52 protein-coding genes and 7 pseudogenes (1 of these 59 only partly in view) are annotated in these 56,046 nt (G+C 68.9%); 21 read left to right on the forward strand and 38 right to left on the reverse strand.

Annotated features, from left to right (window positions below):
* Positions 1-111 precede the first annotated feature (111 nt).
* Both GA0115254_RS12230 and GA0115254_RS12235 read right to left on the reverse strand, forming a co-directional pair.
* Positions 112-363 (reverse strand): hypothetical protein, encoded by a 252-nt coding sequence (locus GA0115254_RS12230; protein ID WP_093895304.1) that lies wholly within the window; start codon positions 361-363, stop codon positions 112-114.
* An 858-nt stretch (positions 364-1,221) separates the two neighbouring features.
* Positions 1,222-1,581, reverse strand: a complete 360-nt coding sequence (locus GA0115254_RS12235; RefSeq protein WP_107451320.1) for a site-specific integrase — start codon at positions 1,579-1,581, stop codon at positions 1,222-1,224.
* A gap of 1,451 nt (positions 1,582-3,032) precedes the next feature.
* Between GA0115254_RS12235 and GA0115254_RS12240 the strand changes: the two genes are divergently transcribed.
* The 3 genes from GA0115254_RS12240 (at position 3,033) to GA0115254_RS12250 (ending at position 6,221) form a co-directional block, all read left to right on the forward strand.
* Positions 3,033-4,085: a bifunctional DNA primase/polymerase gene (locus GA0115254_RS12240; protein ID WP_093895306.1), complete on the forward strand. Its 1,053-nt coding sequence runs from the start codon at positions 3,033-3,035 to the stop codon at positions 4,083-4,085.
* Positions 4,082-5,635 carry a DNA primase family protein gene (locus tag GA0115254_RS12245; RefSeq protein WP_093895307.1) on the forward strand — a complete coding sequence of 518 codons (1,554 nt, stop codon included), beginning with the start codon at positions 4,082-4,084 and terminating at the stop codon, positions 5,633-5,635. The genes GA0115254_RS12240 and GA0115254_RS12245 overlap by 4 nt, the downstream gene beginning before the upstream one ends.
* A gap of 202 nt (positions 5,636-5,837) precedes the next feature.
* Positions 5,838-6,221, forward strand: coding sequence for a DUF6009 family protein (locus GA0115254_RS12250; protein ID WP_093895308.1), 384 nt, complete (start codon positions 5,838-5,840; stop codon positions 6,219-6,221).
* A 583-nt stretch (positions 6,222-6,804) separates the two neighbouring features.
* On the opposite strand, the gene GA0115254_RS12255 is transcribed toward GA0115254_RS12250, so the two are convergent.
* Positions 6,805-7,734 carry an alpha/beta fold hydrolase gene (locus tag GA0115254_RS12255; protein ID WP_093895309.1) on the reverse strand — a complete coding sequence of 310 codons (930 nt, stop codon included), beginning with the start codon at positions 7,732-7,734 and terminating at the stop codon, positions 6,805-6,807.
* A gap of 115 nt (positions 7,735-7,849) precedes the next feature.
* The gene (locus GA0115254_RS12260) at positions 7,850-8,815 is read right to left on the reverse strand and encodes an RNA polymerase sigma factor (protein WP_093895310.1); all 966 of its coding nucleotides are present in this window, start codon (positions 8,813-8,815) and stop codon (positions 7,850-7,852) included.
* Between the two features lie 351 nt (positions 8,816-9,166).
* Between GA0115254_RS12260 and GA0115254_RS12265 the strand changes: the two genes are divergently transcribed.
* Positions 9,167-9,616, forward strand: coding sequence for an acyl-CoA thioesterase (locus GA0115254_RS12265; RefSeq protein ID WP_176740082.1), 450 nt, complete (start codon positions 9,167-9,169; stop codon positions 9,614-9,616).
* Between the two features lie 865 nt (positions 9,617-10,481).
* On the opposite strand, the gene GA0115254_RS12275 is transcribed toward GA0115254_RS12265, so the two are convergent.
* Both GA0115254_RS12275 and GA0115254_RS45910 read right to left on the reverse strand, forming a co-directional pair.
* On the reverse strand, positions 10,482-10,952 hold the full coding sequence (locus tag GA0115254_RS12275) for an SsgA family sporulation/cell division regulator (RefSeq protein WP_176740083.1): 471 nt from the start codon (positions 10,950-10,952) through the stop codon (positions 10,482-10,484).
* On the reverse strand, positions 10,949-11,506 hold the full coding sequence (locus tag GA0115254_RS45910) for a HAMP domain-containing protein (RefSeq protein ID WP_256102522.1): 558 nt from the start codon (positions 11,504-11,506) through the stop codon (positions 10,949-10,951). Before GA0115254_RS45910 ends, GA0115254_RS12275 begins: the two co-directional genes overlap by 4 nt.
* A 479-nt stretch (positions 11,507-11,985) precedes the next feature.
* Between GA0115254_RS45910 and GA0115254_RS45915 the strand changes: the two genes are divergently transcribed.
* Positions 11,986-12,249: a response regulator transcription factor gene (locus GA0115254_RS45915; RefSeq protein WP_256102523.1), complete on the forward strand. Its 264-nt coding sequence runs from the start codon at positions 11,986-11,988 to the stop codon at positions 12,247-12,249.
* Positions 12,250-12,356: 107 nt separating this feature from the next.
* On the opposite strand, the gene GA0115254_RS45920 is transcribed toward GA0115254_RS45915, so the two are convergent.
* Positions 12,357-13,523 carry a helix-turn-helix transcriptional regulator gene (locus tag GA0115254_RS45920; protein ID WP_256102524.1) on the reverse strand — a complete coding sequence of 389 codons (1,167 nt, stop codon included), beginning with the start codon at positions 13,521-13,523 and terminating at the stop codon, positions 12,357-12,359.
* A complete protein-coding gene (locus GA0115254_RS45925) occupies positions 13,429-14,934 on the reverse strand; it encodes an AAA family ATPase (protein ID WP_256102525.1) in 1,506 nt (501 codons plus the stop codon). Before GA0115254_RS45925 ends, GA0115254_RS45920 begins: the two co-directional genes overlap by 95 nt.
* Positions 14,935-15,403: 469 nt before the next feature.
* Here GA0115254_RS45925 and GA0115254_RS12295 point away from each other — a divergent pair.
* The 5 genes and pseudogenes from GA0115254_RS12295 (at position 15,404) to GA0115254_RS43050 (ending at position 18,021) form a co-directional block, all read left to right on the forward strand.
* A pseudogene (locus GA0115254_RS12295) lies at positions 15,404-16,863 on the forward strand (catalase).
* Between the two features lie 52 nt (positions 16,864-16,915).
* Positions 16,916-17,071, forward strand: a complete 156-nt coding sequence (locus tag GA0115254_RS44365; protein WP_176740084.1) for a hypothetical protein — start codon at positions 16,916-16,918, stop codon at positions 17,069-17,071.
* Between the two features lie 137 nt (positions 17,072-17,208).
* Positions 17,209-17,523 carry a CGNR zinc finger domain-containing protein gene (locus GA0115254_RS47500; protein ID WP_370740859.1) on the forward strand — a complete coding sequence of 105 codons (315 nt, stop codon included), beginning with the start codon at positions 17,209-17,211 and terminating at the stop codon, positions 17,521-17,523.
* Positions 17,524-17,662: 139 nt separating this feature from the next.
* Positions 17,663-17,884, forward strand: a pseudogene (locus GA0115254_RS43045) (IS701 family transposase); the annotation flags it as partial.
* Positions 17,842-18,021, forward strand: coding sequence for a nuclear transport factor 2 family protein (locus tag GA0115254_RS43050; RefSeq protein WP_256102530.1), 180 nt, complete (start codon positions 17,842-17,844; stop codon positions 18,019-18,021). The pseudogene GA0115254_RS43045 and the gene GA0115254_RS43050, both read left to right, overlap by 43 nt.
* Positions 18,022-18,328: 307 nt before the next feature.
* Here the strand turns inward: GA0115254_RS43050 and GA0115254_RS12310 are convergent.
* The 3 genes and pseudogenes from GA0115254_RS12310 to GA0115254_RS12320 form a co-directional block, all read right to left on the reverse strand.
* Positions 18,329-19,422 (reverse strand): annotated as a pseudogene (locus GA0115254_RS12310) (winged helix DNA-binding domain-containing protein).
* 7 nt (positions 19,423-19,429) lie between these two features.
* Positions 19,430-20,461 (reverse strand): aldo/keto reductase, encoded by a 1,032-nt coding sequence (locus tag GA0115254_RS12315; protein ID WP_093895314.1) that lies wholly within the window; start codon positions 20,459-20,461, stop codon positions 19,430-19,432.
* A gap of 114 nt (positions 20,462-20,575) precedes the next feature.
* A complete protein-coding gene (locus GA0115254_RS12320) occupies positions 20,576-20,998 on the reverse strand; it encodes a VOC family protein (RefSeq protein ID WP_093895315.1) in 423 nt (140 codons plus the stop codon).
* A 157-nt stretch (positions 20,999-21,155) separates the two neighbouring features.
* Here GA0115254_RS12320 and GA0115254_RS12325 point away from each other — a divergent pair, with 157 nt between their 5' ends.
* Complete coding sequence (locus GA0115254_RS12325; RefSeq protein WP_093895346.1) at positions 21,156-22,160, forward strand: helix-turn-helix transcriptional regulator; 1,005 nt, start codon at positions 21,156-21,158, stop codon at positions 22,158-22,160.
* A 263-nt stretch (positions 22,161-22,423) separates the two neighbouring features.
* Here the strand turns inward: GA0115254_RS12325 and GA0115254_RS12330 are convergent, their stop codons facing one another.
* The 4 genes and pseudogenes from GA0115254_RS12330 to GA0115254_RS47510 all read right to left on the reverse strand — a co-directional run bounded on the left by GA0115254_RS12330 (position 22,424) and on the right by GA0115254_RS47510 (position 24,869).
* Entirely contained in the window at positions 22,424-22,972 is a 549-nt protein-coding gene (locus GA0115254_RS12330; RefSeq protein ID WP_093895316.1) for a DUF4158 domain-containing protein, read from the reverse strand.
* Positions 22,973-23,437: 465 nt separating this feature from the next.
* A pseudogene (locus tag GA0115254_RS47505) lies at positions 23,438-23,605 on the reverse strand (D-alanyl-D-alanine carboxypeptidase/D-alanyl-D-alanine-endopeptidase); the annotation flags it as partial.
* A gap of 35 nt (positions 23,606-23,640) precedes the next feature.
* Positions 23,641-24,381, reverse strand: a complete 741-nt coding sequence (locus GA0115254_RS12340; RefSeq protein ID WP_093895317.1) for a class I SAM-dependent methyltransferase — start codon at positions 24,379-24,381, stop codon at positions 23,641-23,643.
* Positions 24,382-24,545: 164 nt separating this feature from the next.
* Complete coding sequence (locus tag GA0115254_RS47510; protein WP_218105533.1) at positions 24,546-24,869, reverse strand: aldo/keto reductase; 324 nt, start codon at positions 24,867-24,869, stop codon at positions 24,546-24,548.
* 159 nt (positions 24,870-25,028) lie between these two features.
* Between GA0115254_RS47510 and GA0115254_RS12350 the strand changes: the two genes are divergently transcribed.
* Positions 25,029-25,208: a hypothetical protein gene (locus GA0115254_RS12350; protein ID WP_093895318.1), complete on the forward strand. Its 180-nt coding sequence runs from the start codon at positions 25,029-25,031 to the stop codon at positions 25,206-25,208.
* Positions 25,209-25,339: 131 nt separating this feature from the next.
* Here GA0115254_RS12350 and sigJ read toward each other — a convergent pair whose 3' ends face one another.
* From sigJ to GA0115254_RS12365, 3 genes are all read right to left on the reverse strand, one after another.
* Entirely contained in the window at positions 25,340-26,293 is a 954-nt protein-coding gene (gene sigJ / locus GA0115254_RS12355) for an RNA polymerase sigma factor SigJ (protein WP_093895319.1), read from the reverse strand.
* Between the two features lie 229 nt (positions 26,294-26,522).
* A complete protein-coding gene (locus GA0115254_RS47515) occupies positions 26,523-26,786 on the reverse strand; it encodes a hypothetical protein (protein WP_176740085.1) in 264 nt (87 codons plus the stop codon).
* On the reverse strand, positions 26,753-27,586 hold the full coding sequence (locus GA0115254_RS12365; protein ID WP_093895320.1) for an NAD(P)H-binding protein: 834 nt from the start codon (positions 27,584-27,586) through the stop codon (positions 26,753-26,755). The genes GA0115254_RS47515 and GA0115254_RS12365 overlap by 34 nt, the downstream gene beginning before the upstream one ends.
* A gap of 292 nt (positions 27,587-27,878) precedes the next feature.
* Between GA0115254_RS12365 and GA0115254_RS47520 the strand changes: the two genes are divergently transcribed.
* Together GA0115254_RS47520 and GA0115254_RS45945 are read left to right on the forward strand one after the other, a co-directional pair.
* Positions 27,879-28,046 carry a hypothetical protein gene (locus tag GA0115254_RS47520; RefSeq protein WP_176740086.1) on the forward strand — a complete coding sequence of 56 codons (168 nt, stop codon included), beginning with the start codon at positions 27,879-27,881 and terminating at the stop codon, positions 28,044-28,046.
* Positions 28,047-28,597: 551 nt separating this feature from the next.
* Positions 28,598-29,021, forward strand: a pseudogene (locus GA0115254_RS45945) (phosphotransferase); the annotation flags it as partial.
* Between the two features lie 286 nt (positions 29,022-29,307).
* On the opposite strand, the gene GA0115254_RS45215 reads toward GA0115254_RS45945, so the two are convergent.
* The gene (locus tag GA0115254_RS45215; protein WP_218105532.1) at positions 29,308-29,562 is read right to left on the reverse strand and encodes a hypothetical protein; all 255 of its coding nucleotides are present in this window, start codon (positions 29,560-29,562) and stop codon (positions 29,308-29,310) included.
* 339 nt (positions 29,563-29,901) lie between these two features.
* On the opposite strand from GA0115254_RS45215, the gene GA0115254_RS12390 reads away from it, so the two are divergent.
* From GA0115254_RS12390 to GA0115254_RS12400, 3 genes are all read left to right on the forward strand, one after another.
* Positions 29,902-30,243: a PadR family transcriptional regulator gene (locus GA0115254_RS12390; RefSeq protein ID WP_093895321.1), complete on the forward strand. Its 342-nt coding sequence runs from the start codon at positions 29,902-29,904 to the stop codon at positions 30,241-30,243.
* A complete protein-coding gene (locus GA0115254_RS12395; RefSeq protein WP_256102527.1) occupies positions 30,236-31,189 on the forward strand; it encodes an HAAS signaling domain-containing protein in 954 nt (317 codons plus the stop codon). The genes GA0115254_RS12390 and GA0115254_RS12395 overlap by 8 nt, the downstream gene beginning before the upstream one ends.
* Before the next feature lie 396 nt (positions 31,190-31,585).
* The gene (locus tag GA0115254_RS12400) at positions 31,586-31,795 is read left to right on the forward strand and encodes a hypothetical protein (RefSeq protein ID WP_370740860.1); all 210 of its coding nucleotides are present in this window, start codon (positions 31,586-31,588) and stop codon (positions 31,793-31,795) included.
* On the opposite strand, the gene GA0115254_RS44380 is transcribed toward GA0115254_RS12400, so the two are convergent.
* The 12 genes from GA0115254_RS44380 to GA0115254_RS12460 form a co-directional block, all read right to left on the reverse strand.
* Positions 31,788-31,946 (reverse strand): hypothetical protein, encoded by a 159-nt coding sequence (locus tag GA0115254_RS44380; RefSeq protein WP_176740087.1) that lies wholly within the window; start codon positions 31,944-31,946, stop codon positions 31,788-31,790. The two genes, GA0115254_RS12400 and GA0115254_RS44380, sit on opposite strands and share 8 nt — an antisense overlap.
* 113 nt (positions 31,947-32,059) lie before the next feature.
* Positions 32,060-34,318 (reverse strand): M4 family metallopeptidase, encoded by a 2,259-nt coding sequence (locus GA0115254_RS12405; protein ID WP_093895324.1) that lies wholly within the window; start codon positions 34,316-34,318, stop codon positions 32,060-32,062.
* 829 nt (positions 34,319-35,147) lie between these two features.
* Positions 35,148-36,113, reverse strand: coding sequence for a terpene synthase family protein (locus GA0115254_RS12410; RefSeq protein WP_093895325.1), 966 nt, complete (start codon positions 36,111-36,113; stop codon positions 35,148-35,150).
* Complete coding sequence (locus tag GA0115254_RS12415) at positions 36,110-37,489, reverse strand: cytochrome P450 (protein ID WP_176740088.1); 1,380 nt, start codon at positions 37,487-37,489, stop codon at positions 36,110-36,112. Before GA0115254_RS12415 ends, GA0115254_RS12410 begins: the two co-directional genes overlap by 4 nt.
* Entirely contained in the window at positions 37,486-39,081 is a 1,596-nt protein-coding gene (locus GA0115254_RS12420) for a prenyltransferase/squalene oxidase repeat-containing protein (RefSeq protein WP_093895327.1), read from the reverse strand. Before GA0115254_RS12420 ends, GA0115254_RS12415 begins: the two co-directional genes overlap by 4 nt.
* A 48-nt stretch (positions 39,082-39,129) precedes the next feature.
* On the reverse strand, positions 39,130-40,155 hold the full coding sequence (locus GA0115254_RS12425; protein ID WP_256102528.1) for a polyprenyl synthetase family protein: 1,026 nt from the start codon (positions 40,153-40,155) through the stop codon (positions 39,130-39,132).
* 218 nt (positions 40,156-40,373) lie between these two features.
* The gene (locus GA0115254_RS12430; protein ID WP_093895329.1) at positions 40,374-41,666 is read right to left on the reverse strand and encodes a cytochrome P450 family protein; all 1,293 of its coding nucleotides are present in this window, start codon (positions 41,664-41,666) and stop codon (positions 40,374-40,376) included.
* On the reverse strand, positions 41,663-42,283 hold the full coding sequence (locus GA0115254_RS12435; RefSeq protein ID WP_370740861.1) for a GTP-binding protein: 621 nt from the start codon (positions 42,281-42,283) through the stop codon (positions 41,663-41,665). Before GA0115254_RS12435 ends, GA0115254_RS12430 begins: the two co-directional genes overlap by 4 nt.
* On the reverse strand, positions 42,255-42,638 hold the full coding sequence (locus tag GA0115254_RS12440) for a DUF742 domain-containing protein (RefSeq protein WP_093895330.1): 384 nt from the start codon (positions 42,636-42,638) through the stop codon (positions 42,255-42,257). Before GA0115254_RS12440 ends, GA0115254_RS12435 begins: the two co-directional genes overlap by 29 nt.
* Positions 42,635-43,066 (reverse strand): roadblock/LC7 domain-containing protein, encoded by a 432-nt coding sequence (locus GA0115254_RS12445; protein ID WP_141720802.1) that lies wholly within the window; start codon positions 43,064-43,066, stop codon positions 42,635-42,637. Before GA0115254_RS12445 ends, GA0115254_RS12440 begins: the two co-directional genes overlap by 4 nt.
* Positions 43,067-43,068: 2 nt before the next feature.
* Positions 43,069-44,430 (reverse strand): ATP-binding protein, encoded by a 1,362-nt coding sequence (locus GA0115254_RS12450; protein ID WP_141720803.1) that lies wholly within the window; start codon positions 44,428-44,430, stop codon positions 43,069-43,071.
* Between the two features lie 1,592 nt (positions 44,431-46,022).
* On the reverse strand, positions 46,023-47,096 hold the full coding sequence (locus GA0115254_RS12460; RefSeq protein ID WP_107451321.1) for a YHYH protein: 1,074 nt from the start codon (positions 47,094-47,096) through the stop codon (positions 46,023-46,025).
* 407 nt (positions 47,097-47,503) lie between these two features.
* Between GA0115254_RS12460 and GA0115254_RS44385 the strand changes: the two genes are divergently transcribed.
* Entirely contained in the window at positions 47,504-47,734 is a 231-nt protein-coding gene (locus tag GA0115254_RS44385) for a hypothetical protein (protein ID WP_093895335.1), read from the forward strand.
* 349 nt (positions 47,735-48,083) lie between these two features.
* On the opposite strand, the gene GA0115254_RS12470 is transcribed toward GA0115254_RS44385, so the two are convergent.
* The 4 genes from GA0115254_RS12470 to GA0115254_RS12485 form a co-directional block, all read right to left on the reverse strand.
* Positions 48,084-49,364, reverse strand: coding sequence for a glycosyltransferase family 39 protein (locus GA0115254_RS12470; protein WP_093895336.1), 1,281 nt, complete (start codon positions 49,362-49,364; stop codon positions 48,084-48,086).
* Entirely contained in the window at positions 49,361-50,584 is a 1,224-nt protein-coding gene (locus tag GA0115254_RS12475; protein WP_093895337.1) for a bifunctional glycosyltransferase family 2/GtrA family protein, read from the reverse strand. The genes GA0115254_RS12470 and GA0115254_RS12475 overlap by 4 nt, the downstream gene beginning before the upstream one ends.
* Positions 50,585-50,687: 103 nt before the next feature.
* Positions 50,688-51,167: a hypothetical protein gene (locus GA0115254_RS12480; protein WP_093895338.1), complete on the reverse strand. Its 480-nt coding sequence runs from the start codon at positions 51,165-51,167 to the stop codon at positions 50,688-50,690.
* An 11-nt stretch (positions 51,168-51,178) separates the two neighbouring features.
* On the reverse strand, positions 51,179-51,685 hold the full coding sequence (locus tag GA0115254_RS12485) for a SigE family RNA polymerase sigma factor (protein ID WP_093895339.1): 507 nt from the start codon (positions 51,683-51,685) through the stop codon (positions 51,179-51,181).
* 418 nt (positions 51,686-52,103) lie between these two features.
* Between GA0115254_RS12485 and GA0115254_RS43820 the strand changes: the two genes are divergently transcribed.
* Positions 52,104-52,328, forward strand: a complete 225-nt coding sequence (locus tag GA0115254_RS43820) for a hypothetical protein (RefSeq protein ID WP_141720804.1) — start codon at positions 52,104-52,106, stop codon at positions 52,326-52,328.
* 116 nt (positions 52,329-52,444) lie between these two features.
* Here GA0115254_RS43820 and GA0115254_RS12490 read toward each other — a convergent pair whose 3' ends face one another.
* Positions 52,445-52,807 (reverse strand): hypothetical protein, encoded by a 363-nt coding sequence (locus GA0115254_RS12490; protein ID WP_093895340.1) that lies wholly within the window; start codon positions 52,805-52,807, stop codon positions 52,445-52,447.
* A 489-nt stretch (positions 52,808-53,296) separates the two neighbouring features.
* Between GA0115254_RS12490 and GA0115254_RS12495 the strand changes: the two genes are divergently transcribed.
* A complete protein-coding gene (locus GA0115254_RS12495) occupies positions 53,297-53,518 on the forward strand; it encodes a hypothetical protein (RefSeq protein WP_093895341.1) in 222 nt (73 codons plus the stop codon).
* Positions 53,519-53,855: 337 nt separating this feature from the next.
* Here GA0115254_RS12495 and GA0115254_RS12500 read toward each other — a convergent pair.
* Positions 53,856-54,302, reverse strand: a pseudogene (locus GA0115254_RS12500) (helicase associated domain-containing protein); the annotation flags it as partial.
* Positions 54,303-54,522: 220 nt separating this feature from the next.
* On the opposite strand from GA0115254_RS12500, the pseudogene GA0115254_RS12505 reads away from it, so the two are divergent.
* Positions 54,523-54,654: pseudogene (locus tag GA0115254_RS12505) on the forward strand (RimJ/RimL family protein N-acetyltransferase); the annotation flags it as partial.
* A gap of 79 nt (positions 54,655-54,733) precedes the next feature.
* Here the strand turns inward: GA0115254_RS12505 and GA0115254_RS12510 are convergent.
* Positions 54,734-56,046, reverse strand: the 3' portion of a protein-coding gene (locus GA0115254_RS12510; protein ID WP_093895342.1) for an XRE family transcriptional regulator. The gene runs 1,153 nt beyond the window's last position; only the last 1,313 of its 2,466 coding nucleotides appear in the window; its start codon lies off the right edge, out of view; it ends in the stop codon at positions 54,734-54,736.

Raw genomic sequence — 56,046 nt, forward strand, 5'->3', positions numbered from 1 at the left:
TCGCCCTTTCCAGTGACGATGCCAATGGCGTGAGCAGGTTGAGGGCCTCAGCGCCGTGCTCGTCGCAGCCGCCCCGCCTCTCGGCATGCCGTCACAGCCGGGCGAAACACCTCAGCCCGGTTGTGCCGCCGGTAGGCGTCGTAGACCCCCGAGCAGACGGCTGCCGCACAGCCACGCGTAGGACCGCCGGACCGCGCGGCGCACGATCAGCGTGCTGAGCCCGGCGGTGAGCCGGCATCGTTGGGACTGGGTCAGCCCCGGCGGACCCCACTGCTTCCCGGCTGTGTCGGAGCCGCCCAGCAGCCAGTGTTCCTGCCAGCTGTCGCCAGGGAACTGGCTGAGCCAGTCCAGGACTCGGGCCATCGCTCGGTCCTGCCGGGGACGCTGCTGAGCGGTCGGCTCCACCAGCAGAGCCCGAGCGACCTCGATCAGCGTGGCCGGGGAAGCGCGCTCTCACCCGGGAATCGGCTGCCCTGCGGGCCGCTCCGGCAGTCGGGGGCCAATCAGGACCGCGGGTCGCGGACGCCGGCCAGCGGGCGGGCGGTACGTCCGTGGCGAGCGGCCATCATGCATTTCCGAGTACGTCGGCGAGGCCGTTCGGGTCGTAGGTCCAGCTCGTGAGCGGCCGCGGTGGCGGCTTGGGCGCGGGAGTGGGTCAGCGGGCGCAACGGTCCGCGCCGGGTCCACCACACCGGCTCGTGCGGCTCGGGCCGATGCCCTTCCTGGGCCAAACTCGCCCAGGTAGAGGGCCAGCCAGGAGAGCGCCTCCGGTGACGCCGGGCAAGCTTGCTGCACCCTGCCCAGCCCCTTGGACTGCACGTAGATGCGGCCCTCACCAGGGGGCGGCACGTCATCGATCGTCATCCCCAGCATCTCCGCGGCCCTCGCCCCACTGGACGGGAACATCGAGAACAGTGCGCGATCCCGGTTGCAGCCGAGCGCCGCAAACAGGTCCTCGATCACACTGTCCGAAACGGTCCGAGGTTCAGGATCGCCCTGCTTTTGCCGGTAGGCGCCGCGACGGTGTAGCCGGAACGGCTCCAGCGGGGGGATGAGCCTCGATCCGACGGCCGTGGCGGCTCTGCGGGGGCACCGGCGAGACGACCGGCCCGTGTCCGGCCTGCACCTGATGGTCATAGAAGGCGGAGATCACCGAGAGCGCGTGGTTGATCGTCGCCGGGGCGTACCCGTCGCGCAGGTACGGCTTGCCAGTGCGCGGGTTCACCGACCCGGAGCCGGAGCCCCTTCACGGGGGCGGTCACGGGCCGGGTTGTGGCTGACATGCAGCCACAGCACGAAGTCCCGCACTTTCGTGCGCTGGTTCCGGTTCCACGGCACCTCCACCGCTGCCAGGAACCGGAACCAGCGCAGCAGGTCATAGGCGTAGGAGCGACAGGAAGCCGCCGTGTTTCCACGGGCCACGAGCTCGCGCAGGAACTCGCTCACCGGCGCGATCGGCAGCCCTGTGCCGTCCAGCACCTGCCAAGGCAGGGAGGCATCTCGCGTCTCGACCACCCTCCCGACCCGCGCCACCACCAGTCCGGCAGGGCTGTTCCCCGGAGGGCAAGCAACCTGAGCCATCGCATCTCCGTCCACGTGCCATTGCTCCGGACGGAGACTCCTCGCTTACCCGATCGCGAAGGCGGAGGACACACCTATCGTGCGGTCAACGGGTCGGTGCACGGCCTTGCCCCGAGTAAGACAGGCGCATCGCGAACAGGTGAACCTTGACGTGCTGGCCGGCCAGACGGATCGTCACGTCGCCGCAGTCCACCCCGGCCGGTGGGACTGCGGGATGAACACGTTCACCGGTCCGCGGCCCGCCTCGGGGCGGGGGGCGCCGGTCGAAGATCCTCTTGGCACTGTGCTGTTGCTTGCGCGGCACGTCCGATCTGCCCGGAGCATGGCTTGGATTCGGTGTTGGGCAGCCCCGTCGAAGGGGGCTCCCGGCCGGGGGGAGAGGCGTGGTGTTCGTCCTTGCCGACGATCGATGGCAAGGACGAGAACCTCGCTGGGGACGCAGGGCTCGCTCCAGCCCCGTACAGCTGGCCATCGTCGACCAACAAGAACCCGAACCTCAGCAACAGAAACGGCTGGCCTACCGAGCCCAGGCTGGACCAAGTACCGGGGGAACGAGAGTCCGTTTCAGTAAAAAGTTGTCAAAGGCCCACGTTTCTCCGGCAGCAACATATGGCTGAACCGGCACACCTCACTTCACTTCACTCAAGCAGAAGAAATCATCCAAGCAGAAGAAAAGATCTGTAACAGATCAGTTGAACGGCGGGCAGGGACCAGAGTTGGGGGGCCCCTGCCGGGCCAAAGGCACAGAGCTGTTGCCAACCTTCTCCGGTTCCTGGGAGCGGGGGAGGGCCAGAGGGTCCAACAGGGTCCAAACGCAAGGCGGGAGGGACTGCGATTTTTGGTCCCTGAGCTTCCGTCCCTGGTATTTGTGCAGGTCAGAGCCTTCTCAGCGCCCCCGAGAGGGACTGGAGGGACCGAAAGCTGCAATTATGACGTAGACATAGAGATGTATTCATACGCGCGTACGCATGCACGAACATATACAAGTACAGCTCATAATTGCGGAGTTAAGTCCCTACAGTCCCTTCCTGAACTGGGTAAATCGCTCTGACCTGCACTGATGCTCTTTCTGATGTCAGGGACGGTCCAGGTTCCCAGTCACTCAGCCTCAGTCTCTGGACCCTTTTGGTCACTGTGCTGCTCCGGGGAACGACCCTCATCGCCCCTGCAGGCGAAGTTCGCCGTGCTTCTCAGCCTCTTCAGCCCCTAGGGTTGGGACCCCGCCTGAGGGACCCAAGGGACCCACCAAACTGATAGAACCGGCACACGGGAGACGGGGGACACCTTTTTTTCGGAAGGCGAGCCTTACACTTTCTCGCATCAGGGTCCCTTCGGTCCCTGGCAGGGACGGCTTCCCACGTCAGGTGTGTGAAGTGATCGGGCAGACAGCAGAGACAAGGACGATTCCCGTGCCGCGCGAACGTGACAGCCACGACGGTGGAACCGGTGCCGTGCCCGGGTCGTCACGAGCTGTCGCACGGTGGTGTGCGGCTCAGGGCTGGCCTGTCCACCCTCTTGCCCCGGGGCGCAAGACACCTGTTCGGAACTGCTCTGTCTGCGCGGGGCACAGGCACGAACCTGCCTCGTGCCCCTGTCTCCCCGCAGGACGCCCTTGTCACGGTTTTCACGCGGCCTCGACCGATCCCGGCTTGATCGAGCGTTGGTGGGGTGACAGTCCCTCCTCAGGCGTGGGAGTCGCCTGCGGCCCCGCAGGGCTCGTCGTCGTCGACATCGACGCTCACCAGGTGCAGGTCCCCGACCGAGGACAGTTGCTCCCTGGAATCCCGATCCCGGAACAAGTACAGCTCGACGGCTTGGTCTCGGGTTTCGACACGTTGGCTCTGCTGGCGGCCTACCGGGGGGAAACATCCCCGGCCCAGGACGAGCACACGTTGCGGGTCCGTACCCCTTCGGGCGGCCTGCACGTCTGGTACCGGAATCCCACCCCCTCTGTCAGGTATAGGTGTTCGACAGGATCCGCACGACACACAGCCCTTGCTTGGCAGGTGGACATCCGTGCCGAGGGCGGCTACATCGTCGCTCCGGGGACCCGCACCCCGAAGGGTGTCTACCGCCCGGAGGGCTCGGCCCGCCGACCCGCGGTGTTGCCCGAGTGGCTGCAGCGTGAGCTTCGTCGTACACAGCACGTGATCGAGCACAAGAGCCTCGTGGAGCCCGTGGCCCCCGCCGTGCCGGCCCCCGCCCACCGAGGCGGACGCCGCGCCGCCTCCGCTGACCGGCTGATAGATCCACTCATCGCGCTGGTCGCGGAGTGCGCCGCGGCTCCGGAGGGGACGGGCTTCTCCGAGAAACTCAATCGGGCCGCTTATACGGCCGGAGGGCTGGTCGCCGCAGGGCACCTCGATCAGGCAGCCATACGCGACCGACTTGTACGTGTCGCCCACTACGCCCGCCCTTGGCAACAGTCCCGGAATGAAAAGATCGTCGACGACGCCCTTGCCGTAGGGTCCGTCCGCCCTCTCCACCTCAAAGGACGTCCATGAGCAGCGCCGAGAGCTCACCGCGTTTTGATCCGCAGGCTGCAGCTCAGCAGATGCTCGACCTGGAGTCGGCGGACCTGGCCGCCGGTCCCGCCCGTCTGCCGGCCCAGGGCCCCGTGAGCGCTCCGCCACCGTTTCCCCCGGGTGGTTCCCCTTTCCCTGCCGCTCCCTTGCTGCCTCCTTCCCTCTCCGACCGCGGAAACGCACGTCTGTTTGTGCAGATGCACAGCGATCAGTTCCGTCATGTGGAGGGCCTTGGCTGGTTCGCCTGGGACGGCTATCGGTGGAAGCGCGGGGGCGGGGAGAAGGCCGCCCTGTGGGCTGCGGGGGAGATGGCCGAGGACATGGCCTCCACCGACCCACGAGGAGTGTTCGGTGACCGCGAGCTCGCGCAGCACAAGCGACGAACCTTGTCCACGACCGGACTGAAAGCGCTCCTGACCCAGGCGAAGGCATCGCCGGATATTTCGGTGGATCCCGACACACTGGACGGAGATCCCTACGCGCTGTGCACTCCCGTTGGTGTGGTCGACCTTCACAGCGGTCACCTGCGCAAGCCCGATCCCACACGTGACTTCCACTCCCGGGCCACCAGCGTTGCCCCCCAGAGCATGGAGACCCCTCGCTGGCACCGCTTCCTCGCCGACACCTTCGGTGAGGACGACGAGGGCCAGGAGATGATCGACTTCCTGCATCTGATGCTCGGCTACTCGATCACGGGCGACGTGGGCGCCCAGGTGCTGCCCTTCCTGCACGGAGAGGGCAAGAACGGCAAGTCCGTACTGCTCGACATCATGATTCAGATTCTCGGTGACTACGCGGACGCCGCCCCGCCGGGATTTCTGATGGACCGTGGCGCCTTCTCGGAGCACTCCACGGAGCTGACCGAACTGCACGGGCGCCGCCTGATCGTGTGCAGCGAGCTGAAACCGAACGACAAGTTCGACGAGGCGCGCGTCCGGCTCCTGACGGGTGGCGACAAGATCAAGGCCCGTCGCATGCGACAGGACTACTTCTCGTTCACCCCGACCCATCATCTGTGGCTTCTGGGCAACCACCGCCCAGAGGTGTCCACGGGCGGCTTCGCGTTCTGGCGACGTATCCGCCTGCTGCCGTTCACCCGCACGGTTCCGGCGCACCGCAGGATCGACAATCTCGCCTTCGAGCTGGTCAGAGACGAGGGCCCGGGGATCCTGCAATGGCTCATCCAGGGGGCGCAGCGCTATCTGCGTACCCGGGACCCGCTGGAGGGCCCGGACAGGGTCCGGATCGCCACTACGGCCTACGCCACCACCGAGGATCACATCGGGCGGTTCATGGCCGAATGCTGTACGCGCGACGGCGACGTCGGGAAAGACCTTCGGGTGGAACAGGGGCTGCTCTACTCGGAGTACAGCTCCTGGTGCAACGCGGGGGAGGGGATCCGGCCCGCGACTCCTCGGGCGTTCGCCAACCGCGTCCGCCAAGAGGTGGGGGTGGCCTCGCCGACCGACATGATCAAGTCGAACGGCCGAAAGTACTACCCGAGCATCGCACTGCTGGAGCGCCCATGACGGCTGTCGCACCTCTGCCCTCTCCACCACGCGGCCTACACCACGGTCGTGGTGCGCTCTACGATGGTGTGGAGGCCCCCGGGAGCGGTGGCCCTCGCAGAGCGGTCTGCCACCTGGTGAGGAGCGGACCGGAGCGACACGGACAGATGCCCCGCCATGTCCCATGGCCGGGGAGTACGCCGACGAAGGAGAGGCTGCAGCCATGAGTTCGCTGTTGACCGAGAGCGACCTCATCCACGAGGCCGAGGTGGTGTGGCTGGAGAACCTCGAACAGCTTGACTACGTCCGTCAGGCGCTGGACAAGACAAGGCGACGCAACACCAAGCCGCCGTACGCACGGGACGGACGCATGGTGGGGTACGCCCTGCTGGACGAGGACGCCTTCCCGGACCCCGACAGCGGCCTGTACAAGCGCCGGGTGTTCTTCCTGCTGCCCCATGACCGTGACAGCCTGCCCGACGGCCTGTACCGCGAGGGTGCCCCGGGGGAGGCGGTCGATCCGCGCACGATCGCGCCGAAGAAGCCGGGGGCGAAGACCCCCAGGTCCCAGTGCGGCTCAGTGGCCGTCGCGGCGTCGGCTCCCTGAAGCGGGCCCACGAGAAGGTGCCCGCCAGCCGCTGACCCGCTCGCGGCGCAAGTGTTTTCGACAAGTCTCCGCTACTACGACGAGCGAAGCCCGCGCGGAGTTCAGGTTCGCCTGCCCGGGCAGGCGAACGTGGCGAACCACCGTGCCGTCCTGCACGAGGCTGTGTCAGTTCTTGGCGGTTTCTGCGCTGTTGGTTCGAGTGGAGGTGGAAGACCTGCACTCGAACCGTTGTCGCAGCCGTCCTCGCCCAGTGCCCAGAACTGACCGCCCTCCATAGGCGTGTCCGCACCTTCGCCGAGATCCTCACAACACGCTCTGGCCACCACCTCAAGGACTGGGTCACCGCAACCCGGGTCGAGGATCTTCCAGAGCTCCACACGCGACCAGCTCGTCGACGAGTTTCGTGGCGGGTGTGCAGCGGACCCGGTCGTCGCCCCGGCCATCAGCCACTCGGCCAGGAACACCGGGTAGTACATCTGGTCGGGGGCAGCGCAGTCGGCCAGGTCTGGGAACTGCTGCCGGATGGAGGACAGTCGCAGCAGGCGGCAGACCTGGCCGATCGAGGCGATGGAGGCTTCTTCGGTCAGCCCGCGCTTGCGGTCTCCAGGACGAAGCCGTGGACCGAGGCCGCGAACAGCTCGGGTTCCTCCACATGTCCCATGTGGCCGCTGTCCTCCAGCACCAGCAGCCGAGACTGCGGGATCAGCTCGTCGAGTTCGAGACCCCAGCGCATTCCGCAGATCACGTCGTGCCGGCCCACGACGACCAGCGCCGGTACCGCCAGCTCCTTGAGCGCGGCGCGGTCGTCGATGGCGTCGGGGGCGAGATCCTCGTCCAGGCCCGAGATGTACGTCGCGCGCACGGCGTCCCGGAACGGGGCCAGCCGCTCCTCGTCCGCCCAGTAGTCGGCGAAGTACGACGGCAGCACGCCCCGGGCGACCGCCGTGGTCTGTTCGTCGGTGGACATGCTGCCCATCGCACCGAACGCGGCCATCACACCGGGCAGCCCGGGGTGGTCGGCATGTTTCGCGGCGAACGCCTCCACCATCCGAGCCGCCTCCGCGCCGTGCTCAGGGCCGGTGACAGGGGCGCCCTCGTACAGAACGACTCCTGCCAGCTGCTCAGGGCGGTACAGGGCGTGATAGGCGGCCACGAACGCACCGTGCGAGTGTCCCAGCAGGTGCACCTTCGGCACCCCGAGCCGGTTGATCAGAATCTGCAGGAAGCTGCTGTAGCGCTCCCGCGTGTATCCGTGCGGGTGCGAGGGCAGGCGGCTGTCCGTCGTGGTGCCTATGGGCTCGACGTAGACCATGGTGAGGTGTTCTTCGAGGGCGGGCATGCGCATGTACTCCCAGAAGATTCCGGGACCGCCGGAGTGGGCCACGCACACCGGACCGGTGCCGTGGACGTGGTAGCGCTGTACCAGGCCGCCCAGACGGTACGTGTGGGTGCCGGGGGAGAGGGGCGCGGTGTCGGGCGCCGTGGCGTGGTGGTGCGCGGGTGACGAGACCATAGAGTCCTCCGTGACGTGCTGGTTTTCCATGACACCGGCACGACGCTGTGGAGGCCGACAAGTTCGGTCGCCGTGATGTGATCTGGCGCACAGCTACTGGGGGAGGAGCGCTGGCTCAGGCCGCGGGAGGTGCGGGCTCCATCCGCGGGCGGGCGGCGTGGAAGAGGGAGACCCGGTCGATGCGACCGCCGTCCAGCGTCATGATCCAGGCGACCCCCGGCGGACAGTGTTCCGGATTGTCGGCCGGGCTGATCAGTTCCATCTCCCACACGACCAGGGACCGGCCCGCCACGATGTGCACGGGCCGCTGGCGAACGCCCGCTGAGAGGTCGCAGTCCATGCCCGCCAGCAGGACTCCGGCACCGCCGAGCCGTTCACCGCCGGTCAGCAGCGAGACATCGGAGGAGTAGCGGTCCTTGACCACCTTGCCGAACTCGCCGCGCTCGGCGGCCGCGAGTGTTTCCCGTGCCTCGTGCCAGCTGGCCTCCGTACGGCGCATCACATCCTCGTGTGCTGTGGCCGCCGTGGCTGTCACAGCCTGGGCCAGCGCGGTGCGGGCCTGGCTGAGCCGGCTGCGCACCGTGCCGACGGGCACGGCACAGGCTTCGGCGATCTGCCGGTACGAGGTGATTCCGGTGGAGAAGTACCGCAGGACGACCGGCAGCCGCAGGGCAGGTGACAGCGTCTCGACGGCCTCCCAGATCCAGTCCCGCAGCGCGTGGCTCTGCAGCACCTGCTCGGGTGTGATGCCGTCCGGGGGCACCGGCACCTCCTCCACGGGCTCGACGCGCCGGGAGGCGCGCAGCAGGGTCCGGCAGTTGTTGCGCACCACCATGCGCAGCCACGGCCCCACGGCCTGCGGATCACGGACGTCCACGATCCGCCGCAGCGCCACCAGCGCCGCTTCCTGCATGACGTCGTCCACGTCCGGCCCCGGTCCCAGCAGGCTGAGCGCCACGGCTCGCATCCCGGGCCGGTGCCGCTCCAGGAGCAGGGCCAGGGCCGATACGTCGCCCGCCTGCGCGGCCCGGGTCAGTGCCGCGTCCTCCCCCGGCCCGGTGGTCACCGGCACCCCGCTCATACCTTGTCCCTCCAGTCGCGACACCTGTCCTTCCCGAGCCTAACTCTCGACGAGTAACAGGTGTCGGTCTGCACGGGGGTTTGACGGGCCGCAGGTCCGCCGTCCCAAGGGATATCACGGGCAGCTCCCGGGCTCCATCGGGAGCCGGCGGTCGCGAGCCTCGGTACCAGTGGTTGGCCTGCCGGAAGGACCAGGCATTGCAGGGGCTGCCATAACTGGTGGAACATGTGTGAATCCCGGATGTGATCCTGGAGCACATACGCTGGGCTGAACCATCTCCGCTCTCCGGCTCGTGTGAGTAGAGGCTGCGCACCGGTCGGTGGCATGACGCGGAAAGGCTGGTCTTCAGGGATGTCCAAGGAACCGACGAAGTCCTTCGAAGTCCGTTGGGACGACATGGACCTGAACGGCCATCTGCGCAACACCAGGTACCTGGAGTACGCCGCCACGGCCCGGCTCGCCTTCCTGGTCGATTCGGGGTGGACGCCTCAGGACCTGCTGAAGGCCGGGGTCGCCGCCGTGTCGCTCGGTGAGGAGGTCCGCTACCTGCGCGAGGTCCTGCCCCTCGAAACGGTCACTGTGGCCTCCCGCATCGTCGGCCTGAGCACGGACGGGGCACGATGGCGGTTCGAGCACAGCTTCTCGCGGGAGAGCGGGGAGGAAGCCGCCGTCGTGCGCACGCTCGGCGCGTGGATCGACGTCCGTGCCCGCAGGATCGCCGCACCGCCGGTCGGTCTGTTGACGGCCCTGGAGGCGGCGAGGGCGGCCGACTGCGAGGTCCTCACGTCGTCGAAGCGCTGATCCCACGACCCCGGTCACGATCCGCCGCTCCCCGGCGGGTCCGAGGGACCGGGCCGGGGCCGTCGCCCGGGGTGAGGGGAACGGCCGCCCTCTCATCGGGGAAGAGTGTGAGGACGACCGCCCGTTCCTGCGGCCAGACCAGCCATTGATCATCCTGACCGCAGGAGTCCCTCTCTCAGGCAACGGGGCGGCCCCCGCCGGGGGTTCACCGATGGAGCGAGAAGTTCGGAAACATTGCGCGACAGCAACGACGTCCCTGACCCGACGAGATCGGAGCGCCGGATGACGAACGAGCCGACGGCGACGCGCGCCCGGCCGGCGCTGCCGAGGTGTGGCAACGGGCTGCCGCGGCGGCGTCCCCGGCCTTCGCCGGTCTCCTGCTGCGGGACCCGCGGCCCGACGGGCTGCTCGGCCGACTCATCGGACTTGCCGTACCGCCCGTCGGCCACCTGGGGCGCAGCGATCACGCGCCGTTCTGGAACCGGGGGATCCTCGCCCTCATGCTCACGGACAGCGCGAACTTCCGTAATCCGCAATGCCACCGGTCGACGGACCTGCCGGGAACGCTGGACCACGGGCGGCCGGCCGTCGTCGCCGAGGCCACCGTGGTGACCGCCGTCGCGTGGCCCGATGCCGGTACCGAAGGAGTCAGCACGCCGACCGGCGGCCGACCTTCTAGGAAGGTGCTCTCCACATGCGGACAACACACCTTGACTGTGGCAGGATGTGTGCGGAAGACAGTGACACATGTGTCGACGCACGCCGCTTCGGGGACCCCGTGTCCGTACCGCCCTCCTTCGACACGGGGCCGCGGCGCCGGCCGGGCGTGATCTGCCGCCGGAGGGAGGCGGGACGTGACGCGCGATCAGTCGGACTGCGCTTCGCGAGCGGGGAGGAGGTCTGCGGTGGCGACGTCCCAGTCGACCCCGGCGAGCTCATGACCCGCGGGAACGAACTCATAGGTGTACTCCAGCCACTCCGCCAGCGGTGCCACGGGCAACTCGAACAGAGCCGCCATGTCACCGGAGGTCAGCTGGAGCCGAGCGGTCGCACGCTCCTCCAGGTTCGACGGCCACATCTGAACGTCGCCGAGGCCGCTCATCGAGTACAGCCCCTGCTGGAGGAGGTCCCGTCCGATACGCCACAGGACGCGCGGGCCGCCTTCTATGAGGAACTCCGCGGACACGATCAAAGGAAATTCCGGGACGAACCGGAATGCCGCCCTGATCGCCTGACGGGCGGAGACGTCAAGCACGCGTTCGATGTCCAGGACCAGTTCGAGATCGCCGTGCGGCGCCGTTCGCGAGACCTGGACACCTGGTTGGTTGCCGCTCATGACGGGTGGATCCTTCCCTGGGGCGGAGGCTGGCCTGATCTACTTTGGCTGCCGGGGGAGCGGCGTACATAGGTAAGTTGACCGTCCCGCATCGCCGGGTCGACGGTGATCTTCGTGACGGGACGTCGATATATGGATGGTTGTCCGCCTTGTGGTACCCGGGATTCCGGGTGCCTTCGCGCGGAGCCCGCGCCCGTGTGCCGCCGCCGGGCGTCGGCATTAAGTGCCGCTATCTCGGCCACCCTGCTGGGCGCGACCCGCACACTCAGGTCACCGCCCGCCAGTTCCTGTGCCGCAGCTGCCGCCCCGCGCACCGGTCGTACCACCGCACGGTGCTGGAGCACCGTGAAGACGGCCACGATCGCGGTCGACGCAGCGAGCCCGAGAGCGGCGGCGAGGACCGCCTGATGGCTGTTGGTCCCTGCGGCGTCCGTGCGCTCCGCGAGCTGCCCGCAGCTTCGCAGGCCGGGCCATCGGAGCCCAAGGCGTCCTCGCGGCCCTGCAGGGACGGCACGACAGAGCCCTGCAATGCGCTGCGGAGATCGAGGAGGCATCCCTGCGCCTCGGCCAGGGCCAGCACCTGAGCCTGGCCACCCTCACCCGGGTTCTGACGGCCTCCGGCACGGGACGGTACGCCGAGGCCTACACCCAACTGCGTGCGTCGTTCACCGAACTGCTGACACCGTACTCGTTCGAGCAGTTCTGGGGACTGGCCTTCCTCGTCGAGGCGGCGCTGCCCGCAGGAGAGGCGGACGACGCCAGGGCGGTCGTCGAGCAGATCGATCAGCGGACCCGGACCGGGCGGTCGCCCCTGCTCGAACGGATCCTGGACTACGCCGGCGCGGTCCTGGCCCCGGACGAGGAGGCGGAGAGCCGCTACCGCGCGGCACTCGGCGACGGGTCCGAACAGTGGCCCCTGCTGTACGCCATGACGCAGTTCAGCCATGGTGTATGGCTCAGGCGCCGGCGCCGTGTTCTCGAGTCACGCGCACCCCTCACCACGGCCGAGTCCGTCTTCCGGTCCCTCGGGGCCATGCCCCGCGCGGAGCTGGCGGCGGCGGAACTGAGGGCGGCCGGCCTGGCGGACGCCACCGACTCCGGGGACACCGCGGCCCAGGTCCTGTCCCCGCAGCAACTCACCATCGCCCGCCTCGCGGCCCAGGGCCTGACGAACCGGGCCATCGCGGAACGCCTTCACCTGTCGCCCCGCACCGTGGCCTCGCACCTCTACCAGATCTTCCCCAAGCTCGACGTCACTTCGCGCGCGCAGCTCGCCGAGAAGCTGGCCCCGCGCTGACACACAGCCCTGCGGTTGCCGGGCCGGCGCGTGCGGAGGTGGGGGCGTGTGCGCAGGAGCCCGCGCGAGCCACAGCACCGAGTGGCCCGCCCAGCCCGTCGTACGCCTCAGCCGACCGGCTCGTTCCGCAGGACCGTGGCCAACTGAGCCCGCGTCGTCACGCCCAGCCGGGGAAAGACCCGATACAGGTAGGACCCGATCGTCCGCGGTGACAGGCCGAACTCCGCACCGATCTGACGGTTCGAGAGCCCCCGACCGGCGAGGGTGGCGATGCGCAGCTCCTGCGCACTGAGCAGTCCCCCGGCCGCCGCCGGCCGGGGCGCACCCGAGGTGACGGTCCCCGCACTCTCCCCGGAGGCCCGTAGCTCCTCGGTGATCCGCGTGACACGGGCCTTTGCGCCCATCATGGCGAAGGCGGCCGCCGCCTGGCGCAAAGTGACGCGGGAGTCGGAGAACTCGCGCCGCCGTCGCAGCCACCGCCCGTGAGCCAGGCGCAGGGACGCCTCCAGGAAGTGGTGGTGGGACAGATCCATGGCGAAGGCCCGCTCGTACAGCGGCTCGCCGTGCTGATCGCCCGCCAGGACGGCCTGTGCCACAGCGAGTCCGACCGAGACGATCGGGGCATGCTCGGGCCCCAGCTCCCGCTCCAGCTGCCGCAGCCTCGCACGCGCCTCATCCGCCGCGTTCACGGCATCGGCCGCTTCTGCGAAGGGGACCAGGGCGAACAGAGCAGCGGTGCAGCGTGCGGGGGCGGCGAGCAGGCGGGCGAGGGTCGCGTAGCCGGCTGCGAAGTCGCCGCTCTCCACCTGAGCCCACCCGGTGCTCACGGCGACGATGTCGTCCATCGAGGCCACGGACCGCCGCGCGACGTCGAGCGCCCGCGGATCGTCCCACGACACCACGGTGCCGGTGCGCAGACCTCGGGTGAGTTGTTCGAGGAGCCCCGCCGCGGTCGTGTGGTGGTCGTGGCCGCGCTCCTCGGTGCTCTCACCGCAGCGCCGGAAGGCCAGTTCGGCCTGCTTCCATTCGCCGGTCACCAGGTGTGCCAGTCCCTGCCGGAGAAGTACGCCGGGCATGCGGTCGTCCAGGTCGTGGAAGCGGCAGCGACGCTCCGCCTGCCGGTGCAGATCCAGCGCCTGCAGGGGCGCACCGGCCAGCAGGGCCGCTTCCCCCAGGCGCTCAAGGTCTCGTACGGGCAGGGCGTCGCGCTCCAGGGCGTCGGGCAGGCGCTCGATGACGGCTGAGGGGCGCCGCAGCGGCATCGCGGTGGCCATGGCGTGCAGCAGCCGTGGATCGTCCGCCCTGTCCGGCAGCATGGTGGGCCAGGGCCCGCGCCATGCGCTCCCAGCCGGCCTCGTAGGCCAGTTGAGCTGCCCGCAGGAGGCAGCGGCCCTGGTCCTCGGGCCCGCTGCACAGGTCGGCGGCGCGCCGCAGCAGACGGACGGCGGTGGCCGGCTCGTTCTGCCGCAGTGCGTGGCCGTGCACGTCTTCGAGGCGGGCGGCGAGTTCCGGGTCGGGCCCCTCCACCGCCTGGGAAAGGTGCCACATGTGCCGGACGGATCCCTGTTTCAGTTCGGCGGCCAGGGCTGCGTGGGCGGAGCGGCAGCGCCGTGGACCGGTGCCGTGGACCACGGCACCGGCGGTGGCCGGGTGGCTGAAATGCAGTCGCATTCCGTCGAACATCACGATGCCCTGGCGTTCCGCGGGTTCCACGGCCGCGAGATCCACGGCGGCGCCCCCGAGCCGGGAGGCGGCTGACAGAAGGGCCGGGATGTCCGCCGTCGGGTGGAGCGCCGCCACCAGCAGCAGATCCCGGGTCCCGGCAGGGAGCTGTGCGGTCAGGGGGGCCAGGGCGGCGGCCAGCCGGTCGGACGAGGCGGGCAGGTAGGGAGCGGAGTGGTCGGCCTGGATGGGGAGTTCGAGGAGGGCGAGGGGATTGCCGACCGCGGTCGCCAGCAGCTCACGCTCGGTCTGAGGATCGTTGCCCGGACGCGTCTTCGCCAGCAGGGCGGCGGACTGGGCCGGGGGCAGCGGATGGAGCAGCAGCTCGGGAAGGCCCTCCAGGGACGCCGGGCGGCCGTGCTGTGGGCGTACGGTCATCAGCAGGCCCAGTGGTTGGCCTGCGGTTCTTCGGGCGACAAAGGCGAGAACGTCCCTACTGGGTTCGTCCAGCGCGTCCCAGTTGTCGACGACGATCAGCAGGGGCTGGTCGGCGCTGACCACCTCAAGAGCGCCGAGAACGGCGAACGGCATCCGGCCCCGGTCCTGCGGAGCCGGGGCGCCATCGACCAGCAGCGTCTCCAAGGCGTGGAACTGCCGGCCGGTCAGGAGCCGACGCGCATCCTCCAGGACCGGCCAGAGGAGCTGAAGCAGGCCGGAGAGCTCGGGCGGACGGCCGCCGCGTATGCCGGTGCACCGGAGTATCCGCGCGCCGGCGGCGGCTGCCGGCCCGGCACCGGCTTCGAGGATCTCCGACTTTCCTGATCCCGCGGCGCCGCGAACGACCAGGGTCGCCCCGTCGGTCAGCGCGTCGCGCACGAACGCCCGCAGCGCCTCCAGCTCGACATCACGTCCGACCAGCCTCGAATCGTTCACCGGCCCGTACGGAACGATGGCGCCGATCGACGGCGGGTGACGGACGGCCTCTTCGGCAGAGAAGAAGGCGCTCTGGGTCTGCGTGTTCATGGGTGCCCCCGTTCCGGGCGGTTGAGCGTTGTCATGCGGATCAAGGGGGCGCCCTCGAGCCTGACTCCCATCCCACCTGACGCATGACCGCGAGAACAGGCAGTTCCCATGCAGCTTGCCCCGCGCCCGATCCCGCGTGCCGCGTTCACGGGCGGGCCGACCGGATGCCTCGTCACCTGTGCGCGGCCGGCCCTCCACCTCAGCTGTTCTCTGCTCTGCCGGCAGCCATGGTGCAGGACGGCTCTGGCCGCGGGTGAGCGCCGCACCGGCCAGACACGCGCTCGATGACACGGATCGCTGCTCCAGTGGGATACGTATCATCTGATCCGGTGTAACACGGACACACATGTGTGAACATGAAGCAGAAAGGAGAGAATGCCCGAGGGCGGCACAGGCTGTGTGAGCACTCGACCGGCCAGAGATACCATGCGTTGACACATGTGAGGAACCACTCAGCGAGGAGCGAGCTTTGTCCGAGAACAACCAGAAGCCGTTGACCACAGCTGTCGGCGCACCGGTTCCCGACAACCAGAACTCCCTGACGGCCGGTCCGCGCGGCCCGATGCTCCTCCAGGACGTGTGGTTTCTGGAGAAGCTCGCCCACTTCGACCGCGAGGTGATTCCGGAGCGCCGGATGCACGCCAAGGGCTCGGGCGCGTTCGGGACCTTCACGGTGACCCACGACATCACGCGGTACACGAGCGCGAAGATCTTCTCCGAGGTCGGCAAGAGGACGGCGATGTTCGCCCGGTTCTCTACGGTCGCGGGTGAGCGTGGCGCGGCCGACGCCGAGCGGGACATCCGAGGTTTCGCCCTGAAGTTCTACACGGACGAGGGCAACTGGGACCTGGTCGGGAACAACACCCCCGTGTTCTTCTTCCGCGACCCGCTGAAGTTCCCCGATCTCAACCACGCGGTGAAGCGCGATCCGCGTACCAACCTCCGCGACCCCGAGAACAACTGGGACTTCTGGACAAACCTCCCCGAATCCCTGCATCAGGTCACCATCGTGATGTCCGACCGAGGCATCCCCGCCTCGTACCGGCACATGCACGGGTTCGGCTCGCACACCTACAGCCTGGTCAACGCCGAGGGCGAGCGGTTCTGGGTCAAGTTCCACCACCGGACCCAGCAGGGCATCAAGAACCTCACCGAGGCCCAGGCCCTCATCGGCAGGGACCGCGAGTCGCACCAGCGTGACCTGTTCGACGCGATCGAGAACGGCGACTTCCCGAAGTGGAAGCTGTTCATCCAGGTCATGCCGGAGGCCGAAGCGGAGAGCTACCGTTTCCACCCCTTCGACCTCACCAAGATCTGGTCGAAGAAGGACTACCCGCTGATCGAGGTCGGTGAGTGGGAGCTCAGCCGCAACCCCGACAACTACTTCGCGGACGTCGAGCAGGTTGCCTTCACCCCGGCGAACGTGGTGCCGGGCATCGGCTTCTCCCCCGACCGGATGCTGCAGGGCCGGCTCTTCTCCTACGGCGACGCCCAGCGCTACCGCCTCGGCGTGAACCACCACCAGATCCCCGTCAACGCCCCGAGGAACCCGGTGAACTCCTACCACCGCGACGGCGGCATGCGCGTCGACGGCAATCACGGGGCCCCACCCCGGGCATCGAGCCCAATTCCTACGGACGCTGGCAGGAGCAGTCCGCCTACCGTGAGCCGGGCCAGGCCGTAGGGGCGGTCGCCGACCGGTTCGACTACCGTGCGGACGACGACAACTACTTCGAGCAGCCCGGTAACCTGTTCCGCCTGATGAGCCCCGAGCAACAGCGAGCTCTCTTCGAGAACACGGCGCGCGCGATCAACGGCGCGTCCCAGCGCACCGTTGAACGGCACATCGCCAACTGCACCCAGGCCGATCCGGCCTACGGCGAAGGCGTCCGCAAGGCGATCGAGGCCCTGGCCGCCGGGGACCTCTGACCCCGGCCGCCGATGCGGAACACGCCAGACGTCCAAGGCCTGGAGCAGTGCGGTGTTCGAGCTGCCTGTCGCGGAGGCCGGGGAGTGGCTGGACGCCACGTACGGGATCGTGTCGGCGGAGGCGGAGGCGGAGGCGGAGGCGGAGGCCCTGGGCTGGGACGCCTTCCTCGGTGGACTGCTGGACGACCGCGAACGGCCCGACGACTGACCCACCGCCCTGCGTTCCGCGCACGGCACAGCCTCGGGGGAGGCAGGGCCGCAGCCGCCGTGGTCGTACGGGACCGCCTGAGCGGTGCGTCGCAGACAGGGACCGAAGGGACCGGGAATCCCGATCACCTCCGGAGCGTGAAGGCCCGTGGGGGCGCCCGGGCGTACCACTTCTGCCGCGTCACGGACACGGTGACCGGCCCGGCCTTCGGCGGCTCGTGCGCGGCCGTGGCGTCGGCGGGTGACTGCATCCGTGGCACGCTGCGGGCGCGGCGTAATGCCGCGCCGCTTGACGAGGCCGCGCTGCTGCGGGAGTGCGCTCGTCCGGAGTGCACGCACGTCTGCCTCGACCGCTCGCGGGGCCACCGCCGGGAATGGTGCGCGATGCGGACCAGCGGCAACCAGGTCACGGCCGCCGCCTACCAGGTACGCCAGCACGCCACCCAGACCTGACCGCACCGGCCAACCGCACGCCCCCGGGCCCGACACGTACGTCAGCCGGGGAGCGGAAGCACACCTCGTGCGGGGCCAGCGCCAATGCGGCTGGTCCGGACGACCCGTGATCCCGGTGCGGACGACCCCGCAGGCGGCGACCGCGAAGCAGGAGCGCGGCCTGCACGACTACCAGGTCCGCCGCTACCCCGGCTGGCACCACCACATCACCCTGGCCATGGCCGCCCACGCCTGCCTCACCGTCCTGCGGGCCAGCCAGCTCGACACCGGGAAAGCAGAAACGGATCCTCCCAGCTCATCCACCTCGGCCTCGCCGAGATCGACGAGCAGACGGACACGGCCACGGGGCGCTCCTACCTGACGATCTTTCAGGAGGCGGACGGGCTGCCGCTCCAGCCGATCGCGGCCGGCCGGTACCAGGACCGTTTCGTACGGCGGGACGACACCTGGCGCTTCGCCGAGCGCCGTATCAACGTCCACGGCCCTGTTCTCGAATAGCTACGGCCAGGTGGCGTGTGGCTATCGGTGAGGCTTGGGGCGAGGTCACTGTTGGTGCCGGCCTTGGTTTCTGAGCGGGGTGCAGGAACTTCGTTGCCGGTGAGCGCGGCGAAGTCGGTGTGGGCCTGTTCGATGGCGCAACGCGTCGACCACCCGGTACAACACGGTCAGGCCGTCTAATCGGAGGCGCTCTCCGCGGAAGGTGAGCGTCCGACACGGACACCACGTACTCGTCCCGGTCCACGCGGGCGGCGCTGGCACATTTTGGGAATAGTTCCGTCACATCGGGACCTGGAATGCGTGATCGTCAGTTTTCGGTGTCGAGTTGGATGTGCTCGATGTAGTTGTCCAGGAAGGCGGTCAGGTCCTGGGCTTCGGTGTGAACGGCTTCCTGTTCCAGGGCGGTGAGGGGGCGCAGGGAGCTGATGTGGAGTTGGTGGTCGCGCACGGTCCAGGTGGCGGTGACGCGTCCGTCAACAAGGACGGTGCGGTGGCCTGCTACGGACAGACCGAGGTGGGGGGCGTCGATGATGCGGCTACGGTCGTGGTAGCCGAGGATGGCGTTGTCGAAGGCCGGAAGGAACCGGACGGGGGCCGGGGTGTCGGGGTGGGGCGGGGTGCGTCGGGCAGGTCGAGCAGTTCGCGGCCGCGTTCGTCACGGAAGACGACGAGTTCTTCTCGGGCGGCTTTGATGGCGGCGGGAAGGCCGGCGAGGCCACACCAGGCACGTACGTCCGCACTGGCGGCGGGCCCGTACGCGGCGAGGTAGCGGTGCAGCAGTTGCTGTCCGACGGGATCACTGCCATCGGCTGGCACGGGGGCGATGTCCCGTTCCAGCCAGGTACTCAACGGCAGGTTGCGTACGCCGGCGGTCTGGTGCCACAGACCGCGGGGCGGGAGTTGGGCCATGGGGATGAGGGCTGCGATGAGCAGCTCGCCCAGGACACGGCGTGGTGGGCCGGGCCAGCGGTCTTCGAGAGCTTGTACGAGCTCGGTCATGGTGCGGGGCCGCTGGTCGGCCATGACCGCGCGGCCGGCGGCGGCGACCTCGTCCACGTCGATGCCGGTCAGTTCGCGCCGGTAGGTTCCCAGTACTCGCTGGCGCAGCATTGTGTCGTGGCGGGCTCGCCATGCGAGCGCATCGTCGGCGGTGACGAGATGGACGGTGCGCCGCATCAGGTGGGTGCGCACCACCGCGCGACCGGTCAGCGCATCGTCCAGTTGCTTGGGTTTGAAGTCGGACAGGCGGGACCACAGCCCAGTGAAGGGTTCCTGAGGATCCTGCGCCTGCAGGCCGCACAGATGAGCCACTGCCTCCGATACGGATCTGTCGCTGCGCTTGAGCAGGTGCTGGCGGGCGAGGGTGGCGCGATTGAGGGCACGAGCGTCAAGGACAGTCATGGCATTCTCACGCGGCGGCTCGCTCGTGGGACGGGCGTCGGCGCAGGTCCGTGTGGGTGAGGGAGGGAGGTGTGTAGGAGACGTCCAGCGGGCCGATGTCGGTGCCGGGCGGGACGATCGCGTCGATCTTGTCGAGAATGTCGTCGCCGAGGGTGAGCGTGGCGCCGACGAGCAGGTCGCCCAGCTGGTCCATGGTGCGCGGGCCGATGATGGCGGAGGTGACGTCGGGATGGCTGGTGGCGAAGGCCATGGCCAGGTGCGTGAGGGAGTGACCGGCTTCTTCGGCGAGGGTGAGCAGCTGCTCGACCGCGTCGAGCTTGCGCTCGTCGGTGAGGTGCCGGGGGACCCAGCCCATGCGGGCGTTGTCCGGCCGCGGCGCGTTCTTGCGGTAGCGGCCAGTGAGTAGGCCCATGGCCAGCGGGCTCCACACCAGAACGCCCAAGCCGTAGCGGTGGCAGACGGGCAGGATCTCCCGCTCGATGCCGCGGTTGAGGAGGGAGTAGGTGGGCTGCTCGGTGCGCAGGCGGTGCAGTCCACGCCGCTGGGACACCCACTGGGCTTCGACGATCTCCGAGGCCGGCAGGTTGGAGGAGCCGATCGCCCGGATCTTCCCGGCCCGCACGAGGTCGGTGAGCGCGGAGAGGGTCTCCTCGATGTCCGTGTACGGGTCGGGGTGGTGGATCTGATAGAGGTCGATGTAGTCGGTCCGCAGCCGCTTCAGCGAGCCCTCGACCGCTTGGACGACCCAGCGCCGAGAGCTGCCGCCGCGGTTGGGGCCCTCGCCCATCGGTCCGTTGAACTTGGTCGCCAGCACGACCTCGTCGCGGTGTCCCTTGAGGGCCTTTCCGACGATCTCCTCGGTCTCGCTGTAGCCATAGACGTCGGCGGTGTCGACGAAATTGACGCCCTCTTCCAGCGCCCGGTGGATCATGCGCACGCAGTCGTCGTGATTCGGATTGCCCATCTTGCCGAACACCATGGTGCCCAGGCAGTAGGCACTGACTTCGATGCCGGTCTGTCCCAGCTTCCGCATCCTCACAGTGGCCCGTTTCCTTCCGCTGCTGTACGTGTTCGGTGCCCGCGCCGTCCGGGCCGCCCGTGTGGCTGCGGCGGCCCGGACGGCGTAGGCATGGTCAGGTCCAGGTCAGCTGGTTCAGCCGTTGTACGGAGCGGTGACGTCCAGGACCCAGGTGACGCCGAAGCGGTCGGTGAGCATGCCGTACAGCGGCGCCCACTGCGCGGGCTCCAGCGGACTCACGATGGTCGAGCCCTCGGCGAGCCTGCCCCACAGGGCGCTGATCTCCTCGGCGTCGTCTCCACGCACGGAGACGAAGAACGAGTTCTCGCCCTGGTTCCAGGGCAGCTGCGAGGGCACGTCGTAGGCCATGACGTGGAAGCCGTTGCCGCCGACCACCTCGCCCCACATCACCCAGTCCGCCTCGCTCTCGTTCCGCACGGCGCCCGCGTCCTTGTAGGTGACCGCGACAGTACGTCCGCCGAAGACGGACTGGTAGAAGTCCAGCGCCTCACGCGCGGTGCCCCGGAAGTTCAGGTGAGTGGTGGTCGTGACAGACATGACCTGCTCCTTGCCTCGATATGACACATGTGCGCCGTCGGCCGCCGATGCCGAGCGGCGGCCGTGACCAGGGGGCATGCCTCCCGAACGGCTCGTATGCCACGATGGCAGAGGTAGAGGACAGGGTGTGTCCGGTACTCCAGGAACTATGGGTGTCATGCATAAAACGTCCGCTCGACTGCTCGCGCTGCTCTCGCTCCTTCAAACGACGACCCGTGACTGGTCCGGCGATGATCTCGCCGGGCGTCTCGGCATCACCTCGCGCACCGTGCGCCGTGACATTGACCGCCTGCGCGAACTCGACTACCCGATCACGACCGTCAAAGGACCGGCCGGCGGCTACCGCCTGGAGGCGGGCACTCACCTGCCGCCCATGCTGTTCGACGACGAGCAGGCCGTCGCCCTGGCCGTCGCGCTGCGGACCGCGGCAGTCGGCACCACCGTCGCCGAAGACGCTTCCCGCGCGCTGGCCACCCTCCGCCAGGTCATGCCGCCCCGCCTGCGCCACCGCATCGACCTGTTGCACATCACCGCCGTCCAACCGCCCGCGGCGGCCGGCGACACCCCCCAGGTCGACGCTCAGGTCCTGATGGACCTGAGCCGCGCCATCCACGCCCGCGAGGAACTGCGCTTCGACTACGCCCCGGGCCCAAGCACCTCGGCCGATGACGTCCGCCGCGTACAACCCCACCACCTGGTCACCTGGCGTCATCGCTGGTACCTGGTGGCCTGGGACCTCCACCGCGAGGACTGGCGTACCTTCCGCGCCGACCGCATCCGCCCCCGCACACCCACCGGCCCTCACTTCGCCCCGCGCGACCTCCCCGACGGCAACGTCTCCACCTTCATCACCAGCCGATTCCGCGGCAACGACGGCACCACCACCGTCTGGCCCTGCCGAGGCGAAGTCATCCTCCACCTCCCGGCCGCCGATGTCGCGCCCTTCGCCCAGGACGGAATCGTCGTGGAACTCGGCCCCCACCACTGCCGACTCATCCTCGGCTCCTGGTCATGGACCGGACTCGCCGCCGCCATCGGTCGCTTCGACACCGATATCGAGGTCATCGGCCCGCCCCAACTGGCCACCGCATTCGGGGACCTCGCCGCCCGCTACGCCCACGCAGCCCGCACCACAAGACCAGAGACCGTCCCGGCGCGGTGAGAACGGAACTCACCACGCCACTCAACCCCTCCCAACCTCCGCCGCCGACCCAACGATCAGTTACGCGCAATCCGAGAGCAGGGAAGGGGTACGCATAAACGACCCTTTCCCGGAGCGAGATCAAGAACGGTCGACGGAAGCGGTCCGGATCGCGGATTCACTGTCACAACTCGTTCTCACTCAAAAGTGGAACCAGGCACGTTCTGAGAAATGTTTGTGACAGCATCCGGGGTCATGACGGACCCTCAAACCGCATAGTCGCTTCACCAAGGTGCCCCCGCTCGCGAAACTCCTGCGCGTGTCAACCCCCGCCGACCGCAGGCCCGGCCAGCTTTCTCGAAGTCCTTGACCGCCTTGCCGACCAGCCGCCGCACCTGCCCCGGCGCCGGCGGCTCGATGTGATCGTTGCGGCACCGCGCCACCACCGCGGCGGCGAGCCGGTCACGGGACAGCTCCACCGGACACAGCTCGGTCGCCAGCCACATGGCCAACCGGTCCTGGTCCTCCTCGGTGTTCGCCCGAAACCCGTACGCCGCCCGGATCTCCTTGCGGTGCCGCTTGATCCGGTCGCCCTGCCAGTCGTAGGCACCCCACGCCTCCGCGGGGACCTTCATCTGCTGGGCCACGTGCTCCACCGCGGCGGCCGGGACCTCCTTGGCCGACTCCGGGAACCGGGCCTCCACCTCAAAGAACTTCAGCAGCAGCGCGAACCCGAGCCGGGTCGCCCCGGACTTGTTCCGCACCCGCTTCATGTCGTCTTCGAGCAGCGTCCAGACCTCGATCAGGTCCCCCGGCTCCCAGTCCTGCCGCACCGCCCCGCCCTCCCGCCGACTTCACTCGTTCAGCTCAACGAGACGACCGGCGACGGGAAACGACAGCCCATCGTCCTTACGCAGCGCTACACGCCACCTCGCCGTAGCAATACGAGAACAGGGCCTCCACCTGGTGGGCGACGTCAGCTACCACATGAGCTGAGCGCCCGGCCGCGCCGCCGGAGCCCGGAGGGTGTCTCGGCCCATGTGTGAACTCCGCGCGGTCCGCCTCCGTTGTGTGTACGGAAGCCCGTCGCGCGGCCGAGGTGGCGGCGGGATCCGGCGGCCGTCCCGCGTCCCCCGTCGGGACGGCCGCTTTCGCTGCGGGGACACTCGCCCCCGTCCCGTGCGGTCGGAGACCACGATGAGCACCGCTGACAAGACCGTGCTGAGGACGGGGAGTCCTGAGCCTCGGCTTCCTCGTCTCGCCCGACGGCGCCTGTGCTCTCGAGCACCGCCCCGATCGTCGACGGAGGTCTCCCAAACACCGCGGCCGTCCACGACGAGGGCGCGCACCGGGGCGACGGAGTCCGGGTAGCCGCTCTCGTTCCAGCCCGCGGCGAGCGTCGGAGCGGGAAACAGGCTGTCGTCCACCGCGACCTTCACCGTGGGCCCGCCCGCTTCGGTCCGGCCCCGGCCGAAGCGGCGCGCTGACGGCTCGTCTGGTTCTACAGGTCGGCTACGAGAAGCCGGTAGCCGGCATCGAGGGCTTCGCGGTCGAGCAGGTCGGCATGGCGTTGGTGCCACCGGCCGGAGGACAGGTCCTCGGACAGCCGTGCCAGGCCCGGCTGGATGACTTCGTCGCTGGTCTGGGCGAACATCGAGATACCGGCGCGGACTTGCGGATCGAGGTATGCCTCGGGCCGGCGCCAGAAGGCGGCGAGGAATCCGTCGGTGCAGTCGTGCGGGATGAGGACGGTCTCGATGCGGGCGCCTCCCAACAGCGCGGCCAGGCGGTCGACCGCGACTGCTCGTGTGTCGTCGAGCGCGGCTGCCTCGGGCAGGTACTCGTCCAGCAGCCAGAACCTGCGGTTGATGTGGTGGTCGAAGGTGAAGATGACGATCCGTTGCCGGGCGATGCGGCGGAGTTCTCCGATGCCGGCTTCCAGGTCGCTCCAGTGGTGCACGGTCAGGAGGGCCATCACAGCATCGGCCGAGTCGTCGGAGAGAGGGATCGACTCCGCGGATGCTTCCAGAGCCCGCGCGGATCCGGGCGGACGCTGGGTGATCATCACTGAGCTGGGTTCAACAGCCAGCACCGTTTGTGACGGTTCGTAGGAGCCGGTGCCGGCTCCCACGTTGATCACGGTGGCGGCACCACCGAGGGCTTGATGAATCCTGGCGGCGATTCGAGGGTCCGGTCGCCGGGTGTCAGCGTAGGTCGCGCCGATGCCGTCATAAGTCGCCACACCACGCAGTATGCCCTTCCCGCCGGCACCGGAAAGAGCTCGGAGCGTTGTCAGTTCTCAGATTTCTGGCTCGACTTCTGTGGAGCTCACGGGATCGGTCCTTGCCGCGACGGCGGCTTCAGCCCCTGACATGCAGATTTCCTGAGCCGGCCACCCTGGCCGGCTCACCTCCGAGGCCGGCACCACAGAAGTGGGCCAGAGGCCGTTCTCGTGGACGTGGCCACATGACCGACGATGACGCACAGCAGGCGGCGTGGACGCGCGCCGAGATCACGGACGGCCTCGCCCACGCGGAGCGCGCCCTGTTCACCCGTCCCGCGCCGAAATCCGCGCGTGAGCGGCGAGTAGGCGACGAACCCGACGCCGAGTTCTTCCAGGACGGGCAGCAGCGGCTCGACGTCGTGGGCGGAGATCAAGTACTCGTGCTGCAGCGCCGAGATCGGTACCGCGTGGGTCCTGCGGATGGTGTCCTCATCGGTGTTGGACAGGCCGAGGTACGTGACCTTGCCCGGCGTCGATGAACTCGTTCGTCGCGCCGATCATGTCCTTGATCGGGATGTTCGGGTCGGGTATGTGCTGGTTGAGCAGGTCGATCGTGTCGATGCCGAGGTTGCGCGGGCAGGCGTCGACGGGTCAGGGGCAACCACGTGTGCATCGCGTTCAACCGTGCCGAGTACGAGGCGTTGGACGAGCGGCTGCGCGTGGACGGCGGGGATACTTCGGCGCGGGTCCGGCCGGCCTCCGGCGCGCGTGGCTGGGCGCCGGAGAATTCCTGCTTCACCGGCCTCGACGACAACGTGATCGAGGCCAGGTACTACGAAACCTGATCTGCGTCGGTGGCGGGCGGCCCGGCCGCGCCCGGCGAGCGATATCCGGCGTGTGACGCAGGGGTGCGTGTGGCCCGCGCCCGACGTGCCCGGCCCCCTCGGACGTGGACGCGGGACATAGCGTGTTCGGCTCAGCGCATCGTCCACGGCCGGAGCTTGTCGGGGTTGCGCACCGCCCAGATGCGCCTGATCCGCTCGCCCACCACCTCGAACGCGAACACGTTCACGGTCCGGCCGTTCTGCTGGACCACCAGGCCGGGCAGGCCGTTGACGGTGCGCTCGAGCAGCGTGTGCGTGTGCGCGACCTCGGCGATCCGCAGGTAGGCGCGGGCGATCTGCTCGCCGCCGATGATCGGATCCAGGAGGGTGACGGCCTTGCCGCCGCCGTCCGCGACCCAGGTGGCGTCCGGGTCGAGCAGGCCGATCAGCGCGCCGATGTCCTTCGCCTCCCAGGCCGCCTTGAAGTCCCGGACCACCGCGGCGTGACCGGTGCTCGGGCCCGCGTCGGCCCGTGCCCTGCGAATCCGCCGCCGGGCCGAGGAGGCCAGCTGACGGCAGGCCGCAGGGCTGCGCCCGACGACCTCGGCGACGTCCGTGAACGGGTAGCGGAAGACGTCGTGCAGGACGAACGCGACGCGCTCGGCCGAGGTCATCGACTCGAACACGACGAGGAAGGCCATGTTGACCGACTCGTCCAGGGTGACCCGGTCGGCCGGGTCCATGCCGCCGCCGTCCGCTCCGCCGGTGATCCACTCGGTCGGCTCGGGCAGCGGCTCCGGGACCCATTCGCCCACGCACGTCTCCCGCCTGGCCCGCGCCGAACCGAGCAGGTCCAGGCAGACGCGGCTGGCCACCGTCGTCAGCCAGGCGGCCGGGACCTCGATGTCCGTCCGTTGCGCATCGGTCAACGCGTACCAGCGGGCATCGGTCAACGCGTACCAGCGGGCATAGGTCTCCTGGACCACGTTCTCGGCGTCCGCGAGCGAGCCGAGTAACCGGTACGCCAGGTTGATCAGCCGCTGCCGCTCGTCCATCACCACGTTCTCGCCGCTCACGCGCACCCGGTCCCCACATCTCGCTCGCATCCGATCACCCACCGTCTTCGACCGGACAGGCCGCCGAAATGTGAGGTCGGGTCCCGGCGGTCCGTTCAACACCTGCGTCACCGATCGGGTCGCCCCGCGTGTCCTGGCGGTCACCGTCGGCGGCCGCAGCATCGCGCAAGTCGCTGCACTGCTGCTCAGTGAACTTGCTCCATTCGTTCAGGCGTTGGAGCTGACGGGCGGTGAGCGGCGGATCGCTGGGGCCGTGCTCTCAGAGATCGGCGAGCGGCTGCGCTTCCTGCTCGACGTCGGCCTGGACCACCTCTCCCTCGACCGGCCCGCTGCTTCCCTTTCCGGCGGGGAGGCGCAACGGATCCGATTGGCGACCCAGATCGGAGCAGGGCTGACCGGCGTGCTGTACGTGCTGGATGAGCCGTCCGTCGGGTTGCACCAGCGCGACAACCAGCGGCTCACCGGCCTGTACCGTGCCGGTGAGGCGATTCAGCGGAAGGCGGTGGCGTTCTCTGTAGCCCACTGCTGGAACGGCCGGGCCGGAGCTCCGGTGACCTGTGAAACCGTGTCGCGCACCGCCAGCAGTTCGTCGTTGACGTCTCCGCCCGTGACGTCGAGCACCGCGTCTGCGGCCTCGGCTCCGAAGACCGCGGCCATCTGTGCGTGGGCCTGCTGGCGGCTGATCTCGGCGAAGGGTACCTCCCGACCCAGTTCTGCTGCGATGGCCTCGACCTGCTGGCGGGCTGTCACCGGCTCTGGACCGGTCAAGGCATACGTGCGCCCTTGGTGGCCGGGCTCGTTCAGCGCCACCCGTGCCACCGACGCGATGTCCTTGGGATGGATGGTTGGCAGTGCTGTGTCCGCATATGGTGCGCGGACGACCTCGTGCTCACGGACGGAAGCCGCCCACATCAGGGCGTTCGATGCGAACTGCGTCGGCCGCAAGATCGTCCATGCCATACCGCTTTCCTTGAGCAACTGTTCCACCGCCAGGTTCTCGGCGGCGGGGCCCAGGTGCGGATGGGTCTGGGCCGTAATCGACGACACCAGCACCACGTGTTCCACACCCGCGTGCCGGGCGGCTTCGAGGATGTCGGCGTCCGAACCCAGACGCGACACAAGAAACAGCGAACGTACCCCCTCCAGTGCGGGCTTCAACGACGCCGGCTTCGCAAAGTCGCCCCCCACGGCCTCGACCCCTTCGGGGAAGGCGGCCTGTGCGGTATCACGGGTGAGCCCTCTCAGCGGCCCGGCGCCGCATGCGTGCAGTTCCTTCAGCAGTGCACGGCCTATGTTTCCGGTGGCTCCGGTCACGAGGATCATGATCGCGCTCTCCCGTCGTCAGGTGATCAACTAGAGGAAACGGTAGAAGCTCAATCACACTTCAGGTCAAGGAGACCCCTGGCCGTTTCTGCTGCTGGGCACTCGGCGCTGCTTGCTCTTCTGTGCAGCGGTCGATGCGGCGCACGAGGCCGGCATCGAGTACTCGCAGGTGACCGGATCAAGCACATCTGGGTAGTGCGCAACCCCGAGAAACTCCGTCGCTGGACGACGGGCTGACGTACATCTCCCTACCACCGGCCCATTTGTCGGCGATGGCACTCGTGGCGCGCGCGTGGACGTAACCGCGCTGCTGGGTCACCTCAGGGCGGGCAGGGAGCGCGATGTGGACGCGGCCGGGGGCGAAGTGGGTGAGGCGCGCGCCGAGGTGGGCCGTGAGGCCCTGGCGATCGAAAGTGTCTGGATGTGCTTCTGGACCGAGGAGTTCGCCTGGTCCTGCTGACGTCTGTTCACTCGGACCCCGCCCGCTTCCACCGCCCTGGGGCGGCAGCAGGCTGCGCATACGCCAAGAGGCCTCGCCAGGAACGCCGCGACCGACGGGCAAAGCCTTTGATGGATCCGGACACGGCCGGGTGTGCCACGCCTTCAGCCACGCTGCGCATGTCGGGCTGCAAGCCGAACCCGTGACGTCGGATGCAGGGCGATGGGTTCCGGGCCCGAACCGGCCCTCGACCGCACTCAGGCATGGCTCGGCCCGCAGGTTGGTGGCGGGACGTCGGCGAGACTCCCGCAGTACATGTAACGCCATGAGGCGACGGCTGCTCGCAGGCCCCTTGGACCGGGCGCCACCACGAACCGGGATGCCCCAGCGGAGTCGGCGGAGTTCTGGGCCTGCAGACACTGCACCGCAGCTCAGGCACATCCAGCACGCTGACTCACCCACCCCGGGCAGAGCGTGCTCACCTTGCTACTCCCGGTCGGGTTCAGGCGCGACTGCCCTTCACTTGCGACCATCACATTCGACAAGAGGGGGACCTCGCCGGCGCACGCCCGGCACGGAACACCACACACCCAGGGGCCCGCCGCGCGGGGGCCCGCGCCCGGCTGGAGGAACGACTGCTGGGCCTGGTGGCGGCGGTGCGGCCGCGTGCGCAGTACGCGGTCGTGCACGGCGAACTGGGGCCCGACCATGTGCTGGTGGACGCAGACGGGAACCCCGTGGTGATCGACATCGAGGGCTTGATGTACTTCGACGTCGAGTGGGAGCATGTTTTTCTGCCGCCTGCACGACGGCTACGGGCCGCTGGGGGTGGACGGACTGGACGATGACCGGATCGCGCTGTACATGCTGGCACAGCGGCTCTCCCTGACGGCGGGTCCACTGCGGCTGCTCGACGGGGACTTCCCCAACCGGGCGTTCATGACGGGCATCGCCGAGTACAACCTGACGAAGGCGCTGGAACTGGTCGGCGCCTGAACGCCCCTGCCACCGTGAGTCCGAGGTCTCGGAGCTGGAGCCGCTGCGGACCTCGCCGGCGACCTTCGCATCGTTCCACTCGCTGACGAAACCGTCCACCGTCGGCCATGCCGGGATGCCGGGAAAGACTGTTATGTGCCCTGCTCGCTGCCGAGGGTGTCGCATAGCGCGTGGTCGACGAGGTTACTGGCGGCTTGCTCCTGTCGGAGTGCGTTGTCGCGCGAGTCGCCCAGAGCGGCGGACATGGAGACGGTGACGGTGCGGCTGCCGTCGTCGGTGGCACCGGTCAGTAGCCGCCGTCGCCTCCTTCGTGGCTCCAGTAGCTGCCGCCGCAGGACAGGGGCCGGTTGACCAGGCCGAGGCCGTAGCGTCCGTGTGGCCAGAACACCTGGATCTTGTCGTCGACCGGGACGGTGCCCTGCATCTCGGCCATCAGTGCCCGGGGCAGCGGCTCGCCGCCGAGCAGGGCCTGGAAGAAGGGCCTCTCCGGCGCGCTCGGCACCCTGGCCACCAGGGCCGGGGTGCCGACCCGCATCGACATAGGCCCGCTCGGTGAGATCCCCGCAGCGGTTGAAGCGGTCGCCTACTTCGCCGTCACCGAGGCACTGGCGAACATCGCCCGACACAGCCGGGCCACCAATGCCTCGGTTCGCGTCACTCGCAACGGCGCGCTGCTCTGCGCGGAGATCGCCGACGACGGGACCGGCGGAGCGGACGCCGCCCAGGGGTCCGGCCTGGACGGGATGCGACCCCGAGGGTCCGATGCCCTGATGTCAGGTGCTGGGCCCGTGAGTTCGCGGTGGAGTCGCAGCGTCGGTCTCCAGCACCTCCCAATACCGTGGCGTGACAATACTGTGCGACGCACAGTATTGTGTCCTGTGTGGGCACCGATGAACTGATCCTCAGCCAGGCCCAGGAGCTACGCCGCGGCACGGTCGTCTTGGCCTGCCTGGCGCTCCTGGAGGAGCCGCAGTACGGCTACGCGCTCCTGGAAACGCTCGGCGACGCCGGGATCGCCGTCGACGGCAACACCCTCTATCCGCTGCTGCGCCGCCTGGAGAAGCAGGGGTTGCTCATCAGCGAGTGGAACACCGACGAGTCCAGGCCGCGCAAGTTCTACCGGGTCAGTCCCGAGGGCGCCCGGGTCCGCACCGGACTGCTGCGCGAGTGGGAGGACCTCGGCGCCTCGATATCACGACTGACCAAGGGGACCGTTGAGTAAGTTGCATGCGTCCGGCACCGGCACGCTGACCGACCGTTACGTGGTGGAGGTCGTCCGGCGCATCCCGACCGACCAGCGCGGCGACGTGGCTGACGAGCTGCGCGCCACAATTGCCGACACCGTCGAGGCCCGCGGCCCGGCCGACCCGGAGACCACCGAGCGCGAGGTCCTCACCGAGATGGGCGACCCGATCCGGCTCGCCGCCCGGTACGCGGATCGGCCGCTCGCACTGATCGGGCCCGGCCTCTACCCGACGTACGTACGACTCCTCACGGTCCTGCTGTCCACCGTGCTGCCGGTAGTCACCGTCATCAGCGCGGGGCTCGACGTCCTGGACGGCCAGGGGGTCGGCGAGGTGATCGGCGGGGCCGTCGGGGCGGTGCTCTCCGTCGGTGCCCAGATGATTGCCTGGCTCACCGTGGTGTTCGCCCTGATCGAGCGGTCCGGCAAGCGGCCCGGCGCGGTCGGCGGAGCCTGGACGCCCGACGACCTGCCCGACCGCGGCGTGCCGAAGGAGCGTGACGCGGCAGCCTACGTCCGGGTGGCGTGGCACGCGCTGCTGGTCGCTCTGATTGTCTGGCAGCACACCGCGCAGCCGTACCGGACCGATGGTGGTACACGCCTTGACGTGCTTGACCCGGGCTTGTGGTCGGGGTGGATCTGGCCGGTTCTTGCAGGGCTTGTCGGTCTCGTGACACTCGACGCGGTGCGGGCGGTGCGGGTGTGGACGCGTTCGCTGGCGGTCTGGAGCGTTGGTGCGGAGGCAGCCTTCGCGCTGCCGTTGGCGTGGGTCCTGCATCGGCAGGAGTTGTTCAACCCGGCTTTCCTGTCCGATGCCAACGGTGGCTGGCAGGCCCCGCAGTCTCTCTACAGCGTGGCGGCGGTGGGGGTCCTGGCGGTGAGCGCGGGTGAGGTGGTCAAGCGGTTCCGCGAGGCGCGGGGCTGAGTCCGCGGCAGCTGCTGGAGTTCCTTGATGTCCTCGGGCCGGCTTCGCCTTCCCTCTCGATCAGGACGGCTTTCTTCCTGCGCATCAAGGTGCCGGGGTTGAGCAGTTGCCGTTCGGCGACGGAGGCCTGGCCGCGCTGCTGGCCCTGGCCGGGGAGGAGGAGACCAGCGAGAGCGGTCCGGAGGGCGTCTCCTCTCCCGCGACAACCATGTCGTTTGAGAACAGCGAGCCCGAGGTTCTCAAACGACATGGCAACAGGACAGGTCAGGTTCCTGGCACCGGCCAATTACGCAGCGACAGGACAGCCGGTCGAAGCCTTCACCCCTTCGTGTGGGATGGGAACGTCTGCGTCGCCGTACACCGTGCTGGCACGAGTCCCACAACCACAACTGCAGCTTGAAGGACATGCGCCTGGCCATCGCGCTGCTCGGCACGGGTGTCCACCGCGCCCAGCAGGCTCGTAACCGGCGAATATGCGCCACTGCCGCCCGGATCGGGAGCCACCCGCCGTCCAGCACCACGTGCGGACTGGTGCGTTTCCTCATCCGCGACGCGCACCGAGTCGGGCGACCGGCGGTCCGCACCGGGCCGCCGGTCGTCACTTGACGGGGCGTAGCCGGAGGTGGGCGACCCTGGGGAGGCCGATGACCCTGCTGGTCTCGAACTCGCGGGTACGGTCGCCTGTCTCCTTGAACGGCCGCACTCCGAACAGCCCCACACCACCGTCCAGCAGCACTGGGACCAGGTGGATCTGCAACTCGCCCCAGGTCTCGCGGCCCGGAGCCCGGAGCAGCGTTCGGGCCCGGCCGGTCGTGGCCGGCCGGGCCCGGGCGGGAGGGGTCCCGCCGCCTCAGTGTGCTGCTACTGAGGTCAGAAGTTCAGCTTCCAGCTGTCGATGAAGCCGCTGTCGCCGCGGAACATGTCCTGGACCTTGAGCTTCCAGGTGCCGTTGGCGGTCTTCTTGGAGGCGTTCACGGTGTAGGTGGCGAGCACGTCGTCGGCCGAGTCGCTGATGTCGGAATCCTTCAGGCGGTACAGCGTGCCGTCAGGGGCCACCAGGTCGATGACCAGGTCACCGCGCCAGGTGTGCTTGATGTTCACGTCGACCTTGAGGGCACTCGGTGCCTTGCCGGCGATCCCGGTGACATTGACGTCCGAGAAGACAGCGGCGCCCCCGTCCGGGATGGCGACGTCGGTGGTGTTCTCGAAGGTCTTGATCACGCTGACGACGTTCCAGGTGAACGTCGCGGTGGAGGAGGCGTTGGTCGAGTCCGTGACCGTGACCGTGACCGTGCTGGTGCCCAGCGTGGTGGGGGTGCCGGAGATCAGGCCGGTGGAGGCGTTGATCGACAGGCCGGCCGGCAGGCCGGTGGCCGTGTAGGTCAGCGCGCCCGGGTTGGTGCTGGTGGCCTGGACCTGCAGGCTCGCGGACTTGTTGACCAGCGTGGTCTGGAGGCCGGGGTCGGTGACCGTCACGCCCTGGACGATGCGGCTGCCGACGTTGATGGCGGCCCAGGCGTTGGCGGTGTTGTTGTAGGTGTCGCTGCCGAGCCCGTACAGGTCGGCGGCCGCCTGCAGGGTGGCGGTGCGGGCGGCGGCGTAGTTGGTGGAGGAGGTCATGTAGGTCGACAGTGCGCGGTACCAGATCTTCGCGGCGGCGTCGCGGCCGATCGCGGTGACGGGCAGGCCGTCGGAGGTCGGGCTGTTGTAGCTCACGCCGTTGACGACCTTGGCGCCGCTGCCCTCGGAGGCCAGGTAGAACCAGTGGTTGGCCGGGCCGGAGGAGTAGTGGACGTCGATGCTGCCGATGCCCGAGTACCAGGCGTCCTTGGACGTGCCGTCCTTGCTCGGCTTGTCCATGTAGCGCAGCGGGGTGCCGTCGCCGTTGATGTCGATCTTCTCGCCGACCAGGTAGTCACCTGGGTCGGTCGCGGAGTTCACGTAGAACTCGACGGCCGCGGCCATGATGTCCGAGGTCGCCTCGTTGAGGCCGCCGGACTCGCCGCTGTAGATCAGGCCGGCGGTGTTGGAGGTGACGCCGTGGCTCATCTCGTGGGCGGCCACGTCGAGGGAGGTGAGCGGCTTGGTGTTGCCGGAGCCGTCGCCGTAGGTCATGCAGAAGCAGGAGTCGGACCAGAAGGCGTTGACGTAGGCGTTGCCGTAGTGCACGCGGGAGTAGGCGCCGACGCCGTCGTTCCTGATGCCGTTGCGGCCGTGGACGTTCTTGTAGTAGTCCCACGTGGCCTGGGCGCCGAACGCGGCGTCAACACCGGCGGTCTGACGGTCGCTCGGCAGGCCGTTGCCCCAGACGTCGTCCGCGTCGGTGAACAGCGTGCCAGTGCCGGAGCTGCCGCCGTTCAGGTCGTACGTCTTGTGGCCGCCGCGGGTGCCGTCGGTCATCTCGTAGGTCGAGCCCGACAGCGTGGTGCCGAGGGTGACCTGGCCGTTGTACTGGCCGGTGCCGGTGCCGGTCTCGATGCCCTGGTACTCGAACAGCTTGGCACCGTTGGTGGCGTCGGTGATGACGTGCAGCTCGGACGGGGTGCCGTCGTGCTGAACGCCGCCGATCACGGACTCCCAGGCCAGCACGGGCTTGCCGGAGGCGGCCCAGACAACCTTGCGGACGGTATCTGCCTTCGCGGCGGTGGTGCCCTTGGCCTTGGCGCGGCCGAGCGCGAAGGTCTTCACCGAGTCGGCGCTCTTCACGGCGGTGGTCGAAGCGACCTTCACCGTCGCCTTGGTCGCCTTGCTGACGCCCTTGACGGCGCCGTTCGCCGCCGCGTGGACGACAAGGTCCCCGCCGAGGACCGGCAGGCCCGCGAAGGTCCGCTCGTATCGGGTGTGCACCGTGCCGTCGGCGTCCTTCAGGACGGACTTCACCAGCAGTTGCTCCTGGCCGCCCAGGCCCAGGGTCCTGGCGGTGGTGGCGACGGTGGCCTGCGCGTCGGCGAGCAGCGAGGCGCGCTCACTCGGGCTGAGCCGGACCTGCAGCGCGCCGGCCCGGACCTGCGCCTTGGGCGCGTCGGCCTGGGTGCCGGCGGTGGCGGACGTGGGGAGTGCAACGGCGATCATCGCGGCGCTCGCTATGAGCGCGCTCGCGACAACAGCCTTGCGGGGGGTCTTTCTCACGCGGAACTCCTTCTGCGGCGACCGGGGTTGCGGCCGGTGACAGCCCGGGCAGGGGGTACTGCCCGAGTAGAGCTGGTGGTGCGGTGAGGCGGACATGACCGCAGCGGTGCGAGATCCCTGTGGGGAATGCCCAGCCCCGTGCGGCCGATCAAGAGCCTGACATTGTCGACCTGTGCATGTCATGTCCTTGATGGTGTCGAGTTCCTGACATGCCGGATTCCGACAGTCCGGGTGACTCCCTCGGGTCCTGGCCGCCTCGCACGGCGCTGCAGCGGCAGTACTCCGGCACCGTCGGATCTTCCGCACCGCCGCGATCCTTGCTCCCGTGTTCATTTCCGGGACTGCGGTGGGGAACCGGTCTGCGGGGCCGATGCCGTCATTGCTTGGCGTCCGTAGGACCTGGTGGCTGATGTCGGCGGGAAGCTGGAATTGGGCGGTAGTCGGACGGCTTCGCCCTATGCGGGTCGTGGGGGACCTGCCTGGTCTCGGTGAGTGGCCCAGTACGAGCTCGTCGGCGCGGATCTCTGGACCACGTGATGGTCGGCACGAACACGGGCGGTGGCGGATCGCCGATGCTGGCGATCCGCTGAAGCGGACTTGTCGGGCGAGGTTCCTGCGGGATGGTCTGTGTAGTGGGGCGGTTGCTGGTTCTCCGGTGGGTGGTTATGGGCTTGTGCCGGGCTGTGTGGGTCGCTGTGACCGTTGCGCTGCCGTACCTGTTCGGGCAGGACGGCCCTGTGGCCGTTGTGCTGTTGTGCTTGTTTGGGCAGGGCGGTTGCTGTGTTCGTTGGGGTGCGGCTTTTGGCTTTTCGGGGTGTGGGGGGTGTGGTTAGTGTTTGTAGCGGGCGTGCCCTATGTGCCACACGTAGGAGGCTGCGACGGCTTCCATGGCGCGTGCGTGGTTTGCGAGTGCGTTCGTGCTGTCGGCGGTGAGTTCGGTGATGCGGAGGCGTGCGGTGGAGGCTTGGTGTTCACACATGCGGGAGGCGAGGTGGAATGCTTCTTCGAGGTTGCATTCGTGGTGTCGGATCAGGAGTGTCGGCAGGCTCAGCGGAGTCTGGCCACCGCGGTCTGTCTCCTTCGCGTACGAGGCGAGGTCGTTGATCCATCCGGCGAGGTCGGCGACGGCTTTCTCCAGTTCCCGCACTGCTGGCGAGGCTCGTTGATTGTCGGTGAGTTCGTATCCGAGCCCGACTTCCGTGCTCGTCATGACGGTCCGGACGAAGACTGTGTGTGGGCGCATCGCGTAATAGTCGCTCAGGGTGACCTGGTCGAGTCTGTCGAGGTGATGGGCTTCCCAGAGGATGCCGAAGAGGTTGTCCCGCAGGTGTGCGGTGAGCCGTAGATACTGCGTGGGCGTGGCCCGTTCCCGGAACCGGTGCAGGAGCTCCCGCAGGGCGGCGACGCAGGCGTCGTCATCGGCCGCCGGCTCGTCGTGACCGGCCAGCAGGTGGACACAGTGACTGATGCGGCGGACCAGTCGGGTGGTGTCGCGGCTTCCTTCGGTTTCGCCGTGTGTGTCGTCGAAGGCGGTGAGCCACAGGAAGAGGTCGGCGCAGAGGAACACGCTGTCCTGGTCGGCGGTGGGCAGGACACGGGCCACGCCCTGGGCCGTGATGTTGCAGAGGGCCTTCGCCTCGCCGGGTGAGCCGGTCAGGGGGAAGGTCTGGAGCCAGTGGGTGGTCTGTTCCTCGATGGCGTTGGCGTACGGGCTGGTGGCGAAGGGGCCGGGGAAGGAGTTTTGGAGGTCGGGCATCGGCAGGGTACGCGCGTCCGAGCCGCGGGTGTGGCTCATGCGGCTCTCCCCGCGGCGGCACGTTGTCTGGTCTCGGCGACCATACGGGGGTCCGACGGGTGTACGGTGAGCAGCCCGACCGGCTCCACGGTGGCGCCCGGAACGGGCCGCAGCCGCCAGCGGGACGCGATGAACGCCGTGATGACGATCCCCTCCGTCCAGGCGAACGCGTCGCCGATGCACATGCGTTTCCCCGATCCGAAGGGTATGAAGGCTCCTCTGGGTGGCTGGGGGCGCTCGGGTAGCCAGCGGTCGGGGTCGAAGCGGAGTGGGTCGGGGTACAGGGCGGGGTCCCGGTGCAGTGCGTAGGGACTCCACAGCACCTGCTCCCCCGCCGGCAAGGTGGCCTGCCCGAGGCGTACGGGCTTGGTGGCCTGCCGGGTCACCAGCCAGCCGGCGTGGTGCAGCCGCAGGGTCTCACTGACCAGTTGGCGGGTGAAGGCGAGTCGGGGGACGTGCTCGGCGGTGATCGGGCCCTCTCCGACCACGGAGTCGACCTCCTCGTGGAGCCTGCGCTCCAGTTCGGGGTCGCGGCCCAGCTCGTGGAACAACCAGGCCAGCATGACTCCTGTCGTCTCGGAGCCCGCGGCCAGCAGTCCGATGATTTCCGACAGGATCTCGTTGTCGGGCAGTGGTGCACCGGTTTCGTCCCGGGCCTCCAGGAGCAGTGTCATGAGGTCGTCGTGGGCGTCGGGGTCCGTCCGGCGCTCTGCGATGATGTCGGCGACCTCGCTGCGCAGCAGGCTGCGGGCGGCCTTGAGGTGCCGGTTGCTGCGGGTGGGCAGCCGTTCCAGCGAGGACACGGGCACCATGGTGCGCCAGATGGCGGCCGTGAAGACCGTGTCGACGGCGTCGAGGATCGCACGCGCTCGTTCCTGCTCCGCGCGGAAGGAGCACAGTACTGACATGGCCACGTCCTGGGCCATGAGCCCCATCTCGGTTTTCAGGTCCAGCAGTTCACCCTCACGCCAGCCCGTGATGGACGGCTCCACCGTTTCCCGCATCGTGTCGACGTACCTGCTGACCTGCTCGCGGTGGAAGGCGGGCTGGAGCAGTCGGCGCCTACGCAGGTGGGGCTCGCCTTCCGCGACCGGCAGGGCCGACTGGCCGAAAAGCTTGAGCTTCTCGCCCAGGAGCCCTTTGGAGAAGGAGTTGGACTTGCTGGTGAGCATTTCGTGGATCAGCTCATGAGAGTTGACCACGGTCACTTTCTTGAGGCCGACCGACATACGGACGATCGGCCCGTACGTGCGCAGGCGTTCGACGAACTCCAGACGGTCCTTGAGCAGGGGCACCACGTGCCCGATGAGCGGCAGCCTCCCCGGAGCTGTCGGTGGAACGTCCATGTCGGCAGTCACATCTATGTCAGGTGTCACGCGTCCCTCCTTTCCACGTCTGCTTCCGTACATGCGGCTGCTCGACGTGCCCGCAGCAATTCCCGCGCAGAGAGCACCTCCGCTTCGATCACTGCGGTGGGCGCGTACAGGGTCTTGTCGTGCCACAGCGCGGGGTGCTGGTGGCCGGGGTGCGAGGCGGTGTGCAGATACGTTTCAGCTAGGTCCAGGGCCCGGATGTGCTGCGGCTGCGGTACGGATGTGGCGGCGCTCAGCAGGATTTTGACGGCGTATGCGGTTTCTTCGACGGTGCTGCCCCACACGCCCCAGGAGCCGTCGGAGCGCTGAGTTTCGGTGGTCCACGCGGCGGCGCTCCGTACGGCCCCGGACGCGTCATGACCGCCGTACTGGGCGAGCGCGGTGACGCTTCGCGCGGTGGCGTAGTAGGGGGAGGCATGCCACTTGTCGGTCCAGTGCCCTTCGGGCTGCTGCTGGCCGGTCAGCCAGTCGCAGAGCTTTGCCGCCCGGGGGCCGTATGTGTGCTCTGCCGTCGGGTCGCGCCGCAGGTAGCTCACGAGGGCTTGGAGGGCGTGGGCGTTCGCGGTGACCGATCCGGTGTCCTCGCCGATGTAGCAGTCGTAGTGGCTGCCGTTGTGGAACAGGTCCAGTGGTGCCGGGTCGTAGGGCAGGCCGACGAGTGAGGCGACCAGCACCGCCATGGCGGTGTCGTCGGCATCGGTCATGAGGCCGGGCGCACCGCGCACGCCTTGAGGATCGTAGATGTCCTCGGCCCACCTGCGGAGTGTGGGCAGAGCGGCAGCGGGCAGGTGGGTGCGTGCCAGTGCGGCGGCGATCCACAGCCGTTCGACCACGCGCAGGGGTGCGGCCTCGGGGAAGAGACCGCCGTAGCGCTGCGCCACTGCGGTGAGGTCGGTGATGGCCTGGGCGGTAGTGGCAGGTGACCGTGTTGCCCGTGCCGCGGTGGCGGCCGGTGAGCTGCCCAGCAGGCCTTCGGTGTCAGGGACGAGGGACGGCGGTATGTAGCTGTCTATGCCTTCGAACGTGTGGTGGAACTTGACGGGCAGGCTGCCTGCCGGTTCGTACCGCCTGGCCACGCGAGCAGGTGCCCAGGCGTGGAAGCCGCCGGGAACCGGCAGTTGTGGGCTGCCGGGTTCCGGTGTGTTCTCGTTGGTGGTCAGGGAGCCCAGCCTCTCGTTGATCTTGGCTACCAGGCTGGGTACGAGTATTTCCGCTGCGGCCGTGTCCGGCCACGGGCATGGTGGCAGTGCGCGCAGTACGCCGAGGCCTGTGTTCACCGCGGCCGTGAGCCGGCCGGTGACTTCTGGGGACGTGGTGCCCCGTTGCAGGACGGCCAGTGCGGCCTCCACTGCGCTGAGTGTCGGCAGGAGCCGGTAGGGCAGCGGTCCCTGCCCCCAACTGCCGTCGGGCGCCTGCTGTTCCAGCAGGTACGTGATCCGCCGTGGCTCCCCGGGCAGCCATGGTGCCGCCGACAGGACGCGGGCGCTCTCGTACAGGGACGGACCGACGCTTCCCCATCTGTCCTGGTCGGCCCTGGCCACCAGGCTGGTGGCTCGTTCGGCGTAGGGCGTGGCGACGGGCGTGCTGATGCTCATGGGGCGGCTTCCTCCTCGGGGTTCTGGCTGGCGGTGTGGGGCGATGCCTCATGTCTGCCTGGCCGTTGCCTCCAGGGCGAGCCGGCGCAGGGAGGCTGTGGCACTTTCCGGGAAGGGAGCGTTGTCCAGGGCGGCGAGGGCGGCGGCCCGTCGTGTGGTGATCATTTCCTCCACGGTCTGCCGGGCACCGGTGGAGTTCAGGATCGTGCGGACCGCGGCGGCGTGTTCCTCGTCGAGGTCGCTTCGGCCGACGAGCTCGCGCAGTGTTCTCAGTTCGGCCGTGGAGGCTCGCTGGACCGCGAGTGCCATCAGGACGGTGGCCTTGCCCTCGCGCAGGTCGTCCAGCACTGGTTTGCCTGTCTTGGCGGGGTCACCGAAGACCCCGAGCAGGTCGTCCCGCAGCTGAAACGCTTCTCCCAGTGGTATGCCGAAGGCGGTGCAGGCATCGAGTACGGGTGGGGTCGCTCCGGCCGCTGCCGCCCCTATGTGCAGGGGCCGTTCTATGGTGTATTTAGCCGTCTTGTATCGAATGACGTGCAGTGCCGTGTCCACGTCGCCGGTGAGGCGGCCGGTGGTCTGCAAGTCCAGGAGTTGGCCGTACATGACCTCGCTGCGCATTTCGGCCACCAGGGGCAGCACCTGTGCCAGCCGCCCCGGGCCGAGGTCCGCCGTGCGCAGGAGTTCATCGGACCACACCAGAGCCAGGTCTCCGAGAAGGACGGCCGCGCCCAGACCGTGCGCCTGGGCCCTGCTGTCCGGGCCACCGCTGTCGGTGTACGCGGTGGCCAGTGCACGGTGGGCGGACGGCCGGCCGCGGCGGATGTCGCTGTCATCCATCACGTCGTCGTGCACCAGGGCGAACACCTGGAAAAGTTCGAGGCTGGCGGCAGCGCGAACGGCAGCAGTCATATCACCTGTTGCTCCGGCGGCCTGCCATCCGTACAGACACAGCAGCGACCGCAGCCGTTTCCCGCCGGTCAGGAGTCCGCGCAGGGCGGTGGTCAGGTAGAGCAGCTCGATTCCCGGCGCAGCACGTTCCTTGGTGTCCAGGAATCCGGTCAGAGCCGCTCCCACCTTCTGTCGTAGGCAAGAGAGGTCGGGCAGTTTTGTGGGAAGGGTTTGTGTCACAGGCGGTTGATCCTCTTTCGTTCGAGAACCGTCATCGCGGTTCCGTTCTTGCAGAGGACGGGCCAACGGACCCGCGTCTCCTTCCTGAGGCTGTCGCGGTGGTGCCGGCCGGCTCCCGGACGGCACCACCGCGACGCGACGATCGAAGGCAGCTGATACGGCTTCTACGCCTCAGTCCTGCCTGACGCCGGGGCCAACGGCGTGTCCCGCTCGGGGCGGGAGGGGCTCCGGCTCCAGGGGGTGGCCCCGTCGGCGTCGGGTGTCAGCGGGGTGAACCGGGCCGGGAGCGCGGTGAGCGTCCGGTGAACAGCCCCGGGGCGGTAGGTCAGCTTGTCGGCCCGGACGTCCAGTTCGATGTCCGGCAGGTAGGTCAGCAGCCTCTCGATGGCGGCGGTGGCGATCAGCATGGCGACGTCACGGGCAGGACACGCGTGGGGCCCCGCAGCGAAAGCCAGATGTGCCTTCTTCCCGGAGCGGTAGCCGTCCGCCGGCACGCCCGAGTGGGGGCAGGTGTTGGCGGCGGCGTAGGACACCATGACGGGCGAGCCTGCGGGGATGCGAGCGCCGTGGAAGGTCACGTCCTTCTTGGGGAAGTGGATGCTGAAGTTGGCCAGCGGCGCGTCGTGCCACAGCGCGTCATCGATGGCGTGCTGGATGGGCAGGCTCCCGGTGGTCAGGGTGCCGAAATAGCGGTCGTCGCTGAGCATGCGGACGAGCGTGTTGGCAATGAGGTTGCCCAGCGGCTCGTTCCCGGCCCCCAGGGTGATGAGGATCTGGTGGACGGCCTCTTCCTGGCTCAGCCCATTGGGATGATCGATGAACCAGGAGGTCAGATCGTGGCCACGCTGTGCCGCCTTGGTCCCGTAGAGCGTTTCGAGGTAGGCGCCGAACGACCTCCCGCCCGCCGCCTGTACCTCCGGATCACTGTCCATCATCGCCTTGAGCGCCCACACGAGCCGCGGGCCCTCCTCGTCCGGCATACCGAACAGAGCATTGAAGACCATCAGGGGCAGCTGCTGCGCGTACTGGCGTACCAGGTCGACCGTCCCGGTATCGGCGAACTCCTTCAGCAGCGTGTCGGCATAGCGGAAGGTCAGGACACGCACCTCATGGGGGTCCAGGAGACCGAAGCTGTCCGTGATCACACGCCGCAGGTGCGCATGTGCCTCGCCGTCGGCGAAGAACAGACTCGGCCGCCACTCCACCAGCGGCCGGATCGGGCTGTCCTGCGGCACCTGTGGCAGCCAGCTCCGGGTGTCCTTGGTCCACGTATCAACGTCCTGGAGGAGGTCGAGGGCGGCTCGGTAGTCGGTGACCAGGTTGACCACGACACCGGGAGCCACCTCGGCTACGCCGACCGGTCCCTGCCTGCGCAGCAGTTCATAGCTGCGCTGCGGGTTCGCGGCGTGTTCAGCCCCGTGCAGGGACACGGGGGCTTCGGCTGGTGTGAACGTCACGAGGCTTTGACTCCGGCAACGGATATGGAATGGGCGGTCAGTTGGGCGAGGGCTTGCAGGCCGCTGTTCTTCTCTCGTGCGTCACAGGTGACCAGTGGTGTCTCCGGGGCGAGGTCGAGCTTGGAGCGGATGAGCGCCAAGTCGTACTTGGGTGAGTCAGGGAAGACATTGACCGCGACGGCGTACGGCAAACCGCGCTCCTCGATGAGTTCCATCACTTCCCAGGAGTCCTTGAGCCGCCGGGTGTCGACCAGGACGAGGGCACCGAGCGCTCCGAACGCGATGCCTTCCCACAGCGGAAGGAAGCGGCGCTGCCCCGGAGTTCCGTACAGGTACAGAACGATCTTGTCGCCCGGCAGCGTCAGACGGCCGAAGTCGATGGCGACCGTGGTGGTGGTCTTGTCACGCAGGACATCGTGGCTGAGGTCATCGGTGGCGACCGCCGCGTTCGTCATGACTTCGTCGGTGTGCAGTGTCGGGATCTGCGACAGCGACTTGACCACGGTTGTCTTGCCGATACCGAGCGGGCCGGCAACGAGGATCTTGATCCTTCGGTGTTCTCCCTCGGGCAGGTAGACAGGAGGCGAGCTAGGCGGCAAGGAGAGCGTGGAGTCCACTCAGAACCTCTTCCAGGACTTTTTTCGACGGCCGGCCATCGTTCGACGCGCGCAGGGCGTCGGGAATCGGGACGGTGGCCTTTAACTGACCGTCATTGACAAGTTGTTCGGCGAGCACGAGAGTCACGCTGACCGGGAGGCCGAGATAGCCGGCCAGTTCGACGACGCTGAGAGACCCGTCGGTAAGGAGCTCGATCACGCGCTGGTGCACCGCTGTGTGGTACCTGGCGAGGGGCAGACCACTGGCACGCAGAGCGGCCAGCGAATCGAGCGTGCCCGAGAGGCCGGCGCCGGGGTTGGTCCCGGTGGCGAGGTAGGCCGGCAGCAGCCGTCGCTGTTCCTGGCCGCGGGTCATGACGCCCCGTCGTTGGTACGAGCGGGAACGGACATTATCTGTTCGCCGAGTTTCATGGCCTGGCGGGCCATGGTGGCCGCGACCACCCCCATGGGCATGTCCTCGTCGCCCGCCGCCGCGATCAGGGTGTTGGTTCCTTCGCCGACCGGCATGACCATGTAGATGCCCCGGTCGTTGTGGGAGGTGACGGTCTTGAGCGGAGTGCTTCGAGGGGCTCCCAGAACGGCGTTGGTGGCGGCGCGGGAGGCGGAGTGCAGCGCGGCAGTCATCGCGCCGATGCCGTCTGCCTCGTCCTTGGTGAGGTCCTCGGAGATGGCCTGGACCATCCCGTCGAGAGTCATCGTCAGGGCGTGCCGGACACCACGGATTTCGGTGATGGGCTTCAGGACCCAGGCGTACGAGCCGGTCTCTGCGTGGGTTTCAGGCATGGTCACAGTGTTGACTCCGAATCGGTGACGGACCGGTCGCCGGTGAGGCCGCTCTGGAAATCGCTCCACATGGCACCGGTGTCTTCCGGGTTCAAGGGGCGGGGCGCTGCGGCGGTCTCGTCATTGGTGGCTGTCGCTGAGAAACGGCGTCGGCGCTGCGGCAGCGCGGCCGCGCCGGACGGCTCGGGCGAGGGTGCGGGCGTGTCGGCAGCGGCGGGCCGTTTGTGGGCCTGGGGCGCCACGGCAGGTTGGGGAGCCATGACCGACGGAGGTGTGGCGTTCTCGTCGATCGAGGTCAGCAAGTTCTCGGGAACGGACACCACAGCGCGCACCCCGCCATAGGGAGAGGAAGTGTCGATGGAGACATGGAGGCCGTAGTCGGCGACGAGACGGCCGATGGCGGCGAAGCCCATGGACGGCGGATCGCCGAGTTCAAGGAGCATCACCTCCTGCTGTTCACCCGATATCAGACTCCGGCCGCGGGCGAGCGCTTCTGAGGTCATTCCCTTGCCGGCGTCGTCGATCGTGATGCACACACTGCCGTTGCCGGTCTGGATCAACCCGACATCCACCATGAGGTCGTCACGGGAGTGCTCCAGCGCGTTCGCCATCAGCTCGGCACAGACCACGGCAACCGGCTCGGCGGCACGCCCGACCACGCCGATGTTGGAAAGGCCCAGCCGGGAAACGATGTTGATGCGGTCGAAGCCGCGCAGTCGTGAGGAGGCGCCACTGACGACCTCGCTCACATAGGTGTCCTTACGGACGTGGCCCGGCCAGCCGCCGCACACGATGGCGGATCTCTGCGTGAGGCGCAGGTTCTGCTCGTTGATGTGGTCGGACTCGAGCAGACTCTGTGTCAGGCGGGGTGGCGCGCTGAACTCGTGCTGCAGACCCACGATGTTCGTCTGCAGCCGGTAGGAGAGGGCCTGGGACTCCTGAGTCGCACCACGCAGAGCAGCCCGGGCAGCGGCGTCGATGCGGCGCCTCTCCTTGAGGACGATGCCGGAAACAGCTTCGGGCAGGGCGTCGAGGAGCTGGGCGGCCTCGGACCCCGCGAGGTTCTTGTGCAGCAGTCCGGGGACGGGGTGATGAGAGCTGATCAGGTGCAGTGCGAGAGCGGGGAGCCGATCGGAGACGAGGTGACGCACTTCGTCGACAAGTTCCGCCTCGCGAGCAGTGAGTTCCTGCGTGCGCGACTCTGCGGCCTGCCTGTTCTGCACCTCGGTCCGGGTACGGCCCTCGGCGGCCTGCACACGGGAATCGGCGGCCTGCGCCTGCGCGGACAACTCTCTGCCCTGCCGTATGTGTTTGCGGCGCGAGCGGGCCAGGAGCAGCGCCCAGACTGCCAGGAGGAGAGACAAGACGCCAAGGGCAAGGGCGATTTTTGAGGACAAGGTCACGGAGGGTGGTCCTAGGGGTCGGTCGAGCTTTCGAAGAACAGCGCAGCGGTTCACTCCCCTTAGGGGGTGGGCGCGGCCTTTGGAGAACTGGCGGACAGAAAAAAACAATGTGGCAAGTGAATAGTGCGTGGACCGTTCGTGCAGCGAAGAAGTGCCACCGCGGACAAACGACTGCCAGGCCGAGACGAGGCCCGGTGAATCGCCCGCCCCGGCCAAGGCCCCCGGCGCCGCGATCCCCCCATAAAGCAACGGTCGCCCGCCCGGCCCTCGCGCAGCTCCCGCCCCCGGAAACGGTCGCAGGCCAAATCCCGCCCAGAACGCGAATGAACAGGTGCATCGGAGCTCCGTTGAGGACTGCGAACGCCAGCTACATCTGGTGCTTCCCGCCATCGCACGCAGTCGACTCGCGGTCTTGGCACTTCCTAAAACGCGGTCAGCTTACTGGAGTTGATCTGTACACGCGGCGTTGGTGGGCCCGCGCAGTTACGAACCGGACGATCTTCGCCCGCTGAGTTCTTGCCGATCGAACAGCGTGGAGACCGGCATTCTCCGGCAGCTCGCCGGGCGCACCCTTTGGTGGCCTCGGTGCGTAACGCGGCGGCGGTCAAGTGCCCGAAGTCCAGGGTGAGCGGCGCGAGTTCGGTAAGGCACCCGGCGCCCGCGCTGTGGATGCCCCGCGAGTCGGGCGGTCGCGCCCGCCGACGCACGGGCGGCCCAGGAGCCCCTGACCAATCCGCGACACGTCCGGAACCCTCTCGCCCCGGGACTGGTTCGTGGTGTCACGCAGGAGTCTGGCCGGGGCCTGGCCGGTGGGTGTGCCGCAGGCGGCGGCGCCCGCGCAGAGCAGGCGCTGGATGTCGGTGAGCGGCAGCCGGCGCATGCTGTCCGCATCGCGCACGGGCACGGCCACCATGTCCGTGCGAGGCGTGCCCGGCTTCCCGACCGGAGCCGCCACGAGGACGACGATCCGATCCGAGGCCGTCGTCACGTCCGCAGTCACCGTCGGCGCGACGCCCCATGGCCGACGATGTCCGCCCGGGGCAGTTCACCACCCGCGACGTCACCACCCGCGACATCGGCTGCAAGCGCTACCGCGAGGAGCGCCCCAGCGAAGATCTCGGCCCCACGCCGCGGCCGGGGCCGAGGCCCTCACCCCCGGCCTGCTGCGAAGCCGGCCGAACGACGCGGTCGAGTCCCTGGCCGGCGACGTCCGGCAGCGGAACACCGAGGCCCGCACGGAAGAAGCCGGCCGGGAGCGCGCTCCCTGCAAGGGACGTGAAGAAGACCGTTCGCCGCACCCCCGACGAGCCGGCCGACGAAGACAACGAGGACGAGCAGGCCCCGTGCACCACATGTGCTGCATCAGCTGCAGTGCCCGCGACCGCCTCTGAGCTGCGAAAACTCCACCCGCACACGTGCGGCGCCCCGGAGAGGCCGGGCAAATCCTGGCCCGGGCCCCGTGCACCACACCTCCCGCTGGCGCATCTGCTGGTGGCCACGCCAAAGCGGCACGGCGGGGATGCTGCGCCCTCGGCGACGAAGGTTTTTGCGGGTCAGTGACGTCTGCGTCTGCCGGGGCTTTCCACGCCGGATCCGGCCGCGGCCGGATCCGGTTTCCACTGGTGACACCAGCCGTGCCCGGACCCGGGGACCGTCACCGGCTTCCCCCGGAAGCATCCGATGGAGTACGGATACTCTCCGTTGAGGTGGTAGTGGTACCTGACGGCCTTCTTGCCGTCCCACATGATCGCGTGTGTGTGACCGTGGCAGACGTCCAGATCCCTGTTCCTGACGGTCTTTCCGTCCTCGCCGCGCGGCCCGTAGATCCCGAAGCCGTCGATGGCGTATCCCACGAGCGGTGAGTGCCGGGTACGGGCGTTCGCGGCCCCCCTTGAAGCCTTGCCGAAGCAGGTCTGCGAGGGGCCGTGGTAGTGGTACTGCGTCGCGTACGGATGGCCCCAGCAGCGGTCGAGAGGCAGGGCCGCGTTGGGGTCGACCGGGCGGTCCTCGGCGTCGGTGGCCACCTCCAGGTGGAAGGTGCCGCCGGCCAGAGCCATCCCGGTCGTCAGCTGGTCGATGCACGTGGGCGTCGCCTCGACGGTCGGATTGCGCGGAACGGTGACGTCGAGGTTCCACGGCTTGATGGGGATCGCGGCGGCGTTGGGGTACCCGTGCGCGGGAATCTCCGCGTAGTACTTGTAGGCGGGGGTGCCCTTCTGGACGGGGAAGCGACCGGTGGGATGGTCCGGGAGTCCGTTGCCCTTGAAGTGCCTCTTGGCCGCGGTCGTCGTCACCCGCAGTTTGCTGTGCCGGCGCATGGCCCCCGACACGAAAGGGCGCTTGAGCACGTCGATCACGCCGTGCGCGTCGATCCACGGGCGGTCGGGCCGGGTGAGGGTCCCCCCTTGGCAGGCGTAGAGGGTGTTGCGGGCGGGGGAGGCGATCGACGTGCCGGTGGGGGGTGTGTGCAGGCGTGTGATCAGGCTGCCGCCTGCCCCGCTGCGCGCGTTAGCGGCGGCCCGCGCGGGACGGGGCACAGCAGCGGAGCCGGCCGGGGGCGTCGCCGGACCCAGTAGCACGCAGACCGCACTGGCCGCCACCGCAACAGGTTTGAGCACGTCGTGCATGGGAGCTTCCCCTCTCGGCATGGGCCCAAAGACGTCACACCAGCGGCCCCTGTCCCCGCCGCCTGCATCACCTCACCACGCCCGCATGCCGTTGCCCCGCTGACACGAACGGGCAACCGGGTGAGCACCCGGACCGGCCCGGCCGGTGGCGGTTTCTTCTCCTTCGGGGCAAGCCGGCCGCGCCGTACCGAGGATCAAAAGGCAGGAGGCTGTTGTCTTTCCGGGTGTGATCTCCGGGATTTTCTGCCGGTCAGGTATGAAGTCGCCTTCCGCGCAGTAGAGATGGCATGTCGTGTTCTTTCATCGGCAAGGGTGCCGGATGCCGTCGGTGATGGGGTTGCTGGAGGAGCGGGAGGCCACTGCCCGGCAGCGGGTGGAGTCGCTGCGGGGCGAGATGGACCGGCTCGTTGGCCGGGCTGCGGGACGCGGGGGCCGCGCAGGAACGCCCGCTGATCGCCAAGGAGACGGTGAGCCGGGTGCTGTCCGAGTCCAGCAAGCCCGATGACGTGGGGGTTTTTCGGGGATGCCCGCCGGCCGTGCCCGGACAGGCGGTGCCCGGTTCGGTGGTGCCGGTGCGGCGGGAAGGGCTGGATGTGACGGTGCTGTCCCGGACTGCCGGCGGATCATGCACGTCCTGACCGGCCACGGGCGGTTGGGCGAGGGGCCGGTGATCTGCCGGCGGACCGCCGGCGCGTTGGTACCCGAGCCGGTCCCGGCGCAGATCGAAGGAGTGGGGCCGACGTGTGAAGCGGCCGGCCGCACGGGGCTGGCTGTCCGTCGCGGACCGGGCGGCGGGCGAGGTGGTCGTCGCAGTCCTGTGGGCTGAAGTCGCCGGTGAGGACCTGCCGTCCGTTCCCGGGGGCGCCGGGCGGGGTTTTGTACGGGACCTGGATCGCGTGCAGGATCACGGGTGTGCCGGACTCGGGGCCGGCTGCTCGGCGGTGGGCAGGGTCGTGGTCATCGGGCATCCCTTCCTGGGTCCGTCGGTTACGGGACGCCGAGTTCGAAAAGGCCGTAGCCCGCGTACGAACCGGAGGCCAGGGCCGCGACGGCGAGGAGCATGAGCTGGTGGGCCGGGCCGAGGCGGCGCAGGGCGAGGGCGAGCGGGAGGAAGAGCGGGAAGAGGGGGAGCAGGTAGCGGGAGACGTTGCCGAATATCTGCTGGCTGCCCAGGACGAGGACGAGGGTGAGGACGGTGTAGACCGTCAGGACGGCCGGGGGGCGCAGCCGGATCAGCAGCGGGAGCAGTGCGAGCGCGAGCAGGACGACACCGACGCCGATCAGGTCGGCGAAGGGCCAGGCGGAGAGATAGTCGAAGTGGCCCACCGGGACGGATGTGAGGACGTCGAGGGTGTGCCGGCCGTAGTCCCACTCGTGGGCCCAGGCACCGGACTGAAGCCTGAAGTAGCCCCTGTAGTCGCCCATTTGGTGACCCACCCAGCCGAGATAGGCGAGGAGGCCGAGGGGGGCGAGGGCCATCGCGGCCACCGGACGCAGGATGCCGTCCTTGGGACGGTGGAGCGCGAGCAGGGCCGCGACGGCGACGGCGGCGATCAGCGCCACGGCGGTGGGCCGGTTGAGCCCTGCCACGCAGGCGAGGAGACCGGCGGTGAGCCAGCGGCGGCTCAGGACGGCATGGCAGGCCCAGACGGCCAGGGCCACGTAGAGGGAGTCGGAGTAGACCGCCCACTCCACGCCGGAACCGGGCCAGACGGCCCAGAGTCCGGCCGCGGCCAGTGCGGCCCGTCTGCCGCCGAGGCGTTCGGTGACGGCGTAGATGCCCAGGGCGGCGGCCAAGGAGGCGACGACGGAGACCAGCAGGCCGGCGCCGTACGGGCCGAGGCCGGTGAGTTCGGAGACCAGCCGCATCAGCGCCGGGTAGAGCGGGAAGAACGCCGCCGAGTTCCCTTCGAGGGTGATCGGGCCGGTGGCGCCGGGGATCGGGACCAGCCCAGGGTCGTACCCGTGCACGGCGATCTGCTGGTACCACCAGCCGTCCCAGCTGGCCAGGACGTCCCACGGGCGGGCGCCGCCGCCGAAGCGCGGGTTCTTCGTGCGGTAGTCCCCGGCGGAGTGCAGCAGCCACATGAAGGCGGCGAAGCCGATGAACTTGAGCGTGCCGTAGACGGCCAGTACGGGGCCGTAGTGCTCGGCTGTGCGGCGCAGCCGGCGCCGGCGGCCGGGGCCCGTGGTGGCGGGCTGCTGCGACAGCCTCGCGTTCCAGCTCGGGGTGGCGGTCGCGGTGGTACGGGCGGTGGTCCTGGTCATGCGCGGAACACCCACGCCCGGAAGAACAGGAACCGCAGCAGCGTCGCGGCCAGGTTGGCGGCGAGGAGTACGGCGAGTTCGGTGGCCTGCCCGGCCGAGGGCACCGCGTGGTGCAGGGCGGCGAGCGATCCACCGGTGAGCGCCAGGCCGATCAGGAGGACGACCAGACCCCTGCCCTGGTGGCGCAGCACACCGCCGCGGCCACGGAGGCCGAAGGTGAGCCGCCGGTTCACGGCCGTGTTGGCGACGGCGCAGACCAGCAGCGCGAGCGCGTTGGCGGCCTGGGATCCGGCCACCGGGCGCAGCGCCGCGTAGAGGAGCAGGTATGCGAGGGTGCTGACGGCTCCTACGGCGGCGAAGCACACGAGTTGGGTGGCGAGCCTGCCCGGTGCGTCGGCGCCACCGTCGCGGAGCGGCCCGCCCGGCGGCAGCGTGTCCCGCGCCAGTGCCCTGCCGATCCTGGCGATGCCGCGCAGGTCGGCCAGTGCCGTGGCGAGGATGTCGACCCGGGTGTCGGGATCGTCCACCCAGTCGACCGGCACCTCATGGATGCGCAGCCCGGCACGCTCGGCGATCACCAGCAGTTCCGTGTCGAAGAACCACTCCGAGTCCTGTATGAGGGGCAGCAGTCGCTCGGCCACATCACGCCGCACCGCCTTGAATCCGCACTGCGCGTCGGAGAAGCCCACGGCGAGGACGGAGCGCAGAAGGGCGTTGTAGCAACGAGAGGTGATCTCTCGCTTGGGGCCGCGCACCACCCGGGAACCGGGCGCCAGACGGGTGCCGATGGCGATATCGGAGTGGCCGGAGAGCAGCGGGGCCACGAGCGGCAGCAACGCCGTCAGTTCCGTGGACAGGTCCACGTCCATGTACGCGAGTACGGGGGCCGACGAGAGCGACCAGGCGGTACGCAGCGCCCGGCCGCGCCCCTTCTCGGCCAGCCGGAGCCACTGTGCTTCGGGCAGTTCGTCCGCCAGCCGGGCGGCGATCCGCGGGGTGCTGTCCGTGCTGGCGTTGTCGGCGATGGTGATACGGAACGGATAGGGGAAGGTCTCGCACAGGTGTGCGTGGAGCCGCCGCACGCTCGGTTCCAGATCTCTCTCCTCATTGAACACGGGGACGACCACGTCCAGGACGGGCTCCGGGTGGTGCGTCGTCACCGGTGCGCGGTGCGGCAGCCGGCTCAGGTCCTTCAGGGCAAGTGACCCTTGATTTCTCATGTGTTGTCCTTTTTGTGGCCTGGTGTGGGGCAGGCCGAAGACACTCGGGGCGACGGTGTGCTGCGGCGTTACGGGGTGACGAGCGTGGTGAGGCGGTCGACGGCTAGTTCCGCGCGGTCGCCGTACCCGAAGGCGGGGCCGAGGCCGAGGACGGCGACGCGCCCTGCGTGCTCCCCGGCGGGGACTCGGTGGCCGTGGCCGTGCTCCCGGTCGTGGCCGGCGGCGTGATGGCGGCGGTCCCGTCGGGGGACGCGGGGGCGGTGGAGGTGTCCGAGGAGGGGGGCGCGCTCGGGGACACGCCGGGTGTCGCGGGTGTCGCGTGCGGGGCGGAGGGCGACGGGCTCGTCGTGGGCTGTGGGCCGGGGTGGCTGGGCTCGACCCGGGTCGCATGGCCGGGCAGCAGGAACAGCCCGACGCTGAGGCCGACGACGGCCAGGACGGAGCCGGCTGCCCTCTGCGCGGCCCGTCTCCGACGGCGGACACGCACCCCTGCCCAGAGGCGTTCTTGGTGCTTCGGCTCGAACGGTGCGGGCGCCTCGGTGTCGCGCATCATCTGTGCCAGCTGCCGCTCGAAGTGATCCATGGGGTTCTCCTTCACCGCACCGGCTCGTTCACATTGCCCAGGAGCTGCCTCAGCCGCGCCACCCCGCGTGCGGCATGGGACCGAGCCGTGCCCACCGGGCACCCGAGCACCTCCGCCACCTGCCCCTCGGGCAGGTCCTGGTAGTAGCGCAGCACCACCGCCACCCTCTGCTTCGGCGACAACTGGGCCAGCGCGGCCTCCAGCCGAGAACGCTCCACCACGTCCGCGGACAGATCACCGACCACCGCCGCCTCGGGCAGCTGTTCGACGGGGCGTTCACCCCACCAACGCCGCTGTCCCGAGCGTGCCGCCGCACGCATCATCACCTTGCGGACGTACGGCTCCGGTGCGTCATCCGCGACCTTGGGCCAGACGAACCAGAGCTTGACCAAGGACTCCTGCAACAAGTCCTCGGCCCGATGCCGATCGCCTCCGACGAGCAGACGGGCCAGGTGGACCAGCACCGACCAGCGGGCAGCCACGAACTCGTCGAACGCACGGGCTCGACTCTGCTCCATTCGCACTGTCCCTGTTCTCGCCGGTCGCCTACACCCTGTAGAAGGCACTGGCACGCGGCCCACGATGCACCTGCGGCCCGTGATCTGGATCACAAGGCATGTCGACGGCAAGCGCGAGAGGCTCCTCCGTCCCGTCCCGTCCCGTGCCGTCAGTGACGCCGACGACGAGGACGCGGTTCGACGGCCCCGCCCGACGGCCCCGCCCGACGGGAAGAGCACCGCCGTCGAAGACCAATGGTGCCAACCCCTTCGGCCGCAGAGGACGGGCTTGCTGTTTCGTGGTTGATCTCGGCTGTTGCGGGGTGACTGATCTGCTGTCGTGGTCTGCGAGTTCGCCCTAGCCCACTGGGCGTGCGGCTGACATGAGGATGCGTATTCCTGTGCTCGCTCGATAGGCAGCGGGTGTGTGCTGGCGGGTATGACCACGCAGCCGTCGTCGTCGTTGTTGTTGTCTTCGGTATCGGGTGCGCCCGAGGTACTGTCGCCTGCCGCTGCGCGGGCTTTGTCGCTTGTGTCGCCCTCCCGCGACCGGGTCTTGGCACGCCAGGTGGTGGTGCGTCGTCTGTTCGCGCTGGATGAGTCCGGCGGCAAGCCCTGGCACCTTCTGCTTCGTCCCTTGCCCTGCACCGCGGATCGGTCGTGATCACCCGGCGCATACGAGCCCTGCTGCTGGCGGCAGGGCTCGTATGCGCCGGCAGCAGGCCCGCGACTGGGGGCGGGCCTGCTCCGCGGAGTCGATGCGCAGAGTTGATCATTCCATCAGGAGGAGCGGAGCCCGTATCCCCGAGCGCGCCTCAGTGCGATGTGGGTCAGCCAGGCCATCCCGAAGGTGAAGGGTGCGGCGGTGTTGTCGGAGGGGCCGGGAACGGCGGAGCAGACGGCCATGACGGCGAACGGGATCCAGACCCGGAGCAGCGTGTGCTGAACGGCCGCCGAGCCCGGTGCGAGCCTGGCCAGGAACGGGACGAGGAGCCCGATCACGGCGAACGGGATGGTGAGGCCTGTGTGCTTTGCCGCCTCGAACACCGTCCAGGCGAGCAGGAGGAGGCCGAACACACCCCAGGCGATGCGTGCGGTCCATGATGCCGGACTCGTTGCCGCACTGGCGGTCTCATGTGTCATGGTGACTTTCTCTCCCCCATGTCGTGGGCTTCACGTGTCGGGACACTCGCCGTCAGCAGTATGTGGCGTGCCGCTTCTTGTGCAGCGCACCTATCCGCCCGTGGATACGGGAAGTGGTCGGAGACTCGGGCGGAGGTGTTCGTGACGGCTGCCCTGCTGGACGTCGCCTGACATCGTGCCCGACATCCTGGGCAGCCCGAAGGGCCCACCCCGCAGCGGAGCTTCCGGTACCGGGACCCGAGTCACCGCAATGGTCCTTCCACGGCGAAGACGTGGCTGTAACGTCAGCCGCGAGCCCTCGCAGGGAGGGTCGTCAAGGCAGGGGGGAGGACTGTGTCAGACATTTCCCGGCGAGCACTCTTGGGCGCCACCGGCGCAGTTGCCGCATCGACACTTCTCACGGCAACCGGAACAGCACAGGCCGCCGATACCGCGGGCGGCAAGGACGGGAACACACCACACAGCACCCCGAAGGAGGCCGAGGCACCCATGGCCAGTGGCAGCCAGACCCTCAAGTACGTGGCATACATCGCGAGTCCCGACATGGAGGTGCTAAACGACGCGACGTTCGGCGTCGGTGCCGACCCCGCCGACATGTGGGCGTATCTCGACGATGCCACGGCACGCCTCCAGGAGAGACATCCCTCGTATTCCTTCACCCCCCGTCTCGTCCGGTACGACCAGGTCACCACCGAGATACCGCGCCCGTAACGCACACTGCGCCGGCCCGGCCCCCAGCCGGGCCGGCGCATCCCCTTCCCCCCGGTTCCGGGCCTGCGCATGGCGCGCCACCTGGTAGAGGCAGGCAAGGCGTCAACCCCCTGGCTCTGTGTGCCAGAACCCACTTGAAGTGAACAGAGCCAGTCGGTGCATAGCGCAAGACCGGAAAATCGCCACTTCACCAGCTGGCGACCGGCGCCGCTTGGACTGTTCCGGCGGCACACCCTGACCGCATACAGCAACGCGCCGCACGGAAGTCTCAGTGCGGCCTGTTCAAGCACCAGGGCTCAGTCGCCTCTCGTGCTGCCCACTCCGGATCGCGCACGGGCGCTGACGCCCGCGTTTTCTTCAGCCAGATGCCGACCTTGTAGCCCTGGTGGGCGGCGTCCAGCGGGGCCAGGAGGCGGCCGTGCTCGGCCGCCCACCCACGGGCGGCGGACAGGCCTTCCTCCCAGGCGACGTCGAAGTGGGACCAGACCATGCCGAGCTTCTCCAGCTGCGCGACGCGGTCCTCGCCCATGTCTCCGCGGGCGTAGAAGCGGCGAGCGTCGGCGGTCCACTGCCCCAGCGGGAAATCGGCGAGCGAGGCCGGCCATCCGGTCCCTTCCGCCCCTTCGCCTTCGGAGACGCGGTACGTGAACGGCACTCGCAGGTCGCCGTGCTCGTGGGTGTAGATCACGGCGGCCTCCACACCCCGACGCCAGTACTCGTGTTCGGGGTTGAGGACACGCAGGTTGATGAACGCGGCAAGGGCGGCAGGGTCGCGCGGCGTGGATACGGCCTGGGACCTGCCTGATCTGTGCGATGTGGGCAACGAGCCCTTGACCCACCGGTTCACTGGGATGCACACCCTGGCAACTCCCGCCGCAACCGGTACACCACCTGCCGCCATTGACGGGCCTGCGCCCTCGACGGGAACCACACCTCACTGGCCTGGGTATCCAGATCGCCGAGCTCCTCCAAACCTTTCGCCAACCCCTCCACGTCCGCCATGCATCGCCGTGGCCGAGCGGCTCGGCATGACGCGCGACGGCGTGCTGCGCGAGAGCTGCCTGTACCGCGGCGAGCGGCACGACTCGGAGATCCGGTCCGTGCTGGCCCCGGAGTGGCGGGCGCGGAAGGACTGAGACCGGGCGGGCGCGGCGTACCGCCGGACAGGGCGCCGCGTCCCTGTGCCCTCCACGCCTTCCGGGCCTTCCACGCCTGCTACGCCCCGGGGCCGAACCTGGCCGGCGCGTACCTGCTCTGGTGCTCGCGGTACGAGCGGGCGAGGTGGTGCTGGAGCCGGATGTGGCGGAACTGGTACACCGCGCCGGTCCGACGCAGGACGCCCCGGCGGTAGGCGTCGTCCAGGAAGGCCACCGGGTCCCAGGGCAGCTTGCCGGTCAGGGGCAGCCAGACGCGCGACAGGACCAGCCACCGCCCCCAGGCGGTGAACGAGAGTGCGTATGAGCATGTGCCGCCGAGCCCGCCGATGGCACCGAAGACGAGCCCGTCCTCCGCGCTCCAGATCAGTGGTCCGAGGACTCCGTCGAGCAGGCCGGTGATCAGGTGGCCGCCGACCGCGATCGCCAGGGTGAGCATCGGCATCAGTACGAGAACCTGCCGGACCACCGTCGCGCGGTTCGAGGCCAGCAGACCGGCCGGGGTGGCCGCGGAGGCGACGTCCAGCGGCGCTTCGAGCGCGGCCATGATCCCGAAGACGAGTCCGGCGCCCGCCCCGAAGATCAGTCCGAGGGTCAGCATGTTGACGAGCGTGCCCTTGATTACTACCTCGTTCGCGAGCGGAATTCCGTAGAACAGCCGGCGCTGGAGAGCGAGGGCACAGGCGCATCCGACGCCCATCACGAATCCGCCCAGCAGAACGGTGCCGAACCGGGCGACGAACGTACGGACCGGTCTGCGGCCGACGCCTGTGCCCGCGCCGGGCAGCCGCAGCCGCACATGGGCGGGTTCGAAGGCCGTGGTGCCGAACCGGGCCAGGATCGCGTGGACGCATCCGAAGGCGAGTCCGGCGACCGCCCCCAGCGAACCCCCCAGCAGGAGGGCCTCGCTGACCGGGAACGGCAGGTTGACCAGGTTGACGAACCACTCGGCGAGGGCGACGCAGAGAGCCGACGACACCACCACCGACAGGAGGCGGGTGGACAGCCGCAGCGAATCACCGATCCGCCACCACGCGAGGTCCTGCTGATCGCGGTCGAGCCGGGCCAGATGGTGCGCGAGATAGCCGAGCCAGCGCTCGGCACGCTCCGGATCGCGGTGCCGCTCCCGGCGGCCGGTGGCGCCCCGCTCGGCGACACGGCGCCGGTAGACCGTCGGGACGAAACCCGCCAGCAGATGTTCTTCGAGCGAGTTCTCGTCGGGGAACCGCTCGGCGTCCAGCAGTTCGGCCGGATTCCTGTCGGGCGCCTTGCTGTACATCGTCCGCGCCAGGACGATCATGAGCGGGGTACTCAGAACCCTGGCCAGGGGTGTGTCCGCGCCGCCCTCCTGAGCGCGCAGCCGGGCCAGGACGG

This window comes from Streptomyces sp. Ncost-T10-10d, from assembly GCF_900091955.1.
Taxonomy (GTDB): domain Bacteria; phylum Actinomycetota; class Actinomycetes; order Streptomycetales; family Streptomycetaceae; genus Streptomyces.

Coding starts and splice junctions, on each gene's coding strand:
- GA0115254_RS12230 (WP_093895304.1), bottom strand. CDS start 363: ATGGCCCGAGTCCTGGACTGGCTCAGCCAGTTCCCTGGCGACAGCTGG.
- GA0115254_RS12235 (WP_107451320.1), bottom strand. CDS start 1,581: ATGGCTCAGGTTGCTTGCCCTCCGGGGAACAGCCCTGCCGGACTGGTG.
- GA0115254_RS12245 (WP_093895307.1), top strand. CDS start 4,082: ATGAGCAGCGCCGAGAGCTCACCGCGTTTTGATCCGCAGGCTGCAGCT.
- GA0115254_RS12250 (WP_093895308.1), top strand. CDS start 5,838: ATGAGTTCGCTGTTGACCGAGAGCGACCTCATCCACGAGGCCGAGGTG.
- GA0115254_RS12255 (WP_093895309.1), bottom strand. CDS start 7,734: ATGGTCTCGTCACCCGCGCACCACCACGCCACGGCGCCCGACACCGCG.
- GA0115254_RS12260 (WP_093895310.1), bottom strand. CDS start 8,815: ATGAGCGGGGTGCCGGTGACCACCGGGCCGGGGGAGGACGCGGCACTG.
- GA0115254_RS12265 (WP_176740082.1), top strand. CDS start 9,167: ATGTCCAAGGAACCGACGAAGTCCTTCGAAGTCCGTTGGGACGACATG.
- GA0115254_RS12275 (WP_176740083.1), bottom strand. CDS start 10,952: ATGAGCGGCAACCAACCAGGTGTCCAGGTCTCGCGAACGGCGCCGCAC.
- GA0115254_RS45910 (WP_256102522.1), bottom strand. CDS start 11,506: ATGCCTCCTCGATCTCCGCAGCGCATTGCAGGGCTCTGTCGTGCCGTC.
- GA0115254_RS45915 (WP_256102523.1), top strand. CDS start 11,986: ATGCCCCGCGCGGAGCTGGCGGCGGCGGAACTGAGGGCGGCCGGCCTG.
- GA0115254_RS45920 (WP_256102524.1), bottom strand. CDS start 13,523: ATGGCCACCGCGATGCCGCTGCGGCGCCCCTCAGCCGTCATCGAGCGC.
- GA0115254_RS45925 (WP_256102525.1), bottom strand. CDS start 14,934: ATGAACACGCAGACCCAGAGCGCCTTCTTCTCTGCCGAAGAGGCCGTC.
- GA0115254_RS12320 (WP_093895315.1), bottom strand. CDS start 20,998: ATGTCTGTCACGACCACCACTCACCTGAACTTCCGGGGCACCGCGCGT.
- GA0115254_RS12325 (WP_093895346.1), top strand. CDS start 21,156: ATGCATAAAACGTCCGCTCGACTGCTCGCGCTGCTCTCGCTCCTTCAA.
- sigJ (WP_093895319.1), bottom strand. CDS start 26,293: ATGCGAGCGAGATGTGGGGACCGGGTGCGCGTGAGCGGCGAGAACGTG.
- GA0115254_RS12365 (WP_093895320.1), bottom strand. CDS start 27,586: ATGATCCTCGTGACCGGAGCCACCGGAAACATAGGCCGTGCACTGCTG.
- GA0115254_RS45215 (WP_218105532.1), bottom strand. CDS start 29,562: ATGTCGATGCGGGTCGGCACCCCGGCCCTGGTGGCCAGGGTGCCGAGC.
- GA0115254_RS12410 (WP_093895325.1), bottom strand. CDS start 36,113: ATGAGCCACACCCGCGGCTCGGACGCGCGTACCCTGCCGATGCCCGAC.
- GA0115254_RS12420 (WP_093895327.1), bottom strand. CDS start 39,081: ATGAGCATCAGCACGCCCGTCGCCACGCCCTACGCCGAACGAGCCACC.
- GA0115254_RS12440 (WP_093895330.1), bottom strand. CDS start 42,638: ATGACCCGCGGCCAGGAACAGCGACGGCTGCTGCCGGCCTACCTCGCC.
- GA0115254_RS12445 (WP_141720802.1), bottom strand. CDS start 43,066: ATGCCTGAAACCCACGCAGAGACCGGCTCGTACGCCTGGGTCCTGAAG.
- GA0115254_RS12460 (WP_107451321.1), bottom strand. CDS start 47,096: ATGCACGACGTGCTCAAACCTGTTGCGGTGGCGGCCAGTGCGGTCTGC.
- GA0115254_RS12470 (WP_093895336.1), bottom strand. CDS start 49,364: ATGACCAGGACCACCGCCCGTACCACCGCGACCGCCACCCCGAGCTGG.
- GA0115254_RS12475 (WP_093895337.1), bottom strand. CDS start 50,584: ATGAGAAATCAAGGGTCACTTGCCCTGAAGGACCTGAGCCGGCTGCCG.
- GA0115254_RS12480 (WP_093895338.1), bottom strand. CDS start 51,167: ATGGATCACTTCGAGCGGCAGCTGGCACAGATGATGCGCGACACCGAG.
- GA0115254_RS12485 (WP_093895339.1), bottom strand. CDS start 51,685: ATGGAGCAGAGTCGAGCCCGTGCGTTCGACGAGTTCGTGGCTGCCCGC.
- GA0115254_RS43820 (WP_141720804.1), top strand. CDS start 52,104: ATGACCACGCAGCCGTCGTCGTCGTTGTTGTTGTCTTCGGTATCGGGT.
- GA0115254_RS12490 (WP_093895340.1), bottom strand. CDS start 52,807: ATGACACATGAGACCGCCAGTGCGGCAACGAGTCCGGCATCATGGACC.
- GA0115254_RS12495 (WP_093895341.1), top strand. CDS start 53,297: ATGGCCAGTGGCAGCCAGACCCTCAAGTACGTGGCATACATCGCGAGT.